The 57,671-nt window shown below is 39.5% G+C and carries 51 protein-coding genes (2 of these 51 only partly in view); 30 read left to right on the top strand and 21 right to left on the bottom strand.

Going from position 1 to position 57,671, the window contains the following annotated elements; translation table 11 throughout:
* The 6 genes from AC1EU2_RS11360 to AC1EU2_RS11335 all read left to right on the top strand — a co-directional run.
* On the top strand, positions 1 to 1,245 hold the 3' portion of the coding sequence (locus AC1EU2_RS11360) for an HlyD family type I secretion periplasmic adaptor subunit (protein ID WP_480298387.1). Its footprint begins 138 nt before the window's first position; only the last 1,245 of its 1,383 coding nucleotides appear in the window; its start codon lies beyond the left edge, outside the window; its stop codon occupies positions 1,243 to 1,245.
* A 21-nt stretch (positions 1,246 to 1,266) separates the two neighbouring features.
* Positions 1,267 to 2,685 (top strand): TolC family outer membrane protein, encoded by a 1,419-nt coding sequence (locus AC1EU2_RS11355; protein WP_480298398.1) that lies wholly within the window; start codon positions 1,267 to 1,269, stop codon positions 2,683 to 2,685.
* A complete protein-coding gene (locus AC1EU2_RS11350; protein ID WP_480298386.1) occupies positions 2,685 to 3,293 on the top strand; it encodes an OmpA family protein in 609 nt (202 codons plus the stop codon). Before AC1EU2_RS11355 ends, AC1EU2_RS11350 begins: the two co-directional genes overlap by 1 nt.
* 42 nt (positions 3,294 to 3,335) lie before the next feature.
* Positions 3,336 to 4,043: a transglutaminase-like cysteine peptidase gene (locus AC1EU2_RS11345; protein ID WP_480298385.1), complete on the top strand. Its 708-nt coding sequence runs from the start codon at positions 3,336 to 3,338 to the stop codon at positions 4,041 to 4,043.
* A 6-nt stretch (positions 4,044 to 4,049) separates the two neighbouring features.
* Positions 4,050 to 5,975, top strand: a complete 1,926-nt coding sequence (locus AC1EU2_RS11340; RefSeq protein WP_480298384.1) for a bifunctional diguanylate cyclase/phosphodiesterase — start codon at positions 4,050 to 4,052, stop codon at positions 5,973 to 5,975.
* 371 nt (positions 5,976 to 6,346) lie between these two features.
* Positions 6,347 to 11,533, top strand: coding sequence for a hypothetical protein (locus AC1EU2_RS11335; protein WP_480298383.1), 5,187 nt, complete (start codon positions 6,347 to 6,349; stop codon positions 11,531 to 11,533).
* A gap of 40 nt (positions 11,534 to 11,573) precedes the next feature.
* Here AC1EU2_RS11335 and hemE read toward each other — a convergent pair whose 3' ends face one another.
* On the bottom strand, positions 11,574 to 12,638 hold the full coding sequence (hemE, locus tag AC1EU2_RS11330; protein ID WP_480298382.1) for a uroporphyrinogen decarboxylase: 1,065 nt from the start codon (positions 12,636 to 12,638) through the stop codon (positions 11,574 to 11,576).
* A 327-nt stretch (positions 12,639 to 12,965) separates the two neighbouring features.
* On the opposite strand from hemE, the gene rsd reads away from it, so the two are divergent.
* Complete coding sequence (gene rsd, locus AC1EU2_RS11325; protein ID WP_129945699.1) at positions 12,966 to 13,433, top strand: sigma D regulator; 468 nt, start codon at positions 12,966 to 12,968, stop codon at positions 13,431 to 13,433.
* Between the two features lie 102 nt (positions 13,434 to 13,535).
* Here the strand turns inward: rsd and AC1EU2_RS11320 are convergent, their stop codons facing one another.
* Entirely contained in the window at positions 13,536 to 16,475 is a 2,940-nt protein-coding gene (locus AC1EU2_RS11320) for a TonB-dependent receptor (protein ID WP_480298381.1), read from the bottom strand.
* 244 nt (positions 16,476 to 16,719) lie between these two features.
* Here AC1EU2_RS11320 and AC1EU2_RS11315 point away from each other — a divergent pair, with 244 nt between their 5' ends.
* Positions 16,720 to 18,639 (top strand): alpha/beta hydrolase family protein, encoded by a 1,920-nt coding sequence (locus AC1EU2_RS11315; RefSeq protein WP_480298380.1) that lies wholly within the window; start codon positions 16,720 to 16,722, stop codon positions 18,637 to 18,639.
* Between the two features lie 45 nt (positions 18,640 to 18,684).
* On the opposite strand, the gene AC1EU2_RS11310 is transcribed toward AC1EU2_RS11315, so the two are convergent.
* Complete coding sequence (locus AC1EU2_RS11310) at positions 18,685 to 20,868, bottom strand: S46 family peptidase (protein ID WP_480298379.1); 2,184 nt, start codon at positions 20,866 to 20,868, stop codon at positions 18,685 to 18,687.
* A 110-nt stretch (positions 20,869 to 20,978) separates the two neighbouring features.
* Here AC1EU2_RS11310 and dnaB point away from each other — a divergent pair, with 110 nt between their 5' ends.
* From dnaB to AC1EU2_RS11290, 4 genes are all read left to right on the top strand, one after another.
* A complete protein-coding gene (dnaB, locus tag AC1EU2_RS11305) occupies positions 20,979 to 22,385 on the top strand; it encodes a replicative DNA helicase (protein WP_480298378.1) in 1,407 nt (468 codons plus the stop codon).
* 25 nt (positions 22,386 to 22,410) lie between these two features.
* Positions 22,411 to 23,487 carry an alanine racemase gene (alr, locus tag AC1EU2_RS11300; protein ID WP_480298377.1) on the top strand — a complete coding sequence of 359 codons (1,077 nt, stop codon included), beginning with the start codon at positions 22,411 to 22,413 and terminating at the stop codon, positions 23,485 to 23,487.
* Positions 23,488 to 23,558: 71 nt separating this feature from the next.
* Complete coding sequence (locus tag AC1EU2_RS11295; protein WP_480298376.1) at positions 23,559 to 23,990, top strand: hypothetical protein; 432 nt, start codon at positions 23,559 to 23,561, stop codon at positions 23,988 to 23,990.
* 83 nt (positions 23,991 to 24,073) lie between these two features.
* The gene (locus AC1EU2_RS11290; protein ID WP_480298375.1) at positions 24,074 to 24,937 is read left to right on the top strand and encodes a hypothetical protein; all 864 of its coding nucleotides are present in this window, start codon (positions 24,074 to 24,076) and stop codon (positions 24,935 to 24,937) included.
* On the opposite strand, the gene AC1EU2_RS11285 is transcribed toward AC1EU2_RS11290, so the two are convergent.
* Entirely contained in the window at positions 24,923 to 25,945 is a 1,023-nt protein-coding gene (locus AC1EU2_RS11285; protein WP_480298374.1) for a GGDEF domain-containing protein, read from the bottom strand. The two genes, AC1EU2_RS11290 and AC1EU2_RS11285, sit on opposite strands and share 15 nt — an antisense overlap.
* Before the next feature lie 112 nt (positions 25,946 to 26,057).
* Entirely contained in the window at positions 26,058 to 26,465 is a 408-nt protein-coding gene (locus AC1EU2_RS11280; RefSeq protein ID WP_480298373.1) for a globin family protein, read from the bottom strand.
* Positions 26,466 to 26,615: 150 nt separating this feature from the next.
* Between AC1EU2_RS11280 and AC1EU2_RS11275 the strand changes: the two genes are divergently transcribed.
* Entirely contained in the window at positions 26,616 to 27,467 is an 852-nt protein-coding gene (locus AC1EU2_RS11275; protein WP_480298372.1) for a hypothetical protein, read from the top strand.
* Between the two features lie 352 nt (positions 27,468 to 27,819).
* Here the strand turns inward: AC1EU2_RS11275 and AC1EU2_RS11270 are convergent, their stop codons facing one another.
* Both AC1EU2_RS11270 and AC1EU2_RS11265 read right to left on the bottom strand, forming a co-directional pair.
* Positions 27,820 to 29,520: a flotillin family protein gene (locus AC1EU2_RS11270; protein WP_480298397.1), complete on the bottom strand. Its 1,701-nt coding sequence runs from the start codon at positions 29,518 to 29,520 to the stop codon at positions 27,820 to 27,822.
* A gap of 54 nt (positions 29,521 to 29,574) precedes the next feature.
* Positions 29,575 to 30,216 carry an OB-fold-containig protein gene (locus tag AC1EU2_RS11265; RefSeq protein WP_480298371.1) on the bottom strand — a complete coding sequence of 214 codons (642 nt, stop codon included), beginning with the start codon at positions 30,214 to 30,216 and terminating at the stop codon, positions 29,575 to 29,577.
* 133 nt (positions 30,217 to 30,349) lie between these two features.
* On the opposite strand from AC1EU2_RS11265, the gene AC1EU2_RS11260 reads away from it, so the two are divergent.
* The 4 genes from AC1EU2_RS11260 (at position 30,350) to AC1EU2_RS11245 (ending at position 32,045) form a co-directional block, all read left to right on the top strand.
* Positions 30,350 to 30,604 carry a DUF2960 domain-containing protein gene (locus tag AC1EU2_RS11260; protein WP_480298370.1) on the top strand — a complete coding sequence of 85 codons (255 nt, stop codon included), beginning with the start codon at positions 30,350 to 30,352 and terminating at the stop codon, positions 30,602 to 30,604.
* Complete coding sequence (locus AC1EU2_RS11255) at positions 30,604 to 31,116, top strand: RDD family protein (protein ID WP_480298369.1); 513 nt, start codon at positions 30,604 to 30,606, stop codon at positions 31,114 to 31,116. Before AC1EU2_RS11260 ends, AC1EU2_RS11255 begins: the two co-directional genes overlap by 1 nt.
* A gap of 424 nt (positions 31,117 to 31,540) precedes the next feature.
* Complete coding sequence (locus tag AC1EU2_RS11250) at positions 31,541 to 31,807, top strand: outer membrane beta-barrel protein (protein ID WP_480298368.1); 267 nt, start codon at positions 31,541 to 31,543, stop codon at positions 31,805 to 31,807.
* Between the two features lie 46 nt (positions 31,808 to 31,853).
* Positions 31,854 to 32,045 (top strand): hypothetical protein, encoded by a 192-nt coding sequence (locus AC1EU2_RS11245; protein ID WP_480298367.1) that lies wholly within the window; start codon positions 31,854 to 31,856, stop codon positions 32,043 to 32,045.
* A gap of 50 nt (positions 32,046 to 32,095) precedes the next feature.
* Here AC1EU2_RS11245 and AC1EU2_RS11240 read toward each other — a convergent pair whose 3' ends face one another.
* The 6 genes from AC1EU2_RS11240 to AC1EU2_RS11215 all read right to left on the bottom strand — a co-directional run bounded on the left by AC1EU2_RS11240 (position 32,096) and on the right by AC1EU2_RS11215 (position 38,958).
* Entirely contained in the window at positions 32,096 to 32,692 is a 597-nt protein-coding gene (locus AC1EU2_RS11240; RefSeq protein ID WP_480298396.1) for a response regulator transcription factor, read from the bottom strand.
* The gene (locus tag AC1EU2_RS11235; protein WP_480298366.1) at positions 32,688 to 33,776 is read right to left on the bottom strand and encodes a sensor histidine kinase; all 1,089 of its coding nucleotides are present in this window, start codon (positions 33,774 to 33,776) and stop codon (positions 32,688 to 32,690) included. The genes AC1EU2_RS11240 and AC1EU2_RS11235 overlap by 5 nt, the downstream gene beginning before the upstream one ends.
* A 65-nt stretch (positions 33,777 to 33,841) precedes the next feature.
* Complete coding sequence (locus AC1EU2_RS11230) at positions 33,842 to 34,432, bottom strand: DUF7010 family protein (RefSeq protein ID WP_480298365.1); 591 nt, start codon at positions 34,430 to 34,432, stop codon at positions 33,842 to 33,844.
* 68 nt (positions 34,433 to 34,500) lie between these two features.
* The gene (locus tag AC1EU2_RS11225; RefSeq protein WP_480298364.1) at positions 34,501 to 35,160 is read right to left on the bottom strand and encodes a tetratricopeptide repeat protein; all 660 of its coding nucleotides are present in this window, start codon (positions 35,158 to 35,160) and stop codon (positions 34,501 to 34,503) included.
* Between the two features lie 176 nt (positions 35,161 to 35,336).
* Positions 35,337 to 36,269 carry a calcium/sodium antiporter gene (locus tag AC1EU2_RS11220; protein WP_480298363.1) on the bottom strand — a complete coding sequence of 311 codons (933 nt, stop codon included), beginning with the start codon at positions 36,267 to 36,269 and terminating at the stop codon, positions 35,337 to 35,339.
* A 121-nt stretch (positions 36,270 to 36,390) separates the two neighbouring features.
* Complete coding sequence (locus AC1EU2_RS11215) at positions 36,391 to 38,958, bottom strand: penicillin-binding protein 1A (protein WP_480298362.1); 2,568 nt, start codon at positions 38,956 to 38,958, stop codon at positions 36,391 to 36,393.
* Positions 38,959 to 39,315: 357 nt separating this feature from the next.
* Between AC1EU2_RS11215 and AC1EU2_RS11210 the strand changes: the two genes are divergently transcribed.
* From AC1EU2_RS11210 to AC1EU2_RS11170, 9 genes are all read left to right on the top strand, one after another.
* Positions 39,316 to 40,395, top strand: a complete 1,080-nt coding sequence (locus tag AC1EU2_RS11210) for a pilus assembly protein PilM (RefSeq protein ID WP_480298395.1) — start codon at positions 39,316 to 39,318, stop codon at positions 40,393 to 40,395.
* Positions 40,383 to 40,964, top strand: a complete 582-nt coding sequence (locus AC1EU2_RS11205) for a PilN domain-containing protein (protein WP_480298361.1) — start codon at positions 40,383 to 40,385, stop codon at positions 40,962 to 40,964. The genes AC1EU2_RS11210 and AC1EU2_RS11205 overlap by 13 nt, the downstream gene beginning before the upstream one ends.
* Positions 40,961 to 41,578, top strand: coding sequence for a type IV pilus inner membrane component PilO (locus AC1EU2_RS11200; protein WP_480298360.1), 618 nt, complete (start codon positions 40,961 to 40,963; stop codon positions 41,576 to 41,578). The genes AC1EU2_RS11205 and AC1EU2_RS11200 overlap by 4 nt, the downstream gene beginning before the upstream one ends.
* Positions 41,578 to 42,093 carry a pilus assembly protein PilP gene (locus AC1EU2_RS11195; protein WP_480298359.1) on the top strand — a complete coding sequence of 172 codons (516 nt, stop codon included), beginning with the start codon at positions 41,578 to 41,580 and terminating at the stop codon, positions 42,091 to 42,093. Before AC1EU2_RS11200 ends, AC1EU2_RS11195 begins: the two co-directional genes overlap by 1 nt.
* Positions 42,094 to 42,148: 55 nt before the next feature.
* Entirely contained in the window at positions 42,149 to 44,167 is a 2,019-nt protein-coding gene (locus tag AC1EU2_RS11190) for a type IV pilus secretin PilQ (RefSeq protein WP_480298394.1), read from the top strand.
* 244 nt (positions 44,168 to 44,411) lie between these two features.
* On the top strand, positions 44,412 to 44,927 hold the full coding sequence (gene aroK, locus AC1EU2_RS11185; protein ID WP_129945654.1) for a shikimate kinase AroK: 516 nt from the start codon (positions 44,412 to 44,414) through the stop codon (positions 44,925 to 44,927).
* A 19-nt stretch (positions 44,928 to 44,946) separates the two neighbouring features.
* Positions 44,947 to 46,032 (top strand): 3-dehydroquinate synthase, encoded by a 1,086-nt coding sequence (gene aroB, locus AC1EU2_RS11180; protein ID WP_480298358.1) that lies wholly within the window; start codon positions 44,947 to 44,949, stop codon positions 46,030 to 46,032.
* A 30-nt stretch (positions 46,033 to 46,062) separates the two neighbouring features.
* A complete protein-coding gene (locus tag AC1EU2_RS11175; protein WP_480298357.1) occupies positions 46,063 to 47,559 on the top strand; it encodes an AAA family ATPase in 1,497 nt (498 codons plus the stop codon).
* Positions 47,560 to 47,610: 51 nt separating this feature from the next.
* A complete protein-coding gene (locus tag AC1EU2_RS11170; RefSeq protein WP_480298356.1) occupies positions 47,611 to 48,450 on the top strand; it encodes a Dam family site-specific DNA-(adenine-N6)-methyltransferase in 840 nt (279 codons plus the stop codon).
* A 4-nt stretch (positions 48,451 to 48,454) separates the two neighbouring features.
* Here AC1EU2_RS11170 and AC1EU2_RS11165 read toward each other — a convergent pair whose 3' ends face one another.
* Positions 48,455 to 48,643, bottom strand: coding sequence for a DUF2970 domain-containing protein (locus AC1EU2_RS11165; RefSeq protein ID WP_480298355.1), 189 nt, complete (start codon positions 48,641 to 48,643; stop codon positions 48,455 to 48,457).
* Between the two features lie 3 nt (positions 48,644 to 48,646).
* Positions 48,647 to 49,015 (bottom strand): hypothetical protein, encoded by a 369-nt coding sequence (locus tag AC1EU2_RS11160; protein WP_480298354.1) that lies wholly within the window; start codon positions 49,013 to 49,015, stop codon positions 48,647 to 48,649.
* Between the two features lie 190 nt (positions 49,016 to 49,205).
* Between AC1EU2_RS11160 and rpe the strand changes: the two genes are divergently transcribed.
* From rpe to trpS, 3 genes are read left to right on the top strand one after another with little or no spacing between them, the layout of a single operon-like run.
* Positions 49,206 to 49,880, top strand: a complete 675-nt coding sequence (gene rpe, locus AC1EU2_RS11155) for a ribulose-phosphate 3-epimerase (RefSeq protein WP_480298353.1) — start codon at positions 49,206 to 49,208, stop codon at positions 49,878 to 49,880.
* Positions 49,877 to 50,554, top strand: a complete 678-nt coding sequence (locus AC1EU2_RS11150; protein WP_480298393.1) for a phosphoglycolate phosphatase — start codon at positions 49,877 to 49,879, stop codon at positions 50,552 to 50,554. Before rpe ends, AC1EU2_RS11150 begins: the two co-directional genes overlap by 4 nt.
* A 20-nt stretch (positions 50,555 to 50,574) precedes the next feature.
* Complete coding sequence (trpS, locus tag AC1EU2_RS11145; protein WP_129945640.1) at positions 50,575 to 51,573, top strand: tryptophan--tRNA ligase; 999 nt, start codon at positions 50,575 to 50,577, stop codon at positions 51,571 to 51,573.
* Positions 51,574 to 51,747: 174 nt separating this feature from the next.
* Here trpS and AC1EU2_RS11140 read toward each other — a convergent pair whose 3' ends face one another.
* From AC1EU2_RS11140 to AC1EU2_RS11115, 6 genes are all read right to left on the bottom strand, one after another.
* Positions 51,748 to 52,074: a hypothetical protein gene (locus AC1EU2_RS11140; protein WP_480298352.1), complete on the bottom strand. Its 327-nt coding sequence runs from the start codon at positions 52,072 to 52,074 to the stop codon at positions 51,748 to 51,750.
* Positions 52,075 to 52,183: 109 nt separating this feature from the next.
* Positions 52,184 to 53,689 (bottom strand): ankyrin repeat domain-containing protein, encoded by a 1,506-nt coding sequence (locus AC1EU2_RS11135; protein ID WP_480298351.1) that lies wholly within the window; start codon positions 53,687 to 53,689, stop codon positions 52,184 to 52,186.
* A gap of 98 nt (positions 53,690 to 53,787) precedes the next feature.
* Positions 53,788 to 54,363, bottom strand: coding sequence for a division/outer membrane stress-associated lipid-binding lipoprotein (gene dolP / locus AC1EU2_RS11130; protein WP_480298350.1), 576 nt, complete (start codon positions 54,361 to 54,363; stop codon positions 53,788 to 53,790).
* The gene (locus AC1EU2_RS11125) at positions 54,360 to 54,950 is read right to left on the bottom strand and encodes a phosphoheptose isomerase (protein WP_129945635.1); all 591 of its coding nucleotides are present in this window, start codon (positions 54,948 to 54,950) and stop codon (positions 54,360 to 54,362) included. The genes dolP and AC1EU2_RS11125 overlap by 4 nt, the downstream gene beginning before the upstream one ends.
* Before the next feature lie 48 nt (positions 54,951 to 54,998).
* Positions 54,999 to 55,325 (bottom strand): YraN family protein, encoded by a 327-nt coding sequence (locus tag AC1EU2_RS11120; protein WP_480298349.1) that lies wholly within the window; start codon positions 55,323 to 55,325, stop codon positions 54,999 to 55,001.
* The gene (locus tag AC1EU2_RS11115; protein WP_480298348.1) at positions 55,322 to 57,145 is read right to left on the bottom strand and encodes a penicillin-binding protein activator; all 1,824 of its coding nucleotides are present in this window, start codon (positions 57,143 to 57,145) and stop codon (positions 55,322 to 55,324) included. The genes AC1EU2_RS11120 and AC1EU2_RS11115 overlap by 4 nt, the downstream gene beginning before the upstream one ends.
* Positions 57,146 to 57,427: 282 nt before the next feature.
* Here AC1EU2_RS11115 and rsmI point away from each other — a divergent pair, with 282 nt between their 5' ends.
* Positions 57,428 to 57,671 carry the 5' end (the start) of a 16S rRNA (cytidine(1402)-2'-O)-methyltransferase gene (rsmI, locus tag AC1EU2_RS11110; RefSeq protein WP_480298347.1) on the top strand. 599 nt of this gene lie beyond the right edge of the window, so the window shows 244 of its 843 coding nt (coding positions 1-244); the start codon lies at positions 57,428 to 57,430; the stop codon falls past the right edge of the window.

Below are 57,671 nucleotides of genomic sequence, written 5' to 3'. Positions count from 1 at the left end.
TTTTTTTCAGTGATCGATCAAGTAACAACAGGCATAGGCAAAGTTATTCCGTCATCACAGGTTCAGGTAATACAAAGTTTAGATGGTGGCGTATTACAAGAGATGTATGTGCGTGAGGGAATGGTTGTTAAAAAAGGGCAAGCAATAGCACGAATTGATGACACTCGTTTTCGATCCGATTTTGCCCAGCAAGAACAAGAAGTTGTGGGTTTAAGAGCGAATGTAATTCGTTTACAGGCAGAACTTGACAGTATACGCCTTTCAGATACGAGTACTGATTGGAGAAAGCAGGTTGGTGTTAAATTTACCAAACCAAATTTTCCTGAAGATCTATTGGCTGAGGAACCGTTGCTGGTTAAAAGACAATACAATGAATATGATGGACGCTTAAACAACCTTAATAACCAACTCGAAATTCTTGCAAGACAGATTCAGCAACGAGATCAGGAAATGCAAGAAATTGCATCCAAGATAAAAACTCTAACAATTAGCTATCGACTATTAACACGAGAATTAGAGTTGACTCGACCATTGGCTGACAAAGGCATTGTTCCTGAGGTTGAGTTATTAAAACTTGAGCGCAGCGTGAATGATTTGCAAGGCGAGTTACAAACTGTCCGTATTATGCGGCCGAAAGTGAAAGCGGCATTAGATGAAGCGATTTTTAAACGTCGAGAAGCCGTATTCAGTTTCGCATCAGATAACCGTGCGCAGTTAAATGAAATGCAAACAAAGTTATCTCGCATGAACGAAGCGCAAGTCGGAGCACAAGACAAAGTAAGCAAAGCGGTGATCACTTCACCTGTCAATGGCACAATTAAAACCGTTCATATCAATACGCTTGGTGGTGTCGTACAACCGGGTGTCGACATCATTGAGATTGTCCCATCAGAAGATCAGCTATTAGTAGAAGCGAAAGTCAGCCCAAAAGATATTGCCTTCCTTCATCCAGGTTTACCTGCAGTGGTAAAAGTAACGGCTTATGACTTCACTCGTTATGGTGGTCTAGATGGGACTGTTGAACATATCAGTGCAGATACAACACAAGATGAAGAAGGAAACAGTTTTTACTTGGTTCGGGTAAGGACCGCCGAATCAAGTTTAACCAAGAAAGACGGCACTGACATGCCGATTATTCCAGGAATGTTAACTTCTGTAGATGTGATTACAGGAGAAAGAAGCATTCTCGAATATATATTGAATCCAATTTTACGAGCTAAAGATACAGCGTTAAGAGAGCGCTAAATGGAAACTGGGAGAAACAACATGGACTTTAAAGGGATTAGGCAGCTTAAGCGCAAACGGATTGCACTTGCCTTGACTGCTTGTTTGTTACCAACCGTCGGCTATAGTCAGTCGTTAGAGCAAGCGGTGGCACACACTCTAGATACAAACCCTGATATTCGAATTGCTTATAGCCGCTTTAAGGTGAGAGAAGAGCAACATAATCAAGCTTGGGCAGGTTACTTGCCAAGTGTCGACTTAACAGCTGGTTATGGTTATGAGTATACAGACTCACCGGCAACAAGGCGTGATTCGAATATTGCAGTAAATGTAGATGACCGTTATGAAGAGCTAAAACGAGGCGAGTTTGGCGTGAGTATTCGTCAGCTGATCTTCGATGGTTTTTATACGAGCAGTGAATCCAAACGTACCAGCTATGAAACGAGTGCTGAGCAATGGACACTTTTCGCTGCGGCAGAAGATATCGCTCTAGATGTAGCTAAAGTGTACGTGAATTATATTCATGCTCAAGAAGTACTGCACTTGTCAGAAAAGAATTTGCATGCTCATAAAGAAATTTACACGCAGATAAAACATAAAACAGATCAAGGCCTAGGTTCTATTGCCGATCTGTCGCAAATTACCGGACGTGTTGCGCGTGCTAATGCTAATGTCATTGCCGCTAAAAATAACTTTGTTGATGCAAGAGCTCAGTTTGTTCGTGTTGTTGAAACTGAACCACAAGATCTTGTGGTTCCAGTGCCTGATATGGACATGATGCCTCAAGATTTAAGTGACAGCTTAATGACTGCGAATGAAGTACATCCAGTCTTAAAAGCTGCAGCAAATGATATTAATGCAGCAAAGTTTGAGCGAGAGTCTGCTCAGTCAAACTATTACCCTAAATTCACATTAGAGCTAAATGGTAATCTCAATAATGATCTGAATGGTGAAGATGGGGTAACGGGTACAGGCTTATTCACAAATGACGTTGGTGGTCATAGCAATGATTACCAAGCGATGGTTCGTATGCGCTATAACCTTTATGCCGGTGGTAAAGATTTAGCACGTGAGAAAGAATCGGCTTATCGCATTACTGAGTCAAAAGAAACGCGTGAAAGAGCTCATCGTCAAGTGGTTGAAGGTGTGCATTTATCGTGGAATGCCTATGAATTACTAGGCCCACAAAAAATGTTCATTCGTGAACATGTAAAGGCTTCAAAGCAAACACAAAAGGCTTATAAGCAACAATTTAGTTTAGGCCAAAGAACCTTATTAGATTTGTTGGATACAGAGAACGAATTATTCGAATCTCGTAAAAGTTATTTGCAAGCTGAATATGATGAGATCATCGCTAAATATCGTGTGATGAATTCAAACGGTAAACTATTGGATTCGCTTCGTGTTACACGACCTGCAGAATGGAAAGGCGAAGAAGAGCACTCAGGAGGAGTTAAGTAATGAGGACGTTACTAATACTAGCCGCTGTTGCAAGTCTTGGTGCTTGCTCAATGCGTGACACAGTTGACATGACGGGTGCAACAGCACAAGTTCATGATTTAAACGACCAAGATAAAGATGGTGTTATTGTCGCCCGTGAGAAGTGTATGGGTACAATATCAGGTGCAGAAATTAACAATTATGGTTGTGGAACCGTAGCAACGAACAAAGAGCGTAAAGAGCTTAAAGTTCAGTTTGCGAACGACTCATATTATCTAGCTCCGAAATATTATGGTCAGCTAGAAGAAATCGCCGCTTTTATGAGAAAGTTTCCAAATACAAATGTGGTGATTGAAGGGCATTGTAGCAAAACGGGTAGTCACGAGCACAACCTCGAATTGTCTAAAAATAGAGCTCAAGCCGTAACTTCAGTACTTACAGAAAAATTTAGTATTGATCCTATGCGCTTAGAAGCGATAGGCTATAGTTTTGATAAGCCAGTAGATGATTCAGAAAGTGCATATGCACATGCTAAGAATCGTCGAGTAGTCGCTGAGATTCAAGGCAAAGATACTGCCGCAGCGTACAAGTGGACAATTTATACTGTAGATCAGGACGACAAACTGTAACTCGTTATCCTGCAGTTAAAGTATTAAGGATAACGGAGTGGTATGAGTCGTAGAACCGAGAAGTACAAGGTTCTGAAACAACTAAAAATAGCCAGCACAAGTGTGCTGGCTCTGTTGATCTTAGGGTTCGTCAGTGCTTCACAACCTAATATTGATCGTAATAAAACGATAAATACGGTACAAAAACGCTATGGAGAGCGGGCTGGTAAGCGAACATCAGCTTGGTTTAATGTCATTGATAAGGCTTCAGGAATTAACGAAAAACAGCAATTAGAGCAGGTAAATCGATTCTTTAATTTGTTCAATTTTGTTGATGATATCAAGCTTTGGGGGCAATCGAACTATTGGGCAACACCAATGGAGTTTATCGGTGTTAATGGCGGTGATTGTGAAGACTTTTCTATAGCAAAGTATTTCACGTTATTACAGCTAGGTGTACCAGAAGATAAGATGCGCATTACGATGGTAAAAGCGAATACGTTAGATCAATACCATATGGTGCTCGCCTATTATGAAACACCGGGCTCTATCCCTCTTATTCTAGATAACTTAGATAAACAAATAAAACCAGCAACAAAGCGTACTGATTTAATCCCTGTATACAGTTTTAACGGTAAGCAATTGTGGCTTAATAAAGAGAAAGGTCGGGGCGTATTAGCAGGCTCTGCTACACGTTTAAAAAAATGGAACGACCTCAATCAACGGCTTGGTGTCAATCGTCTACGATTGCCTAAGTTGAACTTGGAGTAGCAAACTATGACGCTGTTTCGACAAATCTATGCGCTGCTGTTTGGACTGTTTTTACTGGTCGTAATCAGCCTTGGATATGTTCAATTTACAGAAACAAAAAGCTTTCTTGAAAAGCAAATGACTTCAGATATTAACAATGCTAGCCATTCTCTTGGCCTAATGTTGGTACCTGCGTTAGAAGCCGGAGATATGGCACAAGCCGAAACCTTGATAAATGTAATATTTGAAGGTGGCTTTTACCAGCAAGTTAAGCTGAAATGGCTGGTTGATGGAAAAGAGCAAGTTTGGCAAAACCCTGTAGAGATTCAAGGAGTGCCACAATGGTTTGTAGATTTAAATTTATTTAGACCAATATCGCTTGAAAGTACGGTTACATCAGGCTGGTTGCAGTTAGCCACACTTGAAATCACTGCGCACCCAGGTTTTGGTTATCATGAGCTTTGGCGAATTCTTCAAAATGCAATTATTCTATTTTCGATACTATTCTTAATCGCAATATTCAGTGCTCGATTTGGCTTGAGTTTCTTATTGAAGCCACTTCATGGTCTTGCTGAGCATTCAAAAAGCATGGAAAAGCAGCAGTTTGGCCCCGATTTGCCACTTCCAAAAACGAAAGAGCTACAAGACGTCGTAAAAGCTTTCAATAGTATGTCGAGCAAATTAAGTAGAGTGTTCAATACATTGGATCAAGAAGTCTCTAATTTACGAGAAAGGAATCTCATCGACCATGTTTCTGGTTTGCCTAATCGTCAGTACATGATGAGCAGGCTAGACAGTTGGCTGGCCGAGCCTGGAAGTGGTGCAGTAATACTTGCAAAACTTGATTGGTTGGAAACCGTACACTCAAAATATGGTTATCAAGTGCGAGACGAAACCATTCGCATTTTAGCTAGAACGTTAGAACATGAATTAAAAGATGACGCACCATCTGTTGTAACTCGTATTGCTGCATTTGAATTTGCGTTTTTAGTGAGTGATGTTGACTCGGCTAAATTAGCACATTATTTGCAAACGTTAATCCGAGTGATGAATCAAGAGATCACTAAAGCTGGCGGTAAAGCGAATCAAGAAATCGTGATGGGTGTTGCAGAGCGTATAGAAGGGATGAAAACTTCTGATATATTGGCTCAATCTGATAATGCACTGCAACAGGCTATTCAGCAAGGTAAGACGTATGTGTTATTGGCTGCAGATCAAAAGCAATCTCTAAACCGCGAACAATGGCGCGAACAGTTAACGAATGCCATAACCAATAAACAATTTAGGTTTAAGTGGCAATCGATTCATTCTGCAGTGAATCAAGGTGTATTGCATCGTGAAGTCTACAGCCAGTTAGAAATTGATGGTGAGTTAGTTCATGCAGGGCAATTTATGCCATATATTGAGATGCTTTCTTTAGGTAGTCGTCTAGATAAATACCTTATTGATTCCATTATTGAACATGATGTGCTCTCTCAATCAAAAGAACCTTTGGCTATCAATTTAACCTTGCAAAGTATCAGAGATACCGAGTTTCACGCTTGGTTGAAACAACGCTTGTCTAAAGTGTTTGGTAAACACAAATTATGTTTTGAAGTGCCAGAAGCCGCTGTTTACAGTGATATGACATCATGCATTAAATTGTGTGAATTGATTCAGCAAAGTGGTGCACAAGTGGGTGTCGATCATTTTGGTAGGCAATTGGGCTCAATGACGTATTTGCAAAACATTCACCCAGATTACGTGAAGTTGGATATGTCTGTGACAACAAGTCTAGCGGAACAAGAAGGGCGTGAAATGTGTCGAGCCTTAGTTAATGTTGCAAAGGGCATTGATACAGAAATCATTGTGACAGCAATTGAAACTACGGCACAACTGGAGTTGTTTACCGAGTTTGAGATTGATGGATACCAAGGGTTTATTCATCCACCTGAAAAAGTAAAAGATTGTTGAGATTAAAGGCGCATTATGCGCCTTCTTTATGGATAATTTCAGTAGAATTGAAGGGCCTCTAGGCCTCTTTTTAATTAGGTTTTAAACAGTTTTTATTAAAAATTATTAAGAATTTTATTTTTGAGTGAGTGTTGTATTTGAACGATTAAGATTGCTGTTTAATTGGTTTTGCTGACTTTTTTAAATCAGTATTTTGTTTTTTTATTGTAAAAAATAAAAAAAAGAGATTTATAAACTCAATATTTATAAATTTAACTTTTAATTCAGTCATTAAACTTATTTTACCTTTCCTTGATAGTTCGAATAGTATTAACCATGATCATCAATATCCGAATCAATTTCATACCTAATTTAGCTTTAAAGGTAAACAGATGAGCCACTCAGATTACTCCGGTTATACACAAGCTGCATACAGACAAGGACTCAACGCAGACATAAATGGATCAGAAACTTATGGCAGCTTCACTGAAGTCAATCATAAGGGACGTAAACTTGATAGTTCAGAAGTTGTTACAGATACTGAAGGTCGCATTCAAGCAACAGAAAAAAAGAGAAGGTTCAGTGTTGAGACTAAAACTGAATGGGGCAAACAACAAAAATACCGTCTTGAACTTTCTCCAGATGGCACATTAGCAGCACGTCGTATTAGAAGCTTTCTTTGGAATCACTCAAAAGTTACTGCCTCTTCTGATTCTAGTAAACATACAACAAGTCAAAAAGTACTCTCATCAGCTTTGTTGTCGGAGAATTTTTCTAATGATGTTGTGGCAAAAACATTATTAAAAAGTGATTTAAAAGCGGCTTGTGTTTTGGCGTTAATGAAGCCTGAAAGAGCTGCTACTGTATTCAAAAAGATGTGTGAATACGATTCTAGCGCTAGAGATAAACTTAATAATTCGGAGCCACTTGAGGCTGAAGGAAACGGGAAGTGTAATCATAAAGCTGAAAAAGTGATGGTTAGGCTTGCTACTGTGCACCCCAAAAAAGCTGCGGAGTTAATGAAGTCAGTCAATGATGAATCTCCGAGCTTAAGTAAGCATCTGCTTAAATCTGGTTGCTGGCTACAAGACGATAAATCTAGAAGAGCTAGTGCAATTGTCTGTAATTTCTATGACAGAGATATACCTTTACATATAGTTCTTACAGATTTACCACCTCAACAAGCCGTGGCAAGGCTAGGTTTGGAATCTCAAACAAAGATCAATAAACAGTTCCAGCGTCTCCCTAGCCATCCAGGTGGGATGGAACTTACTGCAGCTCACCAAGGGGCAGGAGAGGGTAATAGGGCGAAACCCCTTACGGATACTTTAGCCAATGAAGGGCAAGTGGGTCTGTATGCAATCAGATGGCTTGAAAAACTACTGCCCCAAGATCTGGTTGAAGTACTTGAGAACGGTGGACTCTCACCTAAATTGATTCGAACAATTTTAGTGAATGTAAACTGTGGCGAAGAAGGAGAATTAGACCAACTTGTAGATAAAAGTGTTAACCCCAATATTAAAACGGCGTTATGTTATAGAGATAGTGGTGCCAAAACGCAAACGAGTAAGCAAGAATTACCAATAATGGATAAAGGTTATATAGACGGTAGGCGCAGTGATCCTAGAGTGTGGCCAGAGTATACTCACACTGCAACAAAGCACCACTTAGTTTTGGAAGGGGCTGCCCAGTCCAATTCAATGATGAGGGGAGAACCCGAACAGCCGAATCATGGCAGTGCCACACCTCCTATTCCAACGAAAGGCTCTACAGGTGGGGGCCATGAAACAGAGTTGAGTACGAGTAATTCAACATCGACATCACCGAGCCGTTCAATTTCAACGTCGCCATCACTGAGCCGTTCAATTCCTCCAAATGGAGCAACAGGGGGCATCTTCACTGTTGAAGGTACGCAGGGGGGAGAGGGCGAGATTAAAATTGAAGCAAATATAAAAGCAGATGAAGAGAAAACGCATAAACAGCCAGAGTCAGTTTCAACCGGAGGGGCATCACAAATAACATCAATTATTACTGCTGGAGAAAACAGTAATTCAGGAGGTACTGTATCTTTAAGTGAACAACCACCGGAGGTTGACCGAGCAACTAAACCTGACACTGGAAAGCCTACAATTAGTAATCCCAAACCTGCTCATGGAGACATTTCTAGCTCCCTAAAACCAGAAATGCCTCTGCCAAAACCGGGTGATGTTGCAATTCAAGCGCTAGAAGTTTTGAGTGAGGAAACAGAAGGTGATTTGAAAACAGAAGCGACTGAAGAGGTGCTTTTTGATGAATTAAGTACAGCTCAATGGCGCTTTTATAATCAGATGAAATTACTTGACTTTAAAGGCGCTGCAGAACTGTTCATCACATTTTGCAATGAAGACCAAGATACTGCTGTCAGATGTTTTGAGAATCTGCCACTCGACAAACGCATTGATATGTTGTTATCAGAAAAAGGGGATGAAATACTTGAGAATCTAGGCACTTTTGAGGGGAATGAGACAAGTTATAATGTTGCAATTGTTGATTATCTAGTGCATCACAGCAAGACTAGCTTGCTTATAAAATTAATAGATGAGACTGGAATAGCAACACCTGATGTAATAAAACATTCAACATTTTCCAAAGCATTAAATTTACTGACTGGTAAAGCGGATGATACTCAGAGTCTTGATGACTATGATATTTGTGCACAAACAAGTGCAGAACAACAAAGCAAGGTGGAGGAGTTTCACCTGCAACAAAAAAAGGTTGAGGATACACAATTACGGTTACAACTAGAGTCTGAAAAATTCAAAAATGGATTCGCACCAGCTGAAGAAACACCTCAACAGGAAAATAAACCTTTAACTCTATCTCTTGACGTATTCAGTAAAAGTGTCAGTGAAGCGTCTGCTGACTCTGAAAGCAGCGACGAGGACAGCGAACCTCAAGATGCTGAACTTACACACAGTGCAATATTTACTAATTCTGCTGTCATCAGAGAGCCTACTCTCGATTCAACTACAAAATACGGTACCCTTAGAAAAAGGCGTAATGAAAGAAACCGCAATTCTGGTATTTTTTCCCCCGATACATCGATTAAGACAGATCACTTGGGAATCATAAAAAGGCAGTCTTTAAGCGAATCCATTACTATGTCGGGAGCGCATCAAAGCGCAAGTAACTCAAGCTGCGTAACTTCCCCGCTCAGAGTAGTATCCCCAGTAGGAGTTGTTTCACCGGCACTTTCAACGTTAAGCACAAACCCGAGTGTTGAAGCTTCAATTTTACCAAGTAGTGTAGAAGATTTAAGATCGGCTGCTTCTGTCACACAATCACTCACCCTTCCTATTAGGCAAGATACCGAATGTGAAATACCTGAAAAAATTGTTGCCGCTTTGGATGATGCTCTGAGTTGTGATTCGAAAGACGAGCTTTTTACTCAAATGAAAAATTATGCGTGGGAAGTTTACAGTTTTACTATGCATGACAAAAATGGAACTATTTCTTCCTATCAACAGCAATGGTTTCAATTAGGCTTTAAAAAAATACTTGCTTTGTCTGGGTGTTTAGATGATCAAGCTGCATTAAAGGAAACGGTTTCTCAACATAAGTCAAGGTTCAAGAGAAAGCATATAAAGTTAGCACTTGCAGCAATGGCTGATCAAATATCTGGAATAAGAAAAATATTACAAGAGTCAGCAGAAGCACATAATGTCACGCTAACCAGCTTTATTTCAAGCATTGTTTCTTCTATTGAGCAACGAGAGAGTGGGGGCAATGGTGGAAGAATTCAGCGTAATACTAGAGAACAACAAGAACGCTTAAGGGTAAGTGTTAAAGAAAGTGAGGAAATGAGGAAAGAAGGTGCAGTGCACAGTGGTTCGAATATAAAAAGGGCGACAAGTACTGAAACACAAAGAAATCTGATGGAAACTTGTTTTGGAGTAATGAATTTTAGTCCAGCAATAACGAGCAGTGATGTTTCTAATCAATTAGCTAAAAATATAAGTAAATTTGAGGGAGATATCACGGAAATTAATACAGCTTTGCGTCACTGCGAAAAAGCGAGATCACTTGAAGAGCTAAAAGCAATCGCAAATGATAAGACTGTTCGAGCTGAGTTCACTTCAGACATGGCAGAAAGCAGAAAATCTGTTATAGCTCAGTTAAATAGAAAAAAAGAGGCGATTATGCCTTACTTAGAAAGCGCCAAGAAAACGTACAACGAGAAACGTAAATTACTGGTTGAAGCAGAAAAAGAAAAAAATCGAACTCACGCAATTAATTTAGACGATTTACTGTTTGAGGCAACAGAATTACGTATTGAAGAAAGAATGAAAGTTTTTGTGCGGGAACTTGGTACAGCTAAAAAGGCAATGCTAACCGACAATTCCAGAGATAGAGTAGAAAATCCACATGTCATTGCTCAAAAAGCTAAACCGTTTGTAGTAGAAGCCGAAACTAAATTTTGGGCTGATGCTAAACATTTAAAGTATAACTCTTCTGATAAAGTAACTGCTCTTAAGGCTGAAGCCATAGAAAGGCGAACTAGAGTGATTGAGCATACCCTAGCTGAAGCATTGATACTTAATCTCGAAGAAGAGTACTCTTTAGATGATGCTATCAAGCAGTTTTTATCAATGCCTTATGCAAAAGAACACCTAAAAGACACTGCTGCTCGAAATCAATTCATAGAGCATTTAATGCTAAATTCTGATTTGGCTTTATCCACTGACGAAAAGAAAGAGATGCTAAAGTTAGTCCATGCAGCTAAGATTCTACCAACGTCAGAATACTCTGAAGCACAGTTTGAAGACATTTTGCAGTTTGCCATGACTCCTTTCAGAAAAGATTACTTAGTACATGTTGCAAAAGTGAACCCTAAACTCTTTACTAGACTGTTAACAGCGGTAGATCCAGCTGATTTATCACCTAAAGAACAATATGCTTGTTACTCTGGCTGTAGGGAGATGTTAGCTAATGGTAACGAAGGTATTAGACGAGCTTTGAATTTGCCTACTTTAAGCTCAAGCCATATTGATTTCTCAACATTGATTCCAGAAATCTCAGAAGAAATTTTTTGTTCTTCTGAAGAGCATGCAAAATTTGTCGCTACATTTTTCAGTGCTTCTAATTCTGAAATGGGTAGCAACGGCGCAGTTCAGGAAGTTCAAGATAAAAATGATCCTGATAAAGTCGTACACATTACTGAGGGAACTTTCCAGAAAGTGATTGATTTTAGCTCATCTAGATACCAAGCCATGATAGCTTTTTCTTATGCATACTTATTTCTCAAAGGCTACTATACAGTGCTCGTACCTATGATGAGTGAAAATGAGGAGAGCTCTGTAAATCGCGAAATAAGAGTAATTTCAAACGTGGATAGAAGCATGGTCGGTGTTGGTCAACAAATTATGATTTCAGCCATTTCAGATTATAAAAAAGGTGATGATTATATGCATATTGTTCTTACAAGGAGTAAAAAAATAGAAGAAACTTGTTGGTTTAATAGTGATAATTTTAAACAGAGACAAGGATGGGAATTAGGAAAGTTAAAATCGGCTTTATTAAGGCAAAAATCAATTAGTTGATCGCCTCCAGTGAATTTTGAGGCGATCAATTGATTCTATTTTACTTATGATACTGCCCTGAGTGCTTAACTACAGCATCAATAAAGGCTTTTGCATGCTCTGGGTCAACGTGTTGATGAATACCGTGACCTAGATTGAACACATGACCAGAACCATTACCGTAACTTTCAAGAATGGTTTTCACTTCTTGCTCTATACGCTCAGGTGTGCCGTAAAGTACAGATGGGTCCATATTTCCTTGTAGAGCCACTTTTTCGCCTACACGACGGCGAGCATCACCAATATCTACCGTCCAATCTAAACCAAGTGCATCACAACCAGTTTCAGCCATGGCCTCTAACCACAAACCACCACCTTTTGTGAATAACGTTACAGGTACTTTACGACCGTCAGCTTCACGTGTTAAGCCGTCAACGATTTTTTGCATGTAACGTAATGAAAACTCACGATATGCGTGATGAGATAATGCACCACCCCAAGAGTCGAAAATCATCAGTGACTGTGCACCATTAGCGACTTGAGCGTTAAGATAAGAGGTTACTGAATCTGCAAGCTTATCCAATAATAGATGTAGTGCTTGCGGCTCTGAGTATGCCATTTTTTTGATTTTTTCAAAAGTTTTGCTCGAACCGCCTTCAACCATATAGGTGGCCAGTGTCCAAGGTGAACCAGAGAAACCAATCAATGGCACTTCGCCTTTAAGCTCACGACGAATCGTACTAACGGCATTCATTACATAGCCAAGTTCATCTTCAGGGTCGGGCACTGCAAGCTTTTGAATATCAGCCATACTGCTGAGAGGTCGCTCAAATTTTGGGCCTTCGCCTGTTTCAAAATATAAGCCTAATCCCATTGCATCAGGAATAGTTAAGATGTCAGAGAACAAAATAGCCGCATCTAAATCATAACGACGTAATGGTTGTAGCGTTACTTCACATGCAAGCTCTGTATTTTTACAAAGTGACATGAAATCGCCCGCTTGAGCACGAGTTGCTTTGTATTCTGGTAAATAGCGCCCAGCCTGACGCATCATCCAAATAGGGGTTCTATCAACAGGCTGCTTTAACAAAGCTCTTAAATAACGATCGTTTTTTAATTCTGCCATCAGGCTTATTCCTACCAAAATCTAACTTCATGTTTAGGTGTGATAGTTTACCTGATATTGTGACGTATGTAGCAGCAAAATTTTAAGTCAGTTTGTGCTAAATCAAGCTCTGTAATTTTTAATCACAGTTTATTTATATTTCAAAACAAAATATTTTAAAAAAGATCGTCTAAAATTAACTGTAGATGTGATCAAGATCAAAGTACTGGTTTTACCAGAAAGAAAATGCCTTATTTTGATGAATAAAGCATACGAAAAAGGTTGATTAAATATCGATTTGTTACTTACATTAAGGTGTAGGGAATAAATAAACTAACGGGATACAAGATGCTAAGAAAGCTAGAGAAGGCCGAACAAAAGTGGGGCGGCTCCCATAAACTCATCGATCAATGGCTAAGCAATCGTCGTAATCTCTTAGTTCATTATTTTCAAGTTGCAGGTTTGGCGCCTTATGAAAACACTGAAAATTCATTACCACCTCAAGAAAACGTAAAAGCCTTTTGCAATGCTTTGGTTGATTATGTTTCAGAAGGTCACTTTGAAATTTATAACCAGGTGGTTACCGCTTGTGAAAAACACGGTGAAACGAGCCAAGAACTAGCAAGGGATCTTCTTCCAAAAATCAGCAACAGCACTGACTTTGTTTTAGATTTCAATGATAAATATTCAGCAACAAAAAGTGAGAATATTTTATTAGAACTCGATGATGATTTATCTATATTAGGCCCCTCAATAGAGAACCGCTTTAAATACGAAGATGAGTTACTTGAAGTGCTGCATGAGTATTACTCTTAGCAAGTAAATATTCATCTATGCTTCAAAGTAAAAGCCCCGCATTTGCGGGGCTTTGCTTATAGCCATCATTCCCAGGGAAGAATTCAGGCTTTACCACATAGCTTAAAACTTATAGCGAGCAATCAATTGAACAGAACGTGGTGCTTGATAACCTGTCGCATTCAAGTAGTTTTCACTTGGATTCGGGTTACCACGTTCGAAGTCAAAGGTTTGATCAAAAGTCGTTGCTTTTTGAGAGTTAAACAAATTGAAGATATTTGCTTGAACCGTTAACCCTTCAACATAAGAAGGTTGGTAAATTAAACTCATATCCATTTTGAAGGTCCAAGGTGCACGACCAGCATCCCCTCGTTGTGTCAGCTCACCGCCACAGTAGAAGCTTGAAGCAGAGTAACGCTCAAAACTTTGACGATCATGATCTGACATTTCATCAGTAGGAATATAACCATTACAGTTTAACGGAATACCATCACTTACAACCATATTCGTAGCAACTGTGAAATCTTCAGTAACTTCATAAGCGCCATAGAATTTAAATACATGGCGATGATCGGTTGGCAAGTTGCCATAAGAACCGTCCATAAATAATTTATGGTCGAAGTCCTGTGTTGCGCCCGGATCTTCTTGTGCTAGCGTTGAGTTAACGTAACCTTCAGCATTACCAAATGTACGAGATAAGGTATAAGAGAAGTTACCATACCAGTTGTCTGATAAGCTCTTTTCTGCTTCGAGTAGTAGGCCAACATAGTGACGCTTGTACTTAGGTAGTTCAAAGTAACTGTTGTTTACTGTGTGAGCTTCCAACTCGCCATTATTATGTACGTCTAAGTTTACGGTAATGTCACGACCTGGGTTTATGATGATACAACCCTGTAATGTATTCGGGTTGAAGTCTTCATAGCCATTATCTGCTGCCCAATTAGTGAAACCATCATGCGCACAGAAATCATCCATACCATCTTTGATGGTTCGGCCCATAATTTTTGCACTTAATAACCAGTCTTCAGATACTTGCTGTTGATAGCCAATGATTAACTCGTCTTGGTGCATCGGCTTTAAGTTATGATCCGCAATCTTACGTGGATCAGGTATTTGGTTATCTACAATAGAGTTACCAAACTTATCACCTAAACCAATTGGTGTACCATCGGCTGGGTTATAGCCATCTACATAATGGAAATCTTGAGTATAAAACTCATTACGTGATACACGAATATTGGTATTGGTTGGAATTGGGATATAGTAACGACCTAAAGTACCATATAACTTCTTAGTTGAATCACCATCAATATCCCATGAGAAACCAAAACGAGGAGCGATCAGATTACCACTCTCTACGAATGTTTTACCTGCACCGTCTTTGTTGTCAAAGGTCTCACCACGTACACCAATATAAGCAAGGAAGTTATCAGTCACCTGCCAGTTATCTTCAATGTACCATGCCGTATTTTCTAAACTGAACTTAGCTGATTCAGTATTATACTTACGAACACGAACGGTATTAGTACCAACTCCAACGTCGACGCCGTTGACATAACCTTCGTTATAGTTTGCACCGTCGATGTAACGGTAATAAATATTACCGGAATACTGAATGCCAGGATCAAATGAATCATAGTTCTCAGCGTTGTAACCAAAGCGGATATGGTGATCACCTAAAGTCCAGTCAAAATCAACTTTATAGCTGGTTCTTTTATCTTTATTAGGGAAGTCATCACCCACAGTGGACGCTAAGCTGTTCCAACAACCTATTTTTTCACGTTGAGGCCAACCACGTTCACCGGTAGTGTCCCACGCATATGGGCAGTCAGCACCTGGTAAATTTGGATTAGTCTCATAATTGTGCTCAAGCTGACCATACAATACACGAACGTTAAAGTTATCAGTGATGTAGCCCGTATAGTTAGCAATAATGATATCGCCACCAGACTTATAATCTATCGCATTACCTTCACCTACATGGTATGGAACACTATTTTCACCACCTGAATTGGTATACTGCGTATAAGTTCTATCAACTTTATTATCGATGTACGTTAATTTGAATAAATGATCTTCATTCAAATACCAATCGAGTTTAGCGATATAGTTTGGGTTACTACGTTCAGAACGATAGCTGTCGACGGTTCCGTAATTATTGTAGTCGTCATTTCTTCCTTCAGCATTGAAGAAAAAGAACAGCTGATCTTCAATGATTGGTCCTGCAGCAAAAATGGTATAAGCTAATCTATCGTTTTCATCTGCGGAGCGATATGTACTATAATTCTCTGGAAAATTACGATCAGTAGAGTTCTTTCCTGAAGCTCTTAAACTATCGGGGCTCCAAATTGCACTTCCACCAAACTCCCAGTCATTAGTACCACTTTTGGTAATAACGTTCGTAATACCGCCTAAAGAACGGCCATATTCAACACCATAACCACCAGATTTTACTTCAGTTTGAGAGATTGCATCATTTGGTATTTTTGCGAAGTTTAATAAAGTTCTTAGATTAGTAACATCAAAACCATCAACATAGAATCCGTTCTCACCAATTGATGCACCACCAAATGTAGGTAGGTTACGACCAAAGTTGCTACCACCTTGAGAGGTACCAGCGGTAAGCAGTGCTACGTTTACTACATCACGAGGAATTGGTAACAATTCAATGTCGTCTTGCATAAATACGCTAGTTGATTCTACAGATGAAGTATCAATAGACATGATTCTTGAGCCTATAACGGATAGGGACTCAATATCACCATCAAATGAAACTGCAGTACCGATACCAACTTTTACCAGTACTTGTCTGGTATTACCCTCGGAATCGGTTACTTTGTATACGCCTGGTGGGATGTTATTGATATTAAATCGACCATCAGACGGTACTGTAACAGTACGTTTTAGGCCTGTTTTCTCGTTTACATAAGTAATTTGGCTATTGGCTTTAGCCTCACCATATACAGAACCTGCTGTATTACTTGCTGCATAGCTTGGTGCTGTCATGCACAAACCTGAGACAACTGCTGCTGCGAGTAACGAGCGTTTAAATGTTGTTTTCATCATTTGCTCTTTTTCCCTAGTTATTTTTTATTAGTCAGCTTTGCATCTAATTTTATCTGACTGTATATTGTTAACAAAATGTAATAAATATAGCAAATTTTATACAATATAATTTATCTTTAATCGCAGTGTCTGTAGGCTTTCAGTAGTTTTGTTGAATTTTGAAATGACGATCAAGTATTTTATTTAACATTATTGTTTCATTTTGTTACTTTGTGATTATGCTGAAATATGGAGAAAATAAATGCATTTGAAGCTTATTTATTTAATAGGGATAGTTTTTTTAACTAGTGCTAACGTATTAGCAACAGAACAGTTGCACGAAAAGTTTGCTCATCAAAGTATTTTTCAAAATATCAATGTCTCGCCTGATGGCAATAATATTGCTGCTGTATATAACAGTGCTGATGGCCCTCAAGTCGTTTTAATGGATTATCCGACAATCAATTTCACGCCTCTAGTCAAATTAAAAAAAGCCAGAGAAAGGGTTGAGTCTGTTCAGTGGTCGGGTAATGACTATTTAGTTGTGACGTTAAGTTACCCTGAATACTTTAATGGCAAAGTTTTTAGAGTAGGAAGGGCATACAGTATTGAGGTTGGGAGTAATAAAGTTAAACCACTAATTAACAAGCATCTTGCTAAAGATAAATATCATAAATTGCGTGGTTATTCTGTAGCATCAATGCTGCCCAATGAACCTCAGCATATTCTCATGTCTGCTTACGATAGTAAGGATGTTGCGGTATCTGTTTTTAAAGTGAACCTGAAAAACAGTAAATTTAAAAAAGTAATCGTTAACAAGTACGAAATTAATGGTTGGGTAGCAGATAAAGATGGAAATATTCGTTTAGGGATTCAACTCGATAAAGATAGAGCCACAAGCATTGTAGAGAGAACTATTTGGTATCGAAAAGATAACAATAGCGATATGCAGAAATTGCATTCACGAAAAACATTTGATGGTGAAACTTTTTGGCCTATTGCACTGAATGATGAAGCGACTAAAGCTTACGTCATCAGTGATCATCAAACACGAAGAGATTCATTATGGTTATTTGACATTGTTAATAATAAATTTGAAAAAATGATTTATGGCCATGAAAAGTATGACATTGATGGAGCATTAAAAAATAGTCAAGGCGAAGTCATAGGGGTGTATTACTTTGATGACTTTAAGCGCAATTATTATTTTGATCAAAAATCTAATAATTTAACCAAGACAGTTAGCAATGTGCTTAAGAATACGGACTCGGCTCATGTCGTCAGCGTTAGCAAAGACAAAAAACGCATTATTGCTTGGGCCCAGTCTCCAAATAAAGTCCCTGTTTATTATTATATTGATTTACGAAACCAAAAAGCTGGTGCTTGGTTGGCTCAGATTCCTCAATTAGTTAAACAGCCGATGATGACGACCCAAAATATCGAGTTTAAGGCTCGTGATGGTAAAAGCATTCCAGGTTATTTAACTATCCCCCAAGGTGTTAAAGATCCAGCTTTGGTTGTTCTACCTCACGGTGGTCCAAATGCCAGAGACTATCGGTACTTTGATCCCATTAAGCAATTTATTGCTGCAAAAGGGCATGCCGTTTTACAAGTGAATTTTAGAGGGTCGACGGGGTTTGGAAGTGACTTTGAAACTGACGGCTATATGGGATGGGGCAAACAAATGCAGCATGATATCTATGATGGTATGGATTATGTTGTTGAGCACTTCCCTGTGTCTAAAAAGAACGCTTGTGTTGTTGGTTTTAGTTATGGCGGCTATGTCGCACTTACCTCTGCATTCCAAGAACCAAATCGATTTGATTGCGTTGCCAGTATTTCAGGGATTAGTGATGTAAAAGAACTCGTTAAAGATGAAAATAATTGGTTCTTTGATTTAAATAACATCGTTGATATGTCGGATAGTAAGGCGATTGATGAACTTGAACATGTTTCAGCGATTAACCATATCGATTTAATAAAATCGCCTGTGCTGCTCATTCATGGCACCAAAGATACTCAAGTGCATCACTCTCAATCTTCAGACTTCTATGATAAAGCAAAGAAGAAAGTTGACGTTGATTATGTGGAAATCAAAGATGGTACTCACTACTTTGATGATAAACAGAGCCGTAAAATTTTATTTAAAGAACTGAGTGCATTTCTAGATAAACATCTATAAAACATTTTAGGTAGAAAAAGGCTCCCAAAAGGAGCCTTTTTAATATTACTGGACGTTTAATTCTTTCATCAACTCATTAGCATGGTCGACTTTATCCATCATCCATAAGATGTAACGAATATCGACGTGAACTGCACGAGTGATGGTTGGGTTGAAATACCAGTCTTTCGTAATGGCTTCATAGGTTGAGTCGAAGTTTAGACCGACTAATTCACCTTTACCGTTAAATACTGGTGAACCCGAATTACCGCCAGTGGTATCTACGCTTGATAAGAAGTTAACTGGTACACCGTTAAATTCTTCAGGTTTAGCGTCACAGGAAAACAGGCGGCATAGATAACCACGAGTGTCAGGATAAACCGATTTTACAACGTGGCTCCCTTGATCAGGCCGCTTAATGGCATCAATGAGCTTTTTAGGTGCGTCAAATGGCTCAATCCCCGTATTTTTTGCAACAATTCCCTCTAAACGAGTAAAAGGCTGTTTATACATGCCATCCTGTGCTTGATAGCCATCAACCATACCGTAAGTGACACGTAGAGTACCGTTTGCATCAGGGTAAACAGGTAAGCCAAGCGATTTGTTATACGCTATAACTGCAGCCATGTAATCTGGACGAGCAACCGATAACTTACCGGCTAGTACTTTGCTGGCTTTTTCATTAGCCATGTTTGTATCGTACAAGGCTACAGCTAGCTTGATAAAAGGATCGTTGCTTGCTTTAAAGTCGGTAACACTCGCCGCCATCCACTTTAAACGCTCAGTATGACTAGCAAGTTTCGTGTGGTGATACATTGCACTGATAGTATCTGCAACGAGTTTCGGGTCATTGAAGGTAGAATCAAACGCAGCAACTCGGTTACTTTGTGCCAAATACGCATCTACGTCTTGCTGCCAAAGTGCTTTATCAACCAGAGGATTAAAACGAGTATCAATACGTTTCAAGCGTGCAGAAAATAATTTCATATCACGTTCTTGATAACCTGCCTCTCGCTTATTGTCAGGTTTTTGTTTCTCATTAGCAAGACGATAGAGTCGCTTCGCTGCAGCGAGTAAAGTACTTGATTGCGCATTATCAAAATAAAACGTTTTTTCGAAGCTGGCTTGCTGTTGCTTTAATAATGATTCTAACTCAGAAACTGTAGCAGTTTTAGCTGGTTCGTTTTTGTTTAACCATGCATTAAAACTGTCTTCTTTTTTCTGCTTAATACCAATAATATCTGTGGCTCTAAAACCATCTAATAAGCCATTAAGCTTTTTCATGCGGTTGGCTGTTGATGCTAATGTACTCGCATATTGGATTTTTATGGCTTTATCTTCAGCGCCCATGGCTTCGATAGTATCGATACGTTGCTGATAACGTTTCGCCATTGCAGGGTACATAACATCATCAGCAAATTTCATTTCACTGGTTAAGCGGTAGCGGCTTGTGCGGCCTGGATATCCGGCAACAAAAACACCATCACCAGCTTGTACACCTTGAGGGTCAATTTTTACATAGCCTTTTGGAGTGTATGGTACGTTATCTTTGTTGTATGTTGCAGGTTTTCCATCTTTGCCAACGTAAGCACGTAAAAAGGTGAAGTCGGCACTGTGGCGAGGATATTCATAGTTATCGATATCACCACCAAATGCGGCTGCACTTGCTGGTGGCGCATAAACGATGCGAACGTCACGAATGACTAATTGCTTGGTCAGATAGTACTCAAGACCGTTATGAAAGCTACGAACAGAACAACGGTAGTTATCATCGGCTTCACATGCTTTAACGATGTCTTTACGGCGTTGTGCAATGGTTTCATAACGAGTCAGTGGATCATTACCTAAATCTTTACGCACTTGGTCTGTTACATCTGTCACTTTTTCAGTGATGTAAAGGCGCTCATTGGCGCCCGCAGACAACTCTTTATCGAAACTTCTTGCTAAAAAACCGTCGGCTAAGTAGTTATGTTCTTTAGTACTGTTATGTTGAATTGCACCATATGCACAGTGGTGGTTAGTTACCACTAACCCCTTTGGCGACACAAAACTTGCTGTACAGTAACCTAAGCTTACTACTGCATTCATTGGGTATTGTGTTAAGTCGGCTAGTTGTTTTGCTGGAATTTCAATGCCACGGGCAGTTAATTTGTCTGCAATTGAGGGAAGTTGGTACGGTTGCCATTGACCTTCATCAGCGGATGCGACGCCAGATGTGCAGATCAATGCGGCAATAAGGGCCTTGCGCATATTGAATCCTAAATTAAAGTTATTATTTTCTATTCGGTAACGATAGAATAGTATTTATTAAAAGAGAGAATTTACCACATTTTTACGGGTTATCGTAAAAGGGAGCTCAAATGGCACAGCAGGGCAATAATAAGCCTCAATTTAAACGAAAAGATGAGCAAGTCGAAGGCTTAAAAATGCCGCCTCACTCGATTGAGGCTGAACAATCCGTGCTCGGTGGCTTAATGCTGGATGCTGAAGCTTGGGATAAAGTTTCGGAAGCTGTGGTTAAAGAAGATTTTTACTCTCGATCGCATCGCATGATTTTTGAAGCCATGGGTAAATTGGTGGAAAGTGGTCAGCCATTGGATCTGGTGACAGTTACCGAGCAACTGGAAGTTGGTGATCATCTTGAAGATGCGGGTGGCTTTGCTTACATTAGCGAGATAACCAAAAATACACCTAGTGCCGGTAACATTGTTTCTTATGCGGAAATTGTGCGTGAGCGTGCCGTTGTTCGAGAGATGATTCGCGTCGCTCATGATATTGCTGATGCTGGTTATAACCCTGAAGGGCGCAATTCGGGTGAATTGCTTGATTTAGCTGAAACTAAAGTGTTCAAAATCGCTGAACAACGTGCTGATGCGAATGAAGGGCCTGAAGGCATTAAATCTATTCTTGAAAAAACCGTTGATAAAATCGAAGAGCTATACAACAACCCACATAATGGCGTTACAGGGGTTTCTAGCGGCTTCGGTGATTTAGATAATATGACGGCGGGTTTTCAATCCGGCGATTTAGTCATTGTGGCAGCTCGTCCATCAATGGGTAAAACTACGTTTGCGATGAACTTGTGTGAACAAGCTGCATTGCATGAAGATCACCCCGTCTTAATTTTCTCATTAGAAATGCCTTCTGAGCAGATCATGATGAGGATGCTGGCATCACTAGGCCGAGTTGATCAGACTAAAATACGTACTGGTCGCTTAGATGACGACGATTGGGCTCGTGTTTCTTCAACGATGGGCATCATGCTTGAACAAGGTAAAATGTACATCGATGACTCTTCTGGTCTAACCCCAACTGAAGTACGAAGTCGTGCGAGACGAATTGCGCGTGAGTACGGAGGGTTGTCGATGATCATGGTGGATTATTTGCAGTTGATGCAAGTACCTTCATTGTCTGATAACCGTACTCTTGAAATCGCAGAGATCTCTCGCTCACTAAAAGCGTTAGCTAAAGAATTAGAAATCCCAGTTATCGCTCTGTCTCAGCTTAACCGTTCTTTGGAGCAGCGTGCAGATAAACGACCGGTAAACTCGGACCTGCGTGAATCAGGCTCTATTGAGCAGGATGCTGATTTGATTATGTTTATTTATCGTGACGAAGTGTATAACGATACTTCTGAAGATAAAGGTACAGCCGAAATCATTATTGGTAAGCAGCGTAATGGCCCCATTGGTCGTGTTAGATTAACTTTCCAAGGCCAATTTTCTCGGTTTGATAATTTTGCTGGCCCTCAATTCGAAGAAGATTAATAGTTCAGGTAAATAAGGGTATTCGTTGAAACCATTTCCTCGCGCAGAAGTCAGTTGTAGTGCCTTAAAAGCAAATTTGGCTAAGCTAAAACAAATTGCACCGAAGAGTAAAGTGATGGCCGTGGTCAAAGCCAATGGCTATGGTCATGGTTTGTTGAATGTTGCAGAGTGTTTACCCGAAGCAGATGGTTTTGGCTTAGCGCGGTTAAAAGAAGCGTTAATGCTAAGGGATGGTGGCATCACCCAAAAATTACTTTTACTTGAAGGTGTTTTTCACGCTAGTGATTTGCCCAAGTTAGTCCAGCACCAAATTGAAACCGTAGTTCATCATGAATCACAACTCGAGATGCTAGAACAAGTTGAACTTGAAAAGCCTGTAGTGGTTTGGCTCAAAATAGATTCAGGAATGCACAGGCTTGGAGTTTTAGCTGAAGATTTTAAAAAGACATACCAACGCTTATCTCAAAATAAAAATGTGGCTCAGCCCATTAATTTAATGACTCATTTTGCCTGTGCGGATGAGCCGGAAAACTCTTTAACACAAGAGCAATTACTCACATTCAATGAACTGATCGCTGAATTAGATGGCGATGTAACTTTAGCGAATTCCGCAGCAACCCTCTATTGGCCACAAACTCAAGCTGACTGGATCCGACCTGGCATTGCGCTGTACGGTGTGTCTCCAGTTGTTGGTGATTTAGGTTCGAACCACGGTTTAACTGCTGCTATGGAACTCAAATCTCAATTAATTGCTGTGCGTGATCATCGTGCTGGTAAAAGCGTCGGTTACGGTGCTTATTGGACGGCTAAAGAAGATACTAAGTTAGGCGTAGTGGCAATTGGCTACGGCGATGGTTATCCGCGTAATGCTCCTGAAGGCACACCTGTATTAATTAACGGTCGCCGGGTGCCTATTGTGGGAAGAGTATCAATGGACATGCTTACTGTTGATTTAGGTGTAGATTCTACGGATAAAGTGGGCGATGAAGCCATGCTGTGGGGCCGAGCTTTACCTGTAGAAGAAGTGGCTGAGCATATTGGTACTATTGCTTATGAATTGGTGACAAAATTAACACCAAGAGTTGAAGTGTGTTTAGAGTAAACTGATCGACCACCTTTGCTTATTTATCGTTAATTTGTTCTAAACTTAATACGTCTAACTGGAGGCGTATTATGAATCTCATTTATTGCTTATCATTTATTACACTAAACGTCAGTGCGATGAACAGTGAATGCCAGTTTTCGGTATCTGATTTACATGAGTTCAGTAAACAAACTGCAATTGCCAATCAATATAATCCAAAGCCCTCATATGAATTTCTTAGAATAAAAGTTAAGCCTAGTCTTGTGAAAGGTTTCATCAAGTCAGATCACGATGTGTGGACCCAAAACTTGCCTAAGTTTTCAGGCTATAAAGATAAGTGCATTTATCATGTGGGTAATGGAGTGATTTATTCATGGATAAAATGGAATAGCTTTGAACATATTATGGTCGCTGACAAAACTCAATATGTTCAAACGCTGTATGAAGAATTTGAAAAACAATTTCCTCACCTTTACAAAATAACCATCCGTTATTTCTCTAGACATACATTAAAACCGTAATTAGTTAGAAGAATTTTAATTAGACAGTCATTAAGTTTGAATCTAGTTTTAAGTTAGTGAAATAATCAATAAGTCGCCCCAGCATGCAGAATTTTGAAATCAGAGAGGCTACGGCTGAAGATATCATGGTGATATATGGGAACACGGTCGTTGAACAATGGAATCCAGGTGTTTTCGATCAAGTTACTTACTCAAAATCGAAGAGTGTTCATATGTTTGTTGGCGTAATGGATGGCATAGTAGTCTCAAGTTGCTGTGCATGCATTTATGACACTCAATTCGCATTTTTCGGTCTCTATTTAGTATTCGACCCGAAAAATAGAGGCAAAGGTTACGGACTTAGTGCTTATCAGCATCGATTGAAAATCATAGAACAAATGGGGATTAAGTCCATCGGGTGTGATGGGGTTTTAGAGCAGACTCATAATTATGCAAAAAATGGGTTTGTTGATAATTATCTTAATCGAAGATTTTCATATTTGGTGACAGGCTTAGAGTTGACTAGTGAGCATGTTTCTATCGATAAGGTTGACAGCAAAGCGCTGGCGCTATTTGAAATCAAGTTCGTGTATGAGCCCCGTTTAGAGTTCATCGATACGTGGTTAAATAATGATCCAACCATGAAATTTGCATCTAAATATGATGAAAGCAAAAAGTTGATTGCAGTAGGTATTGCAAGGCAAGCTCAAACGGGTTTCAGAGTTGGGCCAATTTATGCTGACTCTATAGCAAGCGCTAAAGAGATCATTTATGCGCTAGCAGCACAATTACCGCAAGGTACTGAACTTTTAATTGATATTCCTGAAGCGAATTGTCATAGCGACCACTTTATTAAAGATCTACGACTTAGAAACAATAACTTTGAATGTATGAGAATGTATCGAGGGCAAGTGCCAGCGGCCGCTCTCGATCAGGTTTATGGAGTGTGTACCCTAGAAGTTGGCTAATGGTTCATCCGAATAGTATTTCACGTTATTTCTCCCATCTCTTTTTGCTTGATATAGTGCGATATCGGCATGACGAAGTGTTTCAGAGAGTTGAGTGCCTGTTTGAATTTTTTCAATGCCAATGCTTATAGTAGTAGGGATTCGTTGGTCATTAAATTGCACACATAAATTTTCAATAGTCGTCCTGATACACTCAGCAAAATCAATGGCCATAGATTCGGTTTTCTGGTTGAAGATAATGCAAAACTCTTCGCCTCCAATACGGTATAAGCGGTTGCCATTGAGCAGTCGGGTGATTTCCATAGCTACTTTTTTTAAAACCCAATCGCCAGCTTCGTGACCATAGCTATCATTAACCAATTTGAAGTAATCGATATCAAGTAGTAATAAATGAAAATTAGTCACACCATCTCGCAGGCGATACTCTTCATAATGCTGATGAAGTGCAAGCCTATTGTTACATTGAGTTAAATTATCCTTTAATGCTAGTGATCTCATCGTCTCTTCTGATGCAGCACGAGCGGTTTCGTAAAAGTGAGAAATTGTCCAAATACATAAAAAGCTCAAAATAAAATTGCTCCATACATAGGAGGTCGGTAACGGTTCTTGTTGAATAAAAATGAAGAGAGTTGTGGCTAAACTAATTAAACTGGTTGAGAATCCAAATTTGTTACCGAGTAACAAATAGCTGAGTGTTGGGGTTAATAATATCCAGCCCAGTGTAAAGCCTTGAAGCTTTCCTAAATAAACAGCATAGATGATGAGTGTAATTAAAGAATAGATATAAAATATTTTCTGATTTTGCGTTAGTTTTTTTCTTATGCACTGCCTGAGGATTAGAACGGAATAGATGGCATAGCCTAGCTCTAAACTCGCCAATAGTATGTATTTTCCAGTAGAAAAGACGGCGTAACTTAGATAGAGCGCAACAAAACAAGCTATTGCACTCATTCCTAATATCACTCTATCTCTTAACTTCTTTGTTGTGTTAAGACTCAAACTGTCCATGTTATTATGTCGTTTTTATCGTTCAGTGCTGGAGCGGCATTATAAGCGGTAAAATGTGATTAGAGAATGGTTAGTTAGCATTGAAGCGTAATCTAATCATCATCTTACCTTTTTATTTTTTGGTTGCATTAATCATCACTGTTGCGACAGTTTCATACATGGTTAGCCATGCTGACCGAAGTTCGTCGGAAAAGTCATCACCAAAGGCTTGTGCTAGCGTATCAATTAATGCTTGGCCAACCGTCTGATAATGCTCATCTTGCACACCATAACCAATATGACGAATCGCCATATCTTCTAATACAGGAATTAAAGTCTCAAGTTTAGTTAAGCTATTAATTGCGATAGTTAAGGTAAGCATCAACTTATCACCTTGTTCTTTAATATTACCTTTGAACATCGGCTTTAGGCTTGGATCAAGTTCGAATAAACGATTATAAAACAGCTCTGCAGCTTGTAATTTAATGGGTAGGACTTGTTGCCAGCTTTGTTGTATTAATTCAATTTGCTGTTGATTCATTTGGTGAAAACCCCGATTTTAATTATTTAGCTACAAGACCTGAACCGAGCCGAGTTTCTTTCAAGATTAACGATTGTTAATAAGGCAATCTAATTATGCTGGTCTATTATTCAAGTTTGAATACTTTCAACCCTATAAAAGGAAAGTAGAATGATGAAAACTACCTTAAAGATATTGGCTCTGTCGTCAATAGCTCTTTTGAGTTGTTGGGCTTCAGCGAAAGGCAATGATGTTCAATTGAGTGCAAGTGGACCCGCATACCTTAAAACTTTTGAAGATTGTTCTTTTGTTCGACAAGTAACAGATCCAGAAACAGGTGCCGTAGCTTATTCTGAAGGTCTTGGCTGTAAAAAAACACCCGCACAGTTTTCTATAGCAGTAAGTCAAGCTGACGATAAAAAATGGTATGGAACGAGTACAGCATGGGATATTTGTCAAAAGACTAAAGTCAATGTTCCTTTATCACCATTTCTTCTTTCTCCTGCTCAAATAATTCCCGAACTTTCAAATTCAATTAAAGTAGTAAATCAATGTCAGTCTGGTGAAATGGGATATGCTGAATTATTTGTTTTCGCAAGTAGAGATGTTGTAAATAAACATTTTAATAAGGATGCGGCTTTGGTTCTTTTTACTACGAACTCACCATTTAAAGAAGGCAACGGAGGCGTTCAATTCTACCTTGCTCCATCATTACCAGGCGAAGCCACTCAAGATGGGTGGCCAATACCTGATGAGTCTACCAAATTAAAAGGAGAGTATACTCATGATAAAAACAATAATGTTACTGGATTAAAAGCAGCTTATTGTAATTGGGATTCTTCGCATACTATGGATAATGTTCCAGATCCAGAAACTGGAGGAACTCAATCTATTAAGTACGGCATTATAAAAGTGATATATAGAGTAACTCGTCCGGTTGAAAATGTTGCAATGTCTGCCGCATGGATCGAACCAGATGTTCCTTGCAGTAAAGTAAATGGCGAAAATAACTATAATAATTAACTGACTATATTTCAGTGAATATGCCTAGATATGGAGATGCTCCATATCTAGGCTTTTGACATCATCAATAATTATTGATGATTATGTTTTCTCAACACTAGGGTCTGTTGATCTTTCGTGATTGTTTTTGCAGCGATAAATTGGTTATTTTATGCAAGGCAGCGCTTGTGCGGTTTGGTTATTCCAAATAAACAAGCGATAACGCAGTAGAAATGACCAATTTACGCTGTCTTCGATGCTTTTTAGCGTTCACTGTTCTGTGTTGTGACCAGCTCACTTAGATGACTAAGCTTCACTGCTCACGCCTTGAACAGGTAAACGCTAAAATAGCACAAAATTTAATCCTGAAAGATCAACAGACCCTAGGCTCTGTTATTTCATTTTGAGAATTTAATAGCTGAGAAGCTAAGTTGTGCTCACCCGTCATTAAATCTCCAAGGCTACCAGTTTCTTTATCAACTAAGCCGATATCTTTTAGCATTGCATCAACAACGGGTGCGTTGGCACGATAATCTAAAGCGGCCTGAGTCACTTGCTCAGCAAAGCTACCACCTTGTCCATTTGAACCTTTGCCAGAGTGAGAGTTATTTGGACTACCGTTATAGCCCTGCAAGATCTTAATTTGCTCGATATTCTCGATTGGCTTAACCGCATTGGCGACAATTTCAGGTAATGCCTGTAAAATTGCCAACGATTTTTGCAGCTCAATTTGTTCAACACTTAACACGTTTTGTGCCTCGTGAAGTGCTTGTTTACCTGCCGCTTCAACTTCATAGATTTTTTCATCGGCTTCAGCTTTAAGTCGCAATGCATCAGAATTGGCTTTTGCTTCAATAAGAATGGCCTCAGATTTATCTTCAGCAGCACGCTTCTCAGCTTCCGCTTGAGTGATTAGGCCAACAGCTTCACGTTCAGCTTCCTTTCTAGCATCAATCACTTCGATGTCTTTTTGCCGATTGGCTTGAGCGACGAGTTTAGCGGTAACAACGGCTTCTTCTTTTTCAACTTTAGTCTTTTCCGCTTCAGCAGCGCGAGCACGGGCTGCAGACTCTTCTTCAGATTTTGCAGCTACGGCGATTTGTTTATCTTGTTCTGCGACTTCAATCTCACGTTGTTGTTGAATACGAGATTGTTCGATTTGCTGACGTTTCTCGATTTCACGAGTTTCAATATCGCGTTTTTTCTCAATCTCAGCGGTTTCAATGGCACGTTCTTTAGCAATTTCAGCTTCACGTTCTTCACGAGTTTTGAGTTCTTTTTGCTTAATGATTTCAGCTTGTTGTTCCGCTCGTTTGAACTCAATAGCTTGTTGTTGAACAAGTTTTGCTTCTTGTTCATTTTTTTCGATTTCAAGTGACTGTTTTTCGGCTTCTAGATTTCGTTGTTCAATCTTAATTCGGTTTTCTTGTTCAATGTCGTTGGTTTCTTTACGCTTTTCTTCGATGATCTTAGCAAGACGAGCACGACCTTCGGCGTCAAATGCGTTATTTTCATTGAAGTAATTAAGATCGGTTTGATCAAAACCTGTCAAAGAAACAGACTCAAGTTCTAGACCGTTCTTTTCAAGATCATTGGCCACATTATTTTGTACACGTTGAACAAAATCAGCACGTTGCTCATGCATTTCTGTCATTGTCATTTCAGCAGCAACAGCGCGTAACACGTCAACGAACTTTGATTCCATTAGCTTTTTTAACTCTTCCACTCGGTTGGTACGATTACCAAGAGTTTGAGCAGCCATTGAAATCCCTTCGGCATTGGGAGCAACACGCAAGTAAAAGTCTGCTTTAACATCAACACGCATGCGATCTTTGGTGATCAACGCATCTTTTTGAGTTTTTTCTACTTCGATTCGCAGCGTATTCATATTTACGGAAATGGTTTCGTGCAGTACGGGCAAGACGATGGCGCCGCCGTCTTTTATGACTTTTTCACCGCCGAATCCAGTTCTGACGAATGCGAGTTCTTTTGTTGCTCGGGTATAAAGCTTAGCAAACATCACCCCTATGATGATGAAACAGAATATGGCCATACCTGCAAATACGAATGGCATATTGCTGAGTTCGAGTCCTTGAATTTCCATTAAAACTCCTTGATGGATTAATTGTTATTGTTGGTATCTCGCCGCTAACCAAAGATTATTTTTGCGGCGAAGTAGAATGATAGATGTGCCTTGAGTGAATGTATCGCGAGGAGAGTCAGGGATCACTCGGACATAATGCTTTTGTAAGAAAGCGTCTTTAATGACCGCCTCAGCGGGTGTTTTGTGGGTGGCTATGCCAAGTGTGATGTTGCCTACACTGCCAGCGAGATCATCACGATTGATAGCGCTGGTTTCATTTTTAGGTAATAGGTTTGCTAACCAATTCCCTGTGTAGTGAATACTAATAATTGTTGTACCAGCAGCTAATGAGGTGATCATCCAGATAGGTTGGTAATGTTCAAAAACATAAATGGAGAGATAACTGCCTGTAAAACCAAATATCGAAAACGTCGTTAACGTCAAAACTAGCCAGATTAAGAGCGGTAATCGTCCTAAGCATAGCCAGCCTAATAAACCAGTAATACCACTTGCAGCTCCGCTAGAATCAATATCAGCATCAATTTCAGTTGGTAAAATATCGTCGATAGTACTTAATAAACTTAAGCCAAGTAACATGGCTAAAATTTCGAATACCCCTAAAGCAATGACAAAAGCGAATGCAAATGCGAAAGGCCAATTTTCATGCGCTAACAAAAACGCTAACATGCAACCTCCAAATTGTTGCGAATGACGAATAGAGTAAAATATCAAATGTTATACGTATTAAACAAGTTGTTTACGTTTGCAATTGATATCAACAATCTCGGATAATATCGATAACTGATTACTCGGAGTCAATATGGCACGTCAAGTTCGCTACACCTTTAAAGGTGAAACCAAAACCATTCCTTTTAGTTATACTGTACATCATGACTTGTATGAAGCAGCAGCAGAAGCTGAGGGAATCGATTTAACTCGCTTTTTACAGATGGAGCAGCAAATAGCGATGACTTCCAAAAAAGGGGCTCGAGCTGAAAGAGATTTCAGAAGAACCGAATTTTTAAGAATGGGCTTTACTCATATACATTTTGTTAAAGAGGAAGAAGAAGCATAATGGTTACGATCAACCCAGAACATGCGAACTTTCCCCGTGCTACGTTTATGAGGCGTTTAGGTGCGATGGTTTATGACACTCTGATTGCTGCTGGCGTTTTAGTGTTTGCTGTGGTCTTTGGTTTTATTGCCTTTTTAATATTAATTGAGACAGGTTTAATTAATAATCATGGCTATAAAATTGTCTCTGATGCATTACTTGCGGTTCCTTTATATAAAGGGATCTGGCAGTTGTACTTAACGATCACATTAGCCAGTTTTTATGCTTATTTTTGGAGTAAAGGTGGGCAAACGCTAGGTATGCGTACTTGGCGCCTGAAGATTCAGCACCCAAATGGTCAAAACATCAGTATGATGGCGGCTTATGCTCGTGTCGTTTGGTCTTTGCTTGGTATTGGAAATATATTTATTTTTCTATCGGCAGATAAGTTGGCACTACAAGACAGAATGACTCGTTCTGAAGTTGTTCAACTGTCTAAAGAAGCAAATGAAATGAAAAATTGGCACAAATAAAATATATACGTTAATGGTCTTTAAATCATAAGTTTGAAGCATGACACAAACTGTTATTAACAACTATTTACAGTGCTTTATTCTTTAATTAAAATGCGCCGGCAATTTTTTGTAAATGGAATTAAAATGAAAATCAAAACATTAGGGTCTGTTGATCTTTCAGGATTGAATTTTGTGCTATTTTAGCGCTTACCTGTTCAAGACGTGAGCAGTGAAGCTTAGTCATCTAAGTGAGCTGGTCACAACACAGAACAGTGAACGCTAAAAAGCATCGAAGACAGCGCAAATTGGTCATTTCTACTGCGTTATCGCTTGTTTATTTGGAATAACCAAACCGCACAAGCGCTGCCTTGCATAAAATAACCAATTTATCGCTGCAAAAACAATCACGAAAGATCAACAGACCCTAGTTTTAGCTGGCGCATTGGCTGCGTTTTCAACTTCTTCAATGGCCGAGCAGTATGTCAGCGGTGGTCTTGTTTTTGGTAAAATAGATACTGACGTTGATATTACGTGGCTGGATCATCAGTATTCAAAAAGCTTCTCTCAAACCTCAATCAATGGTTCATACGGCTACATGTTTAATGAATATGTTGGTGTAGAAGGGAAATTTAATTTAGGTCTTTCTGGCGACGATGATTTAAAGGCAGACAGCACTGTTGGTGCATATTTGAAAGCCGGTACCTTTTAACGATACTTTTGAAATGTATGCTTTGCTCGGGTATGCAACTACAAGTATGTCCTTTAGTGATGCAGACGGCTCTGAAAATGGCTTTTCTTATGGTTTAGAAGCCCTTGTAAACATTAATGATAGTTGGAGCGTTGGTGCAAACTATATGTCTTACTATTCTACGTCAGAAAAAGATGATGGCGTAAATGTAGACGCTGATTATAACGGTTTTGGTTTATTTGCTCGTTATAGCTTCTAATTTACCGTTAACTTTAAAGCTCTTGTTTGCTCAACAAGAGCTTTTTTGATCTATAACCATCCCTTTTGTTGGGCGATCCTCGCTGCATCAATTCTATTACTGGCATTAAGTTTACTTATAGCCTCGGATAAATAGTTTCTTACCGTTCCCTCTGCAATAAATAATGTGCTGGCAATGTCAGAGGTTGATTTGCCCTCTGAAGCTAACCGTAATGCCCGTCTTTCTTTATCATTGAGTGGATCTTTATCACCAATCGCCATCATGGCCAATTCAGGATCGATGATCCTTTTACCGCTCATGACAGACGTAATGGCATCGATAAGCTGCTCTGATGGGGCATCTTTGAGTAAAAAACCACTGACATTACATTCCATCGCACGTTTGATATACCCAGCTCGACTAAAAGTAGTCACGATAACGACTTTGGTTGCTGGTTGATTTTCTACTATCCATTGTGCGAGCTCAATGCCAGTGACTTTTGGCATTTCAATGTCACTCAGCAATAGGTCAAACTGTTGTTGTTTTAATAATGCTAGAGCCTGTTCACCATTCTCTGCCTCAGTAATATGGCAATGCCCGCTTAAGGTTAATAATGCGCTTAATGCACCACGTACCATTGCTTGATCTTCTGCTAATAAAATTTTAATCATTATTTTTGTCCTTTAGTGGCAGTTGAATAGTGAAACTCAATTCTGGTGATAGTTGGTAATCAAATTGGCCATCTATATCGACCAATCGTTCTTGAATTCCTTTTAATCCATTACCTTCTTTTATCGTTGATAATGATTGATTTTCGGTAATTGAAATAATGGTTAAGTCATTCATTTGTTCAAATTTGAATTTACACTCAGTTGCCTTGCTGTACTTGAGCATGTTGTTCGTTAATTCGGTGAGGATTAAACATACATGGCTCTCTTGTCGTGCGGACATATTCGTCGGCAAATCTCCCATTAATTCAACGGATAACTCTTTTTCACGAAGTCGTTGGCAGAGTTCAGTAACCGTGGTTTCTAGACCTTTATGTTTATAGTTTGATACTGTTTTTCTGAGTAAAGATAGATTCTGTCGTGAAATATCAGCCAATTCATCAAGGTGCCTTTGTGCAAGTTCATATTGTTGACCATCAATGAGTTTGCTGGCTAATTCTGCTTTTAATGTAATTGAGGATAGACTGTGTCCCATAAGATCGTGCAAGTCTCTTGCAATGCGCTCACGCTCTACAATCGTGGCCAGTGTTTTTATTTCCTCATTACTCTGCTTTTTCATCTTCAGCTTTTCTTGTTGGAGGCGATTGGAAATACCAATGGCACCAATGCCAAGGGTTAATACTCCCCCCCACGCTGCGAATGAAAAGTTCGGAAATAAAATCCAGTTTAATAAGCCAATAGTGATAATTTGGAATGCCCAAATCCATGCTGAGCGTTTAAGAGGGAAATGAAAGCCTGCATAAAAAGCGACGTAAGCAAAAAAAGACAGTGACCCTGCATTTACTGGTGTGATAATCACAGCCAAGGCAAACATTAAACCGAGAGGTACGATAGCTTGCGTTGAATTACAGCGAAAAAGCTTGAAATATAACGGTAAAAATAATCCCAATGCAATAAAACTCCAAACGAGATCGAGTTTAGACATTGGTGCGATAAACATCGGCAAAAAATAGAAGATAAGATTAATCAGATAGACCCAAGCAAGCTTATCTTCAGATAAAAATTTAGAATTACTTTTCTTCATTGTATGTCCTTATTTTTATAGTTTTTTACCATGAGAATTGAGATGTGTCATTAAGCAATTTTTGTCTAATGAGATGTTGTAACTACATTATATGGCTCATTGAAACGATTAAATTGTTTCCAACGAAGCTCTAAAATAGGAATCGTGATGAGATAACTAAAAACAATAATAGCTGGAATAACCGTAAAACTGTGCTCAGGCGCAACATACCATGCGACTACGATGAGAAGTGTTCTAGTGATGCCATGAAATAAGCCAACCCAATGCTGGATTGACCAAGAGAAAGGAATCCACATTAAACCAGTGAGTACTCCTACAGTTAAAGGAATGGAGCGGTGATCAATCTGTGCAAAAGGAATGGCAATCGCAAATATCATAAAACACATCACTACAACCATAAGAAATAACTGATCAAACGGGTTTTTAGGCTCTTTTCTTCCGAGTAAATCTTCACCGGTAAACTTGCTAAGAATGACGCCTAAATAGAAGATTGAGCCAGTACATACCCAAGTTAAATACGGCTTAGATTCAGGAAACAGGTAACTTCCAATAGCAATAATAAGCCAAGCAATCGTCCCCGATAAGGGCATGGCCAAAAAGCGCTTTTGTTTAAAATTATGGCGATGTTGCTCAAGTGTCAATTCAGAATTATTCATTAGCCTTTCCTTATTATGATTCCATTGATGCCAGATGACTCATCGGAGTCATCTGACATCCTCATGCATTAATATTGACCGAGTAAGCCTTTCGCCCAACCATTGTTAGGGTTTACTTCGAGCGCTTTTGTCCAGTCTTGATGAGCAGTGGCTTGGTTGCCTAATCTCTGCTTAGCGAGTCCACGCCATACGTAGGCTTCAGAATTTCCCCAACAAATCTCAGAGCATGGCTGGGTGAAGTCATTCAGAGCTTCATTGATGTATTCAATGGCTTTTTGAGGTTTGTGAAAGTTTGAAATGCCTTGAACCAGTTTTACTCGAGGGTTATTTGGTTCAAGGGCTAGGGCGTGTTCTAGAGCTTGCCCTGACTTACGTCCTAAGCTTGCAGACAGGTCGTTGTCGATATAGACCTTCATACCATACACCACTGATAGTAGAGCGTAGTTTTCTGCATTAGCTTGATATTGGTTCAGTTGCTCTAAAGTATCAGCAGCATTTGAAAGTGCTTGTTGAGCTTTTTTCGTATTCCCTGCCAGATTTGCTGCGACACCTAGGCGGTAATTTGCATACGCATTGGCGTAGTCAGATGTTTCAGTTACCAGTTGTTGCAGCTTTTGTGTATTCAGGGTGTCAATTGCGCTGTCAGTCGCTTTTATTGCTTCTTCAGTCGTAAGAGCGAATACCGATGATGAAAGAAATACGCTTGCTGAAATTATGAGTGTTTTCATGGTTACAATCCTTGTGGCTAATAATCAAAATTAAGTGTCGAGTGAGATTATCGAGCGAGTACAAGGAAGTTGTTAGGCACAAAGGTCATGAATATTCAGTGACATTTGTCATTGATAGAAATTATAAGCATAAAAAAGGGAGCTTTAAGCTCCCTTCTATCATTCCAAGAAAGAGTTTAGAAAACCGCTTCATTGACGAGATACGATGTATAACTAATATAGATGAGTAGTAGAACTAAACCTTCACGGCGGCTAACTCGCATGCCGGTATAGGCAAATGGCAGCATTAATAATGATAGGCCTAACATTACGGCAAGATCTGCGAACTCTAATCCATCAGCAGAGATTGGGTGAATAGTTGCTGTGATACCCAAAACAGCTAAAATATTAAATAAGTTAGAACCAACTACACCACCGATTGCAATATCACTTTCGCCTTTGAGGGCTGCAATAGCAGAGGTTGCAAGTTCAGGCATACTGGTGCCAATTGCGACGACTGTTAGACCTATAATGACTTCATTGATACCAAATAAGCGGGCTAAATCAACAGCTCCATCAACAAAAATAATGCCACCACCAATCAGCATAACTAGGCCAAGAATAATCAATAAGATGGATAAAGAAGGATGTGCCTTACTGGTTTCAATTTCTTCAACTTGCCCCGTCTTTTTAGAATCATAATAGCTATAGCCTAAATAGCTGATTAATAATGTGACCAGCACACAACCATCAATGATATCTAATTCACCATCAAGTAATAGTCCCCAAAACAGAAGAGTGACGGTGATCATTAATGGAATATCACGTTTTACAATTTGTGACTGAACATTAATAGGGCGAATTAATGCGGTAATACCTAGAATTAAACCAACATTGGCAATATTTGAGCCAATAACATTACCAATCGCAATACCACTATTACCATCAAGTGCTGCTTCTAAACTTACCGCTAATTCAGGGGCGCTGGTACCAAAGGCTACGATAGTGAGACCAATGACCAGAGGCGCTATACCTAAACGTAATGCAATCGTACTGGCACCACGCACTAATGCTTCAGCACCTAACGTTAAAATTAGAAATCCGCCAACGATGGATAAAAAAATGAGCATAATATTGTTTTATTTATCTGATTCGATATTTCGGGTAAGGATAAGTGTTTTTCTGTCAAAATGACAGTTTATGTCGAAAAAAAGCACCGCTTTAAAGCGGTGCTTTATAAGGTTTTAAACTTTACTGGAATAAGTCGCTTTCTTTGCTGTTGTCGATAAAGATGTTGCTTTCATCATTTTTGTCGGTGGCGTATTCAGTAGGTTCAGTGCCTTTTATAAAATACTCAAAGCGAGAGGTGTAGTCGGTTTTTTTGGTTAATTTACCGGTTTCTCGATCGATTCTTACTGAAATAATACCTGCTGGTGGGGTGATATTATTTTCTGGCACGCCTTTGAGTGCCTGCTTCATAAACTCGTTCCATGCAGGGCCTGCTGTTTTCGCACCGGATTCAGCACCAAATGTCTGTCCTCGCCCTTCATTATTGTTGTAAGAGGTTCTGCCTAACTCTCGGGAGTGGTCATCAAAACCAACCCAAACTGTTGATACTAAATCAGAATTAAAACCACTAAACCACGTATCACGGGATTCGTTTGTCGTTCCTGTTTTACCCGCTAAGTCTTTGCGTTTCAAGCTTTGAGCACGCCAAGCTGTTCCGTTCCAACCAGTTCCTTTGCCCCAGTTTCCGCCACCCGTAATTGTGCTGTTTAAAGCGCTGCGAATTAAAAAGGCGATTTGTTTTGAGATGATGGGTGTTGCGTAGCCATGAGGCCCAAGAGTGTTGCTACAGCTATGGTTGTCTTTTTCTTCATGAGAAGGGACTTCAATACCTTGCTCTTCGGACAATGCTGCAAGCGTTTCAGCCCATTTATCATCAGCCTCAGGCTGAGCTACTGGTTTATCACAAGCAAGTAATGGTGTTGCTTGTTCAACCATTTGCTCACTTGAATCAGTGATCTTATTAATGAAGTAAGGTTTAACGAGGTAACCACCATTGGCAAATGTACTGAATGCCGTGACCACTTGCATAGGGGTTACTGATGGAGAACCTAGGGCGATAGATTCGTTTTTTGGTAATTCGTCTGGAGAAAAGCCGAAATCCATCAAACGATTACGAGTGGCTGTAAGCCCTGCCATTCGAAGTGCTCTAACAGCCATAACGTTGATTGATTTCGCTAGGCCAACACGGAGTCGAGTAGGTCCACCATAAACATCTGGTGAATTTTTAGGTCTCCAAGCAATACCTTGACGAGTATCTGGCTCGTTGATCGGTGCATTATTAATTAACGTCGCAAGTGTATAACCTTTTTCTAATGCAGCAGTATAGATAAATGGCTTAATATTTGAACCAAGCTGGCGTTGAGCCTGAGTCACACGGTTATATTGACTTTGGCTAAATGAATAACCTCCAACAAGTGCTTTAACAGCACCATCATGAGGGGTCAGGGTGACAATTGCACTTGATACCTGTGGGACTTGAGCCAGTAGCCATTGCTCTCCCACTTTACGTATCCAAATTTGCTGGCCAGCACTTAAAATATCACTGGCTAATTTAGGCGCAGAACCCTGTTTTGTATCAGAAATATACGCTCTCGCCCATTTGATGGCGTCCCAACTTAAAGTATGTGTTTCATTTGAGCGAGATACAACCTCAACAGTTTGGTCACCAACATATAATACGGCAGCAGGAATCAGATCCTGGATAGGTTTAATTTTTCTTAATTGCGTAATGATCTGTTCATGAGTCCAAGCAGATGCATCTTCTTTGGTTGTATCCCAAAGAATGGCTTGAGGGCCACGATAACCATGACGCATATCATAAGCGTACACATTGTCTCTCAGTGAAGACTGAGCTTCTAATTGTAATTTTGATGATATGGTTGTATAGACGTTATACCCACCGGTATAGGCTTGTTCTTCACCATATTTATTGATCATATAATCCCTTGCCATTTCAGAAATGTAAGGAGCATAAAGATCAATTTCAGCACCGTGGTAAGATGCCGTATTCGGTGCTTGAATGGCTTGTTGATATTGTTGCTTTGAAATATAACCCACATCTTCCATTCTCAGAAGAACGATATTTCGTCTCGCAATTGCTCGTGTCGGAGAAGTAATGGGATTTAATGTTGATGGTGCTTTTGGTAAACCAGCTATAACAGCCATTTCTGGGAGAGTAAGTTCATTGACACTTTTCCCATAATAAACTTGGGCAGCAGCACCAACACCATAAGCTCTTTGTCCAAGGTAAATTCGATTGACATAAAGTTCTAAAATTTCGTTTTTAGTCAGAAGCTGCTCTATGTGGTAAGAAATAAAAATTTCTTTAACTTTACGAATAATGGTTTTATCACGAGTTAAGAAGAAATTACGAGCAACTTGCATGGTAATGGTACTCGCACCTTGCTTTTTTTGGCCTGTTGAAGCCCAAACTAACGCAGAACGTACGACACCAATTGGATCAATACCACCATGCTCATAAAAGCGAGCATCTTCGGTTGCGATAAATGCTTCAAGCAAGGGTTTAGGAATGTCTTCAATGTTCAGTGGAATTCTTCGCTTCTCACCAAATTGTGAAATGAGTTTACCGTCACTACTGTAAATCCTTAAAGGAGTTTGCAGTTGAACGGTTTTAAGGGTTGCTACATCAGGTAAATCCGGAAGTACATACAAATACGCACCGCCGATGCCAGCGACACCAAGCAAACATAGGCTTATAAATAAAATTCCTAATCGCTTTAACCACTTCACTTATTATATTTTCCCTACTCACTTTTAAGTGGGACTAGTATAGCGGTTATTCTATTAAATGTGGATGGATGAAATTGATTGATTTTATTATCTAAATTCATTCCAATGAAGGCACAGTTAAAGTTAGCTATTAACATAATATTTACTTACAATGGACTGTTTTTTGCTCATAAAGTGAATAATAAACCAAATTTTTGTTTCTATAAATTACTGAAAGAATACTTATTTAACACGTAAAAAGGTTGAGAAGTTTATTATTAAGTGCATAATTATTGAACATTTATTTGATTTTAATATAACTATTTTTTAATTCTGTTAATCTATTTGTGAAATAAGTTAAAAAAGTGGTATTGGATGATGCTCGGAAATTTATGGACAAAGTCAGCACCGCAAATGGTGGGCATAGATATTGGCTCACATGAAGTTAAAGCGGTACTACTGAGTAAACACACGGATGGTTTTAAAATTGTAAACCACATTTCAGTCCCCCTCAGAAAGGGAGCTGTTGTTGATCACGATATTCGTGAACAAGAAGCAGTTTCAGAAGCATTATCAATTGTAAAAAGGCGTCTTCCAAAATCGGTTAAGTATGCATCAGCTTCGGTTTCCGGATCTGCTGTGATGACAAAAGTGATTTATATGGATGCTTCACTGAGTGAAGAGGACATGGAGTCACAGATTGAAATCGAAGCCGATACCTTAATTCCATATTCACTTGATGAAGTCAGCATTGATTTTGAAACATTAAATGTGAACTCAGCCGATCCAAGTAAAGTTGACGTGTTACTTAGTGCATGTCGAACAGAAAATATCGATGCCAAAATCGATGCGTTAGATCAAGTTGACCTTGAAGCAAAAGTAATTGATGTAGAAGGCTACGCACTAGGGCGCTCGTTCGAATTGATCGTCGATCAGTTACCTGAGGGAGCGTCAGATAAAGTAGTTGCGATGATTGATATTGGCGCAAACATTTTAACTTTTGCTGCTGTTGAAAAAGGTGAAACAACGTTTATTCGTGAGCAAACCTTTGGCGGAGAACAATTTACTCAATCAATCCAGTCATTTTATGGCATGTCTAATGAAGATGCTGAAAAAGCAAAAGTGACGGGTGAACTTCCTAGAGACTATATGTTTGAAGTTCTGTCCCCTTTCCAAACTCAATTACTGCAGCAAATTAAACGTACGCTACAGATTTACTGTACTTCCAGCGGCAAAGATAATGTTGATTATATTGTACTCTCAGGTGGAACTGCTCGGCTCGAAGGCATTGCTAATGTCATCATGAGTGAATTAGGTACTCAGACCATAATTGCAAATCCATTTAAAGGTTGTCTAACTGCGGACGATAAAGATACTGAGGTACTGCAAAATAACATAGGGAAGTACATGGTTGCGTTTGGCCTAGCATTAAGGAGTTATGCACAATGGCGAACATAAACTTACTGCCTTGGCGTGAAGAGGCTAGGGAAAAAAGGAAAAGGGACTATACCGGAGTTTTAGCTCTGGTATTTATTGTTTCTTGCCTCGTCGTTTATGCTGCCCTTGGGTTCATCGACATGCTCAAAAACGAGCAACGTCAACGCAATGCCTATCTCACTTCAGAAATATCATTATTAGAAAGTCAGATTAAAGAGATTCGTTCAATCACTGAGCGCAAAAAAGATATCGAGCGTCGTACTGACATCATTCTTGATCTTCAGCAATCTCGAAATTTACCAACTCATGTTTTAGATGAGTTAGTTCGAGTCGTTCCTGCAGGAATATACTTTTCTAATATTGAAAAACAGGATGGTATACTTTTTGTTGAAGGATTGAGTGAATCGAATAACCATGTAACCAATATGATGAGAAGGATTGAGTCTTCTGAGTGGCTTGGTGATTCCACACCACAGCAGGTAAAAGTAGGGGAGAACAACTCTCGACTTCTGCAAAAGTTTACGATGCAGATCAGCATTATGAGTGCCGCTAAAGATCAAAACGAAAATAATAAAGAGGTCAAAAAATGAAATTAGATCTCGAACAATTCAATGACTTAGATTTTGAAAATATAGGTGCTTGGCCAAGACAAGTTAAAGTTGTCTTTGCGGTGATCTTAGCCATTTTAGTTTTTATTGGGAGCTATTTTTTCTTTATCTCTGACGAATTAAATGCATTAGACAGGATGCAAAGCAAAGAAACGCAGTTAAGAAATGATTTTAAACTGAAGTATCAAATGGCTGCAAATTTAAAGCTTTACCGTGAGCAGTTAAGCGAGATGGAAGGGCAATTCTCCGAATTACTCAAAATGTTACCTTCAAAAAACGAAATGCCTGGGTTGTTAGATGATCTCACTTTCGTAGCGACGGATGCAGGTTTAAGAATCAACAGTTTAAATTGGGAAGACCCTGTTCAAAAAGATTTCTACGTCGAGCTGCCAATTAAAATTTCGGTGGTGGGTGATTATCACGAAATTGGTAATATGATCAGTAATATTGCCAAGTTACCTCGTATTGTGAGTTTGCATGACTTTTCGGTTAAAAAAGAAAAGTCTGGGTTACTCCAAATGGAGATTTTCGCAAAAACATACCGTTTTAAAGAAGTTGGAGACAGTGTTTCAAATAAAAAGAAGGGGAAAGGCTAATGCGAGTATTAATAGCTATTTTCCTATTATTTGGGCTCACGGCATGCAGTAATGATCGTTCAGACTTAGAACTTTTTGTCACAACAACAAAAGCTCAACATGTGGCTCATATCCCCCCTTTAAAAGAGGCCCCGAAGTTTGAGCATTATGCCTATCAAGCTGAATTGATACGTAGTCCTTTTGTTCCTCCTTCTAGAGAGCTAACTGAAGAAGTTATCGAGCCCAAGAAAAATTGTTTACAACCCGATTTGAAAAGACGTAAAAGCCGCTTGGAAACATACGCACTCGATAATTTAAAAATGCGCGGCACAATTGCTCAAAACAATAAAGTTTGGGCACTGGTAGAAACTACTGACGGCAGTGTTTATCGGGTTGGCAAGGGTCAGTATTTAGGTTTATACCATGGCAAAGTAACAAGTGTTGCTGAGAACAAAATAGAAATAATTGAATTGGTTCCTGATGGTTCAGGCTGCTGGACTAAAAGAATGAGTAGCATGGAATTAACAGGAAATTAAGAGCATGGATAGAAGAATAATGGAATTTTCAATCATCAAACATATTCGTTTTAAAATGATAAGGGCAGTGAACTTTGCACTTGTACTTTTATCATTTATTGTATTTGCTCCGTCTGCATACAGTGCTAATAAACTACTTGATATTAAATATCATGCTGTTGTTGATCATCAACTTGAAGTTGAATTTATTTTTGAAAATGACATCACTGTACCATTAGTCGATGCAAGTGCGAATCCTGCTCAACTGACGATTTCTTTTGCTGACAGTATATCTTCGGTCAATAAGTCAGAATTCAACATTGAAAAAGTTGGTGTAATTGATTTATCTCTAAATCAAAAAGAGACTACGTTAAATACAATCATCAGTTTAGACAAAATTAGGCCTTATCAAGCAAGAGTAATTGGTAACCGTTATCGATTAACAATCAATGACTCCATTAAACAAGAGTCATCTAACTCGGCGTCTTCATACATTAACAATATTAAAAATATTGATTTCAAGCGTTCACAGACGGGTGGCAGTGAACTGATTGTTGAGTTAAATAACAGTTCAATCGCCTTTAATGTTGAGCAAGTTGGTGCAAAGTTAGAACTTAAGTTCTACAACACCGAGATTGGTGAAGATTTATTGTACATTGTCGATGTTAATGACTTTGATACTCCAATCAAAAGCTTCGAGACATTTAGAGAAGATCTTACCAGCAGAATCTTAGTTGATGTTTCTGGAACGTATAAATACACCTATAACCAAGATGGTAATCAAATAAGGTTACTCGTCGATGAAGAAGAACCTGAAGTAATAGAAAAAAAAGAAAAAGTCTACACTGGGAAAAAATTTACCTTAAACTTCCAAAACATTTCTGTAAGAGCCGTGCTTCAGATTATTGCTGATCAAAACAACTTTAACTTAGTGGTTAGCGATACTGTTGAAGGTGATATTACCATCCGCTTAGACAGCGTACCTTGGGATCAAGCACTGGACTTGATTCTGAGACAAAAGGGGCTAGGTAAGCGTCTCGAAGGCAATGTCTTGATGGTTGCTCCTGCAGAAGAAATGGCAATTAGAGAAAGTAATGAGTTAAAGAATAAAAAAGAAGTAGAGGAGCTTGCCCCTCTTTATTCTGAGTATATTCAAATCAACTATGCAAAAGCAGAAGATCTCGCTAATTTGTTCAAAAGTGATGATTCAAGCCTGCTATCTAAACGTGGCACTGTTGCTGTTGATACAAGAACAAACACTCTACTTGTAAAAGATACCGCTGAAACAATCGAAAATGTGGCTCGCTTAGTCAAAATTCTTGATATTCCGATTAAACAAGTTTTAATTGAAGCTAGAGTTGTGACAGTTCGAGATAATATTGCTGAGGATCTTGGTGTTCGTTGGGGCTTCACTAATCGAGATGGTGACAGTGGAACTACAGGTCGCTTAGATGGCTTATCGAATGTATCTAATGGTGTTGTACCGCCAATAGGTGACAGACTGAATGTCAATCTACCTGCACCTTCTGACGTTAGCCCAACATCGATAGCATTCAGGGTAGCTGACTTTGCTGATGGCACTTTACTTGACTTGGAATTGAGTGCTTTAGAAAAAGAAGATAAAGCTGAGATTGTAGCAAGTCCACGCTTGTTAACTTCAAACCAAACTGCTGGTTATATTTCACAAGGTGTTGAAATTCCGTATGTACAGGCTGCATCAAGTGGTGCAACAACGGTAACCTTTAAACCTGCGGTTCTATCTTTAAAGGTAACGCCACAGATTACGCCTGATAACCGCATCATCTTAGATTTGGAAATCACTCAAGACTCTCGTGGTGAAAACGTACAAACGCCAACAGGTACAGCCGTCTCGATTGATACCCAGCGAATCGGTACTCAAGCGTTAGTAAAAAATGGCGAAACTATCGTATTAGGTGGTATTTTCCAGCAGCAAGTTATCGATAATGTCAATAAAGTACCGTTATTAGGTGATATTCCATATTTAGGCTACTTTTTTAGAAATTCACAGAAAAAAAATGAGCGTCGTGAATTATTAATTTTTGTAACACCAAAAATTGTTACTGAAGAATTATAAAAGTCTATAATTTACATAGAGCTAAGCCAGAGATTAGTCTCTGGCTTTTTGTTTATGGGACACCTGAAAGTGAAAAACTCAGAGACAAATCGTATTTTAATCGCTTTGATGACTTGCCATTTGCACAAGGAAACTGAGATAATCCCGAATCAAGTCTCATTAGAAGAGCAAGGTAAGATATAGGTCGATTTCCAATTGTAAATCGATATAGGCAAACACTTCATAAGATTCAGACGTATAAAAAATGGCTGAAAAACGTAATATTTTTCTGATTGGCCCAATGGGCGCAGGTAAGAGCACAATAGGTCGCCATTTGGCGCAGATGCTTCATTTAGAATTCCACGACTCCGACCAAGAGATTGAAAAGCGCACAGGTGCTGACATTGCTTGGGTATTTGATGTAGAAGGCGAAGACGGCTTCCGTAAGCGTGAAACAACTGTTATTTCTGATTTATCAGAAATGCAGGGCATTGTATTGGCTACCGGTGGTGGTTCAATTCAAAGCAAAGAGATCCGTAACTATTTATCGGCTCGGGGTTTTGTTGTATATCTTGAAACCACGATTGATAAGCAAGTTGCGCGTACTCAACGTGATAAGCGCCGTCCTCTTTTACAAGTTGATGACCCAAGACACGTTCTTGAGACTTTAGCTGAATCTCGTAATCCACTTTACGAAGAAATTGCTGACGTTGTTGTTAAGACTGACGATCAGAGTGCTAAAGTTGTTGCAAACCAAATTATTGAGAAATTAGGTTTTTAATTTCGGGACGTTTTAAAGTATGGAAACCATTGAGGTTAATTTAGGTAAACGCAGTTATAGCATCTATATTCATCAAGGCTTCCTTACTGAACCCTCCACTCTAAATAGCGAGACTTGGTCTCGCTATTTTCATAAAAAACGCTTGTTGATTGTCAGCAATGACACGGTTGCTCTGCTTTATATAGAGCAAGTTAAGGCTTTCTTTAAGCCTGCGTCATCGATTGATTCAGTGATACTGCCTGACGGTGAACAATATAAAACACTTGAGTATCTCAACCATGTCTTCGATAAACTCTTGCAGGATAACTACGGTCGAGATTGCGTTCTCATCGCATTAGGTGGCGGTGTTGTTGGCGATATGACGGGCTTCGCAGCGTCCTGTTATCAACGTGGTGTTGATTTTATTCAAGTACCCACAACGTTACTGGCGCAAGTTGATTCGTCTGTTGGCGGCAAAACTGCAGTAAATCACGTTTTAGGTAAGAACATGCTTGGCGCATTTCATCAGCCTCAAGCTGTGTTTATTGATACTGAATTTCTCAAATCATTACCAACAAGAGAATTTAATGCCGGTATGGCGGAAGTCATTAAATATGGCATTATTTGGGACATCGAGTTTTTTGAATGGCTTGAACAAAATATCGAGCCATTAAAGCAGCTTGAGCCCGCAGCTTTAATTTACGCCATTTCTCGATGCTGTGAAATAAAAGCTGATGTTGTTGCTCAGGATGAAACTGAACGTGGTTGCCGAGCCCTATTAAATTTAGGGCATACTTTCGGTCATGCTATCGAAGCAGAAATGGGTTATGGAAATTGGCTTCATGGTGAGGCTGTTGCTGCTGGAATGGTGCTTGCTGCTGAAACATCGCAACAATTAGGTTGGGTCAGTATTGAAACCGTTCAACGAATCTCTCGATTGATTTCTGCATTCGAATTACCACTTTCGAAACCAGAAGCTATGTCCGCAGATGCGTTTATAAAGCATATGCAGCGAGATAAAAAAGTACTCGATCAAAAAATTCGATTAGTTTTACCAACTCAGATTGGTGAAGCTGTTGTGACATCGGAAGTAAGTCATCAACAGTTAATCGATGTACTAAGCTAGATATATCTCATTTATCGAGAACTCAGGGAAATGACAGAGCCTTTATTGCTACCATCGCAAGAATCACTTGTTGAACGCTTAACTCATAACATCAGTTATGCAGAACAATTGCAGCTCGTTTGTGGTGCAGAAGGCTCAGGTAAATCATTTTTACTGAGATTTCTTAATCGAACGATAAGTGAAGAGCTTTCTGTATTTCTCTCTTGTCCATTACATGCGGATGATGCTGAAATAAGGCGCAAAATCTTATTACCATTACTTGCTGAGCCGGTTTTTGATGATGAAACGTCTCTCACCGATTCGTTAGCCGACTTTGCATCGACACTGAAAAAGCCAATTGTCATTGTTATTGATGATGCTGAGCGATTATCAAATGCATTATGGGCGGAGTTAATTGGCCTGAGTCAATTATCGGTTTCAGGGCAGTTTGTGAGTGTGATTGCTTCAGTCACAGCAGAGTTTGAAGCTCAGCTAAACGAGGCGTTACCAGAGTCTTATCAGGCTTTAATGAGCTCGCTTTATATCGAAACATTAAGCCAGCAAGAGCAAGATGCCCTTTATTACTCGTTGCTTAGCCAAAGTGACGGTTTTGAAAATCACTTAATAGCGAAACCTGATTTTAAGCAAGGCAAGGTGTATCCAAAAGATATTGTTGCGGTATTTGTAAAATCAGCGAATGAACATAATGAAGAAGTAAGCAAGAGAGCGCTTAACATTCGTTTGATTGCTGTCGGTGTTTTATTGATTACGATGGCCTCTCTGGCTTGGATATATCAACAACCGCTTTTGAAAGCAGTTGGGTACAGTGATGATGCAGTTCCTACCTCTGAAGAGACAACAAAACTCCCTCAAACTTTTATTGATTTACCAGTGAAAGACGCTGCTCTAGTCTTCAACGAATTTGAGGATGGCATCACCGCTGACAAAGAAGGCATTAAGACTGATCAGCTGGTACAAGTGGATGTAGTGGGGCAAGTTACGAGTGCTCAAGCAACCTCGCAGCAACCAGAACGACTCGATCAAGTAACTGCTGAAATGTCAGATAAATTCTTAAAGCAAAAGCCCGTTGAATCTAACGATAATCAACAGCCGGAACTTGCTCAAGTTCAGCAAGCAGAAAACAATGTCGAACCTTCTAGTCAAATATTTGAGGATGAAGTTTCTAAAGTTCAGCCTAATCAAGATATTGCTACTACAGTGGAACCTGTAACAGAGCCGCTTGAGTTAGACACTCCGGAGGTCAAAGCGCCAAACCCAGAGAGTTACACTCTTCAAATTGCCACGGTCAGTAAACAGAGATCTTTGAATAATCTACTTAAACAACTTTCTCCGTACTCTGATGTCAGAATAGCCAAACAAAAAAAACGTTGGGTTGTCGTAGTTGGTGAATTTGAGAATTACCAATTAGCGCAAACATTTGAAGCGAAATTAGCTAAAGAAACTGATCTTCCAAAACCATGGATACGCAAGTGGAAAGCCTTAATTAAACTTGAATTGCAAAATCCGAATAAGAGTAGTGAAAATTAGTTTGTATCAACGTACAATTCTTTTTTGTCTTGCTTCACACTGATCCAGTTCATGAATAAGAAAAATAGAGCCTTTTTAAAATGGGCTGGTGGTAAATTCAAACTTGTTGATACATTGAAAACTTATCTTCCTGATGGAGATAGGTTAGTTGAGCCATTTGTTGGCGCAGGCAGTGTTTTTCTGAATACGCATTATTCAAAATACTTATTGTGCGATATTAATCAAGATTTGATAAATCTGTATAAAATCATTCAAAAGCAACCCGAGCTTTACATCAAAGAGTCACGTAAGTTATTTTGCGAAAAGATGAATGCAAAAGAAGCTTATTACGACATTCGCACTCAGTTTAATGCAACAAAAGATCCCTTCGAGCGCAGCATTTACTTTTTGTATATGAACCGTCATGGTTTTAATGGGCTTTGTCGCTATAACCGCAAGGGCGGATTTAATGTTCCTTTTGGCTCTTACAAAAAACCATATTTTCCAGAAATTGAGCTTAATGCCTTTTCTGAAAAAGCCCAAGACGCTGAGTTTAAATGTATTGGCTACGAAAAAGCATTCGAGCAAGCAAAAAGTGGTGATGTAATTTACTGCGACCCTCCATATGCGCCACTTTCGACTACGGCGAGTTTTACTACTTACGTAGGTGCTGGTTTTACGCTTGACGATCAGGCGTTACTTGCGAGAGTTTCACGGCATGTTGCCCGTGATAAAAATATTCCTGTTGTCATCAGTAATCATGATATTCCACTGACGCGTGAACTTTACCATGGTGCACGTTTAGGAAAGATCCAGGTACAACGCAACATCAGTCAGAAAGGCAATGGCAGAAAAAAAGTCGATGAATTGATAGCTCTTTACGATAAAGACTACCATTTTGATGATGAGTAGAAACCTAGCTCGTTACTTGGCTCACAATAAAAACCAATCCTAAAACCAATAAAATTGCCATTACGATGCCCATGACAATGAAGGGAATGGGAGATTCATTCTCACTAAAATCACGATGTCGATTTTTGTCTGATTGAACACCAAAAAAAGCGGCTAATGTGCTGGTAAATAATTGCCAAACTTGTGTGAACATAAATTACTCCGGTGTAATGTCATTGGCATTAGGTTTATCAAAATTGCCACTACGTTTACCGTGAAGTAGTTCAAATAAATCGAAAAAATGAAATTGACTTGAGCCACTTTTCCCTGTTAGCCAAGTACCCCAATTGAGTTCTTTTGTTTGAGACGCACAGCGGTTTTGAGGGTGACTCGCAGGTAACATTGAGTCATAAGTAACGTTTGCACTGCAGGCACAGGCTTGGGTTGCTTCTGAATTCGATAAAGTATTGCTGGTTAAAGTTGCAATAACACTTACCGCTAATGTGCTGGCCAAAATTGTGGTTTTAGACGTGAAACGGGAGGCGCTATTCCGTAGCTGTTGCGAGTTTTTCCATAAATTTTTCATGTCTTACCCTCGATTCCCAATGTACTAATGACGTTTAATTATAACAAATTCGTTTGGATTTTAAACAGAATCTTTAGTTTCAATTTCAATTCGATAAAACACTTTTTTAAATTAATGAGATATCACAACTAGAGCTAAAACCAACAGAGGAGTAAACTACTCAAAAATAATCTAATTGTGTGAGAATGATATGCGTCCATTTCTGATTGCTCCATCCATTTTATCTGCTGATTTTGCTCGCTTAGGTGAAGAAGTTGACAACGTGATTGCCTCAGGCGCTGACGTGGTTCATTTCGATGTCATGGATAACCACTATGTGCCGAATTTAACGATTGGCCCATTGGTTTGTAAAGCGTTACGTGATCATGGTGTAAAAGCAGATATTGATGTGCATTTAATGGTGAAGCCAGTTGATCGTATTATTCCTGATTTTGTCGATGCAGGCGCATCTATTATAACCTTTCATCCAGAAGCATCAGAGCACATCGATCGCAGTCTGCAATTGATAAAAAATGCGGGCTGTAAAGCGGGATTAGTATTTAACCCAGCTACATCACTGCATTATCTCGATCATGTGATGGACAAGCTTGATGTCATTCTACTGATGTCAGTAAACCCAGGCTTCGGTGGTCAATCATTTATTCCGTCGACATTAGATAAATTACGTGAAGTACGTCGCCGTATTGACGAAAGTGGCTACGATATTCGCTTAGAGATCGATGGTGGTGTTAAGGTCGATAACATTGCAGAAATCGCAGAAGCTGGAGCAGATATGTTCGTGGCTGGCTCTGCCATTTTCGGTAAGCCAGATTATAAAGCCGTGATTGATGAAATGCGCAGTGAGCTTGCAAAGGTTGACGCATAATGAGCCGATTCAAAGCCATTGCTTTTGATCTTGATGGAACGCTGGTAGACAGCGTTCCTGACATTCATGCCAGCGTAAATGATATGTTGCTTGAATTGCATCAGCCAGCAGTTTCGCAAGAAATAGTGCGCAGTTGGGTCGGGAATGGCGCGCAAAAGTTGGTTGAACGTGCCCTAGTTAATGCTAATGACACACAACCAACCGTTGAAGAGCTCAGTTCAAGCCTTGAACGGTTTATGCATCATTATGGTCTTCATTTAAACAAGCACAGCGCTTTATATGAAAACGTAAAAAGCACGTTAGAGTCGTTGAAAAAACAGGGCTATCGTTTAGCCATTGTCACTAATAAGCCCTATCGTTTTGTGCCAGATATGCTTGAGTCTTATGGCATTGATGTCTGTTTTGAACTGGTATTAGGTGGTGACAGTTTAGAAAAATGCAAACCTGATCCTCTGCCGTTAAATCACATTATTTCTGAATGGAATTTAGAAAAATCACAACTTTTAATGGTTGGTGATTCTAAAAATGACATTTTTGCAGCGAAATCGGCTGGAGTTGCATCAATTGGCTTGACCTACGGCTATAACTACGGCGAAGATATTGGACTTTGCGGCCCAGACGCCGTTTTTGACCAGTTTAGTGACATTTTAACTTGGGTAAATGCCCAATCTTGATTCAAGGAGCAATAAAGCAGATGACTAAGCCCATCGTACTCAGCGGCGCACAGCCTTCAGGTGAACTGACCATAGGTAATTATATGGGCGCACTACGCCAGTGGGTGGCAATGCAAGACAGTCATGACTGCCTTTATTGTGTTGTAGATCTCCATGCGATTACGGTTAGACAGGATCCTGAAGCATTACGTACTGCTTGCTTAGATACCTTAGCGTTATATCTTGCGTGTGGTGTTGACCCAAAGAAGAGTACGGTATTCATTCAGTCTCATGTGCCACAGCACACTCAACTTGGTTGGGCATTGAACTGTTACACCCAAATGGGTGAGTTGAATCGTATGACTCAGTTCAAAGATAAATCGCAAAAACATGCGAACAACATCAACGTGGGATTGTTCGGTTACCCAGTATTGATGGCCGCAGATATCTTACTTTATCAAGCGAATGAGATTCCAGTAGGGCAAGATCAAAAGCAACATCTTGAATTGACACGTGATATTGCAACTCGTTTCAATAATGCATATGGTGAAACCTTTGTCGTACCTGAGCCATTTATTCCTACGCATGGTGCTAAGGTGATGTCACTGCAAGACCCGACTAAGAAGATGTCTAAGTCTGATGATAATCGTAACAATGTCATTGCCTTACTAGAAGATCCTAAAAAGATCCTTAAGAAGATCAAAAAGGCCGTTACCGATTCAGATGAGCCGCCAAGAATTAAATTTGATGTTGAAAATAAGCCGGGTGTTTCTAACTTATTAAGTTTAATGTCAGGTGCTACAGGGCGTTCAATTGAAGAGCTTGAAAAAGAGTTCGAAGGTAAGATGTACGGCCACCTAAAAGTTGCAACAGGTGAAGCTGTGGTTGCAATGTTAGAGCCTCTACAAGAGCGTTATCGTGAAATACGTGCTGACCAAGCTTATCTTGATAAAGTGATGAAAGAGGGCGCTGAAAAAGCTAAAGCTCGTGCAGAACAAACCATTAAATCAGTGTATGAAAAAATTGGTTTATTAGTTTAATTTTTGATTTCAGGCACTATAAAAAATCCGACTTAAAGGTCGGATTTTTTGCTCATCTTCTAAAGTCGATTTCCCATCAGTTTCGCCTAAACTCAAGCTGGTCATTTCATTTCATCTTTGCTTGTAGATTTGGTTGAAAGATTGACCGTTGGGTTCGGCGAAGTTCGATTTTATTTATCTTTTGAGGGCACGGGAGGTATGTCTGCGCCATTTTGAGACTTCATTTTGTTTATTTAAATGCGCAAGTTGATATGGAGTATTACCATTTTTATCTGGTACATTTATACAGGCTGTAACGACTTCTGTAGGGAGTGTTTTAAGCACATTTAAATAACCTCTTTTAGCTGCAACATGAATAATACTTTGATCTGCATTTTTAAAATTTCTAAAACTCTGAAGTAAGCCCTCAGGTATACAGTTAATTAATAACAGCATAGCTTCTTCACTGGATTTTTCTGCCACATTAAAAAGTAAAAAAATTAGAGTAAACTCTATAGCCATCAACTACACACTTTGAGTTTCCACTTGCTGAAACCAACCGATTACCCTATTTAAACTTGAATCTGATAATAAAATCTTTATATGTTTTATCACATCTATTGCATTTAATTTATGTTTCACTCGTTTGTGATTGAGGTCGACTTTTCGCTTCTTCTGTGATCACTTGGATATCTTTTAGTTCGTATTGTTCCGTTGCTCCCTCAGCTTGGAGTTTCATGTTTTCATTAAACTCACAGCTCTCAGTAGGGTTGTTAAGCTTGATAATATAGTCTTTAACTCTTTGGCACTTACAATTCGTTGCAAGAGAGACCAAAGTTTCACCACGGATATTTGTTCTTGAAGATTGCAAGTCACTTACGATGCATCTGTGAATATTTGGATATTTTAAAATACTAGGATCTACTCCTTTACGGACGAGAATGAATGCAACTGAGTCACCGTCATTATTCGTATCATTAGGAAAAACAAATTCTAGTGGCAATTTTTTGCATGCAGCCGTAAGCCTGATGCCATCAGCGTGCTTAAGTAGAATGTTCATTGATTGAGATATCGGTGGTTCTGATTCGACTCCTCCGCTGACTTCTGGTGGTAACCCAGCTAATAGCTCTCCAAGGATAAGTTGCCATTCACCCTTAGCTACATGTTTTAATGCCTCTGTCGCAACTTCAGCAGGGATGTGTTTATCTGTAATACAATCAGTAAAAACCTTTAAACAATCTATCTTTAGCTCAGGTGTAATTCTCTCAGTGACGATCTGTTTCATTAAATCACTTAATTTATATTGCAGATTTGCATCGACGCCATCTTTAACGACTTGAGCAAGTAACATATGAAGAATATCTGCCTTGCCATGGACACACGCCATTTCAAGTGGTGACTTATGTTTATCATTAATGGTTTTTAGAGGGGTGGCACCTGCCGCTATTAATTTTTCTACAGCAATCTTATTATTACAAGCAACGGCTAACTGTAATGGGGACATATTATTTTTTAAACAATGATTAAGATTAATACCGTTTGCGAGTAGTTCATCTAATTTCTTGTCACCTTTAGATTCAATCGCTACTTCGAGTTTTACTTTACAATTTAGAGCATTTTTTAAACGCTCTAATTGTTTTTTATGAGGTGGTATTTTATCTTGAGTTTCGTATATTTTTGGGGCTGCAATATCACAATAACCTCCATCTTCGTCAAAAGAATCTTGTTCCTGCAACTGACCCTCTCTAATCACTGCTTTTATTTCTAAATCATTATCATCAGATGGAATACTGGTACTTTTGCCGTCAGGACCTTTATATTCTTGGCGCACGTAGCTTCCTAACCTTGAAAATATACTTGAATTAGAACCAGTAAATATATCAAAGAAGGACTGGGTAGATTCGAAAAAAAACTCAGTTTCACTTTTTGAGACGGTGTATTCAGCTAGCCTATACTGTTTCGTGTCTGGATGAATGAATTCGACGGTAAGTTTAGGGGCAGGACCACCAGCTAAATGAGGTTGTAGTGCTGTGTCCAATGTATCAGCAACCTTTGTAACCCAGCTGCAATTTGTTGCACCTGTTGAATTACTAAGGTAAGCATGTGCTTGGATTGGGTCAGTAACTTTTTCAGCCATAAACAAAGCGTTAACTTGATGGGAATAAACAAATTATAAGTTAGCGCTTCGCTTGGTGAGATTAAAGCTGAGTTAAAAATCGTTTATGCGGTAATAAGTTAGTCTTTTGTTAGCTCAAACACTTTGATGACTTTTCTTACACCAGAAGTGTGGCGTGCTACATCGACAGCGATATCAGCTTGGTTTTCTGCAATTAAGCCTAGTAAAAATACTTCACCATTCTCAGTTACGACTTTAATACGAGTGATATCAAGGCCATCTTGATTCAGCATACGGCCTTTGACTTTGGTCGTGATCCAGGTGTCATTGCTGCGTGTAGTGAAACCTGTTGGGCTGCCAATTCGTATTTGGTTATAAATTTTATCGCCAAGCTTTAACTCTGAAATGATCTGAATGGCTTTATCTCTGAGTTGAGAATTTGGGGATTGACCCACTACAAGAATTTTTTTGTTAACCGTAACAACTCGAATATGAGTGTGCTCTTTGATGTCTTTGTGTTTGTCGAGCTCAGCTGCAATTTTAAAATCAGCATTAGTATCATCAAGCTGAGTTTTAAGGCTGCGCTCGTCATTGAGCATGACTGCGCCACCTACAGCACCTGCAACAATCAAGCCTGCACATCCCTGAAGCATTAATAAACTGGTTAAAAGCGTGATTGTTGCAAGTTTTCTCATTGTTCGTCCTGTGGGAATAACGTCTTATCGATGTTGTCGCATAAGCAGTGAATTGCCAATAAATGCACTTCTTGAATACGCGCAGTAATACCAGATGGAACACGGATTTCAACGTCATTTGGTCCCATTAAACCTGCCATTGCACCGCCATCTTTACCGGTTAAAGCTACAATGGTCATATCACGGCTTAATGCAGCTTCCATCGCTTTAATTACGTTGCCAGAGTTACCACTGGTGGAGATGGCTAAAAGAATATCGCCTGGTTGACCTAACGCTAAAATTTGCTTTGAGAATACTTCGTCATAGCTGTAGTCGTTCGCAATAGCAGTAAGCGTTGAAGTATCTGTCGTTAATGCAATTGCAGGCAACGGCGGACGCTCGATTTCATAGCGATTTAATAATTCAGCTGAGAAATGTTGCGCATCGCCAGCACTGCCACCGTTACCACACGCTAGGATCTTGTTGCCGTTTAATAAGCAGTTCACCATCATTTGTGCAGCGTGCTCGATTGATTCTGGTAGCGCTTCCGCTGCATCGATTTTGGTTTGAATTGATTCAGTAAAACTGTCTTTAATACGGTCTAACATGGATACATCCTTAAAAACTAAATTAACGCTATATTATCAAAGGAAACTTTAAAATGCGCCTTTAATCCATTGAATGTGACTGCCATCAATAGCAACGACATCAAATCGACACGGAGCTTGGATTCGTTTCAGTTGCAGATAATGTGCAGTCGCTTTACGTATTCGTTGCACCTGTTTGGCTGAAACGGCACTTACAGCGCCACCAAAATTAGGGTTACTTCGGTATTTTACCTCAACAAATACCCAATATTTCTGTTGGCGCATTACAAGGTCAAGCTCACCAAAAGGAAAGCGAACATTTTGCTCGACAAAGGTGAGCCCTTGTTGCTCTAAATATTGTTTGGCTTGCAGCTCTCCTTGCTGACCTTTGTTCATAGTGGCAGTAAATATCCTCTGCGGTATTTACCCCACTGCAATTGACGATCAATAACACCTTGTTCATTGACGGAAAGTAAACCGCTATCACCTTTATAATGGAACCCCGGGAAAGCGCGCATTTGAGCCAGTTTACCCACTAACTCTAATGCATCAACGCCCATCGCATATAAGCGTTGTTGGCCGTTATTCCATGTTGGCCAAAGCTTATCGACGGTACGATTATCTGGTGTGTTTTGCATAAGCCATGGGGCTTCACTGATGGTTACGCCATCATATTCTGTTTTTGAACGACGAATATCACCGTTTGGACGACTTCGGCTGGTGGTATACAGCGGAACCGGTTTAGTAAATACACTGAAGTTCACATCAATAAAAGGTTTTAATAGCGGTAAATCACGAGCACTGGCAATCATGTAAATCGCATCAATATCACGTCGAGAACGAAAATCCGCTTTCAATTTGCGGCCGACAACCGCTTTCATTTTCGCAATGCGAGCTTTACTGTCTGCTACACCCATTGCTTGTTGAACGGTGACTTTCATTTTATCGCCACTGTCATAAAAATGAACTTCGGCAGGTTGTTCTGTTAAACGTTGCCATTCTTCGTTGAACGCAGATGCCATTCGGTGACCAATATTATTATTGCTGGCAAAGATCAGTGGTGTTTTTATATTCGAACGAAACATGTGCATCGCCGCATCTACAGCTTCTTGCTGCGGCGATAATGAAAAGTAATACTGATTTTCATTCGGCGTAAATTGCTCAACTTGATTCAAATAAAGTTGAGGAACGGAGCTCGGATTTTGCGCTTGGTATTGTTTTAACTTGTTCAGGTTGCCTGGCAGCAGTGGGCCAATAACAAACTCAGCGCCTTCAGTTAACGCCTTTTGATAAGCTGCTACTGGATCTGTGGCCGTATCATAAAACTCAAGCTGCACATTTCCTTCAGGTTCTTTGAGATAACGGCTTAAAATCCCGACTCTTACTGGGTTGGCAATCTCACCTTTATCACCAGACAGTGGAAGCAACACAGCAATTTTCTTTGGCGTATAGGGTTGCGTATTCAGCGCTTTTTCTAGGTCAGAAGGCAGTTTTAATGCTGCAGGATGACTTTTGTGTTGGCGTTGCCAACGTCCTAAGTAGCTGATCAATTGATTCGGATCGGCGCCATAATGTTTGGCGATATAAGCGAGCTGTAACCAACCTGCATTTAATGGTTCAATGGCATTTTGCGCCAACTCAGCAAGTTGGTCTTGTGGGATTGGCCTCAATAAACGCCAAATATTATCGTTTACTTGATTGGCTTCTTGAGGATCAACAAATTTGCTCAATAAGCTCAATTCTGCAATTTGCTTGAGTGGCTGTTGTAGCTGTTCATATAACCACGCACGGGTTTGGTAATAGTTGTGCCACTGCCAAGTTGGTAGCTGCCATTGAGAAGTGTATTTAAGCTGACTTAATGCTTCGCCGTATTGCTTGCGTTTTAAAAGTACCTTAGCGGACAAGTAACGATACTGGGCTTGGATTGTCGGCGATGCACTTAAGTTTTGAGACAAACGCTGTAAAATTTCTTCAGCGGCTTCCGTCTGATTATCATTCAAGTGTGCTTTAACGGAGAGCAACAACAGCTTGTCTTTTTGTTGTTTAGAGTTGGTGTCGTTGGCCTGCTTCAAATAGCTTTGTGCGGAAAGCGTTGCAGCTTCCATTGAAACCGGTTGGTTCGAGCTCGGTCTATTTGGCGTCGAGTTACAAGCAAATAATAGGAAGCTGCTTAACAAGATTGGGGTAAACTTTTTCAACGTTTTGCTTTTCAACACAGATTCACTCTCTGTTATTTCATACCATTCGTACCAATTACCTATCTTATAAATTCAACATTTTCATTGTCACTTCTGCGTTGCAATTACTCACCATGGCTACGGCCATGATTCGCAATTGCGCCTTGCACTGACTTCGAAAATGTTCCCTAATAAACTAGTTAATCGGTGTGAATGGTATTAGAATTCAGTTTTTGCAGCTTTTACACTGTCTCAATTGCAGATAGTTTAACCTGCTCTTATCTTTGGCGAAAGTCTGTTATTCGTATTATTGAGGACTCCATGGAACACGCAGTAGCGCTTTATATCGTGCCGACACCTATCGGCAACCTTGAAGATCTAACCCCAAGGGCGCTTGAGGTTCTCAATCAAGTGAGCTTAATCGCATGTGAGGATACTCGTCATAGCGGTAAATTATTGAAGCACTTTGGTGTGAGCACTAAAACTATCGCCATTCATGATCATAATGAGCGAGATCGTGCTGCAGGTGTTGTCGAAAAACTAAAGAATGGCGGTTCAATTGCGT

It is taken from the genome of Parashewanella sp. 2304DJ23-3, from assembly GCF_056591695.1.
Note: the sequence above shows the minus strand (reverse complement) of the source record. Positions and strands in the feature narration are given on the sequence as shown.

Excerpts from the sequence above, each read along its gene's own strand:
- AC1EU2_RS11225 (WP_480298364.1), bottom strand. The coding sequence starts at position 35,160 with ATGAAAACACTCATAATTTCAGCAAGCGTATTTCTTTCATCATCGGTA.
- AC1EU2_RS11310 (WP_480298379.1), bottom strand. The coding sequence starts at position 20,868 with ATGCGCAAGGCCCTTATTGCCGCATTGATCTGCACATCTGGCGTCGCA.
- AC1EU2_RS11200 (WP_480298360.1), top strand. The coding sequence starts at position 40,961 with ATGAAATTAGATCTCGAACAATTCAATGACTTAGATTTTGAAAATATA.
- AC1EU2_RS11265 (WP_480298371.1), bottom strand. The coding sequence starts at position 30,216 with ATGTTAGCGTTTTTGTTAGCGCATGAAAATTGGCCTTTCGCATTTGCA.
- AC1EU2_RS11140 (WP_480298352.1), bottom strand. The coding sequence starts at position 52,074 with ATGGCTATAGAGTTTACTCTAATTTTTTTACTTTTTAATGTGGCAGAA.
- hemE (WP_480298382.1), bottom strand. The coding sequence starts at position 12,638 with ATGGCAGAATTAAAAAACGATCGTTATTTAAGAGCTTTGTTAAAGCAG.
- AC1EU2_RS11275 (WP_480298372.1), top strand. The coding sequence starts at position 26,616 with ATGATGAAAACTACCTTAAAGATATTGGCTCTGTCGTCAATAGCTCTT.
- AC1EU2_RS11230 (WP_480298365.1), bottom strand. The coding sequence starts at position 34,432 with ATGAATAATTCTGAATTGACACTTGAGCAACATCGCCATAATTTTAAA.
- aroK (WP_129945654.1), top strand. The coding sequence starts at position 44,412 with ATGGCTGAAAAACGTAATATTTTTCTGATTGGCCCAATGGGCGCAGGT.
- AC1EU2_RS11195 (WP_480298359.1), top strand. The coding sequence starts at position 41,578 with ATGCGAGTATTAATAGCTATTTTCCTATTATTTGGGCTCACGGCATGC.
- AC1EU2_RS11255 (WP_480298369.1), top strand. The coding sequence starts at position 30,604 with ATGGTTACGATCAACCCAGAACATGCGAACTTTCCCCGTGCTACGTTT.
- AC1EU2_RS11175 (WP_480298357.1), top strand. The coding sequence starts at position 46,063 with ATGACAGAGCCTTTATTGCTACCATCGCAAGAATCACTTGTTGAACGC.
- AC1EU2_RS11340 (WP_480298384.1), top strand. The coding sequence starts at position 4,050 with ATGACGCTGTTTCGACAAATCTATGCGCTGCTGTTTGGACTGTTTTTA.
- AC1EU2_RS11190 (WP_480298394.1), top strand. The coding sequence starts at position 42,149 with ATGATAAGGGCAGTGAACTTTGCACTTGTACTTTTATCATTTATTGTA.
- AC1EU2_RS11235 (WP_480298366.1), bottom strand. The coding sequence starts at position 33,776 with ATGAAGAAAAGTAATTCTAAATTTTTATCTGAAGATAAGCTTGCTTGG.
- AC1EU2_RS11245 (WP_480298367.1), top strand. The coding sequence starts at position 31,854 with ATGTCCTTTAGTGATGCAGACGGCTCTGAAAATGGCTTTTCTTATGGT.
- dnaB (WP_480298378.1), top strand. The coding sequence starts at position 20,979 with ATGGCACAGCAGGGCAATAATAAGCCTCAATTTAAACGAAAAGATGAG.
- AC1EU2_RS11170 (WP_480298356.1), top strand. The coding sequence starts at position 47,611 with ATGAATAAGAAAAATAGAGCCTTTTTAAAATGGGCTGGTGGTAAATTC.
- AC1EU2_RS11350 (WP_480298386.1), top strand. The coding sequence starts at position 2,685 with ATGAGGACGTTACTAATACTAGCCGCTGTTGCAAGTCTTGGTGCTTGC.
- aroB (WP_480298358.1), top strand. The coding sequence starts at position 44,947 with ATGGAAACCATTGAGGTTAATTTAGGTAAACGCAGTTATAGCATCTAT.
- AC1EU2_RS11160 (WP_480298354.1), bottom strand. The coding sequence starts at position 49,015 with ATGAAAAATTTATGGAAAAACTCGCAACAGCTACGGAATAGCGCCTCC.
- dolP (WP_480298350.1), bottom strand. The coding sequence starts at position 54,363 with ATGAGAAAACTTGCAACAATCACGCTTTTAACCAGTTTATTAATGCTT.
- AC1EU2_RS11285 (WP_480298374.1), bottom strand. The coding sequence starts at position 25,945 with ATGGACAGTTTGAGTCTTAACACAACAAAGAAGTTAAGAGATAGAGTG.
- AC1EU2_RS11220 (WP_480298363.1), bottom strand. The coding sequence starts at position 36,269 with ATGCTCATTTTTTTATCCATCGTTGGCGGATTTCTAATTTTAACGTTA.
- AC1EU2_RS11260 (WP_480298370.1), top strand. The coding sequence starts at position 30,350 with ATGGCACGTCAAGTTCGCTACACCTTTAAAGGTGAAACCAAAACCATT.
- rpe (WP_480298353.1), top strand. The coding sequence starts at position 49,206 with ATGCGTCCATTTCTGATTGCTCCATCCATTTTATCTGCTGATTTTGCT.
- rsd (WP_129945699.1), top strand. The coding sequence starts at position 12,966 with ATGCTAAGAAAGCTAGAGAAGGCCGAACAAAAGTGGGGCGGCTCCCAT.
- AC1EU2_RS11125 (WP_129945635.1), bottom strand. The coding sequence starts at position 54,950 with ATGTTAGACCGTATTAAAGACAGTTTTACTGAATCAATTCAAACCAAA.
- AC1EU2_RS11315 (WP_480298380.1), top strand. The coding sequence starts at position 16,720 with ATGCATTTGAAGCTTATTTATTTAATAGGGATAGTTTTTTTAACTAGT.
- AC1EU2_RS11165 (WP_480298355.1), bottom strand. The coding sequence starts at position 48,643 with ATGTTCACACAAGTTTGGCAATTATTTACCAGCACATTAGCCGCTTTT.
- AC1EU2_RS11280 (WP_480298373.1), bottom strand. The coding sequence starts at position 26,465 with ATGAATCAACAGCAAATTGAATTAATACAACAAAGCTGGCAACAAGTC.
- AC1EU2_RS11120 (WP_480298349.1), bottom strand. The coding sequence starts at position 55,325 with ATGAACAAAGGTCAGCAAGGAGAGCTGCAAGCCAAACAATATTTAGAG.
- AC1EU2_RS11345 (WP_480298385.1), top strand. The coding sequence starts at position 3,336 with ATGAGTCGTAGAACCGAGAAGTACAAGGTTCTGAAACAACTAAAAATA.
- AC1EU2_RS11320 (WP_480298381.1), bottom strand. The coding sequence starts at position 16,475 with ATGAAAACAACATTTAAACGCTCGTTACTCGCAGCAGCAGTTGTCTCA.
- AC1EU2_RS11335 (WP_480298383.1), top strand. The coding sequence starts at position 6,347 with ATGAGCCACTCAGATTACTCCGGTTATACACAAGCTGCATACAGACAA.
- AC1EU2_RS11290 (WP_480298375.1), top strand. The coding sequence starts at position 24,074 with ATGCAGAATTTTGAAATCAGAGAGGCTACGGCTGAAGATATCATGGTG.
- AC1EU2_RS11205 (WP_480298361.1), top strand. The coding sequence starts at position 40,383 with ATGGCGAACATAAACTTACTGCCTTGGCGTGAAGAGGCTAGGGAAAAA.
- AC1EU2_RS11270 (WP_480298397.1), bottom strand. The coding sequence starts at position 29,520 with ATGCCATTCGTATTTGCAGGTATGGCCATATTCTGTTTCATCATCATA.
- AC1EU2_RS11295 (WP_480298376.1), top strand. The coding sequence starts at position 23,559 with ATGAATCTCATTTATTGCTTATCATTTATTACACTAAACGTCAGTGCG.
- AC1EU2_RS11210 (WP_480298395.1), top strand. The coding sequence starts at position 39,316 with ATGCTCGGAAATTTATGGACAAAGTCAGCACCGCAAATGGTGGGCATA.
- AC1EU2_RS11355 (WP_480298398.1), top strand. The coding sequence starts at position 1,267 with ATGGACTTTAAAGGGATTAGGCAGCTTAAGCGCAAACGGATTGCACTT.
- trpS (WP_129945640.1), top strand. The coding sequence starts at position 50,575 with ATGACTAAGCCCATCGTACTCAGCGGCGCACAGCCTTCAGGTGAACTG.
- AC1EU2_RS11135 (WP_480298351.1), bottom strand. The coding sequence starts at position 53,689 with ATGGCTGAAAAAGTTACTGACCCAATCCAAGCACATGCTTACCTTAGT.